The sequence below is a fragment of the Zunongwangia mangrovi genome (assembly GCF_900112105.1).
Lineage (GTDB): Bacteria > Bacteroidota > Bacteroidia > Flavobacteriales > Flavobacteriaceae > Zunongwangia > Zunongwangia mangrovi.
This window is the reverse complement of record NZ_FOKV01000003.1, coordinates 346,029-403,699: the sequence shown is the minus strand read 5'-3', so window position 1 is coordinate 403,699 and position 57,671 is coordinate 346,029. Positions and strand designations below refer to the sequence as shown.

The following is a 57,671-nucleotide window of genomic DNA, read 5'->3' as shown; positions in this document are numbered from 1 at the left end:
GGTAGTGAAATTAATTTCTTTACGGGATCGTACCCCACAAAGGAGATCAAGAGATTTATTTTTTCTTTTGAAGATTTCCCTGAAACATTAAAAACACCATCAGCATCTGTTATAGTGTAACTGATTAGGGTACTATCTTTTAAAGTCTCGGTAAATACGGTGGCCCCTTCTAAAGGTTCCTGAGTTATACTATCCAGTAATTTTCCTGATATCTCAAACTTTTGAGACTGGGCAGTAATTGATGATACAATCACTAGCAGAAATAATGCTTTTTTAAGCATATTTGATGATTTTTGATTGATGAGTAACTAAACCTAAACCGTTTAACTACTGCAAGTTTAACACTATTTTATCAAAAATAACACCAAAATTTAATTTTATTAACGTTGCCGCATAAAAAAACCTGCTAAAAGCAGGTTTTTCAATATTTGATTTACAATAATTTTTAAAATCTAAAGCCAAAACCAAAACTTACTCGCCATCCTTCATCTCCATTAAATACGTGCAATGTTCCGTTTACTGCCTCGGCACTATTAATCCATATTCCACCTCCATAACTATCATGCCACTGGTCACTATTACCATCTTTTAACCATACTCTACCAAGGTCATAGCCACCAAAAACCCCTATTTGAAATGGAAGAAAAGAAGTTTTAAACTGATTAAAGCTATAGCGTAGGTCTCCTCCTGTAGCAAAAGCGCTTTTTCCTGCAAATCGCTGCAATCTATAACCTCTCAATCCAGAACCACCTCCTAAAACAGCGGCCTGATAAAATTCGTAATCTGTACCTATATTTATTTGTGTTTGCACATGGCTTTTCAATACTAGTTTTCGACTACGTATGAGTGAATTATAAAATTCTAAATAAGATTTAAAATATCCATAATTTCGATCTGTATCGGCCGTATTTAATTTTGCACCAAGATTTAAATCAAATTGCATTCCGCGGGTTGGATTTAAAACATCATCATAACTTTCATAGCGATACAAAGCATCCAGACCGGCAAAATACTTTCGATCAAAAAATCCTTCAGTATCATCTGGTGTAAATTCATCTATAAATCTTCCTTCAGTGTGATCGATCTCTACTGTTTCAAAACTTGCTTTATAGCTAAAATAGCTACCAAACGGAGTTGCATTTACCAAACCAACGTCACCTCCAATTCTGCTAATCTTAACTCGGTTATAATCTAATGTAAGATCATCATCTAGGTTTACCGTTTCATTTCCGTAGCCAAAAAAGTTTCTAGCAAAATTAGGGCTGGTAAAATGTGCTCCAACTTGTAAATTATAATCTCCTATAATCGTTGCAAATCTTGCCTGATAACTTAGATCAAAACCATCTGTAGCAAAATAATATCCTGCTTTTAGTTCGTGCTGTGAGGTATAGGGATTTCTTTTAAAATCATTGATAGTATACAATGCTTTAAACCCAAGCTTAACACCATCATCTGGATTATAACCTATCCCAGGTGTTATAGAGGTAGATTTGAATACCTTTTTATCTTTATCATAAATATTAAGGTCGTATTGATCTGTAAATCTAAATCGGGCGTCTGCACCTTCTTCTATGGTATTTGGTTTAGATTTATGATCGTATATCTTTAATTTCTTCTTGTTTCTTATTCTATAAATATCGTTGTTTTGCCCACCAATTATCCTCACATAAATTAGGCGATCACCTTCACCATCTACGGTGATGATATCATCGTCATCTAAAGCATAGATCCAAATATCTTTGGTAAACTCTTTATCATAAATATAATCACTTACGATATCTGCACGTTCCCCTTTCTTATTTCTATAGATCGTAACTTTCGTTTTTCCTTCGGGCATTCTGGTAACATCAATAAAATCGTCCTTGTCTGTACCGGTAACTATTGCCAGTTTTGCATAATAATCGTAATACCTTTCAGCAATTTCTACAATATTATCCCTTCTACCTTTTAGTTTCTCGACTACAGTTTCTGTTATTTCTCCCTGTGTTTCTGGCGGAAGATTACTAAAGGCATTTTCGATAACTTCATCTGTTATATTTTGCTGAATATATTCTGCCTGTTCTAACCAGGTTTCTTTTCCTGTGTTTTGAAGTATAGAACGGTCTAAACCAATGGCAGCAATATTAAACCACTCAATATTCGTTAGTTTTTCATCATAAACTGCAAATTGATTTGCCAGACCAACTAGCGATCGAAGCGTACCAAAAAAAGCACCGTCGAAATTTGAAAATACCTGGTCACGATCTCTTGGAATTGGCGTAAACACATGGTTACCTTCTCCATCTTCATTCTCTGCCCAACGCCATTGATCCTGGTGCCTGTCCCAATCGCCAACCAGCATATCAAAGATCCTTGCTTTTACATAAGCCGGCTCGTCTATTTTATATTTTTCATCTCTTCGAATACGTTCAAACATTCCGGCTGTACTAACGATATCGTGATTTGGCGATCCAAAACTTTCCAGATCAAGCCAATGTTCCTCGGGACGTTCTACGATCATGTATACGTCGTCTCCATGATCTTCGTTAAGTTCTTCTAGATTATCCTGCTTAGGCATATAAAAAACCTTCGGGTTTGTATGTGCAAGCCCTATCGCCTCAGACAATGTTGGAATCGCAAGAAATGCAAAAGGATGCGCCGAAGTATAAAAATCTGTAATAATACTTTCTGCTGTAGTATTCTGAAATTGTTTCTCTATAGGTTTATCTTTATAAGCAACCGTTTGCAAAAATTGAACAGCGTCTTTGCGCAAACGCCTAATATTATATTCTCGATTTAAAGAATCTTTTACTCGTATCGAAACTGTTTGGTGACCTCCACCTTCTCGCATCGGCTCTAAACCACCATACAAAGTATCAAGATCTGCAACATTATATTCGATATCAGTCCCGTATAACTTTCGGTAGCGCTTACCCCATAATGTTCGATATAAACCACTTACATCTACATCTTCTTCAGGATAGATACTCGCTGTTTTTTTCTGCGGAAAAGAATCTGGGAAATCTCCCAATTTATAAGGTTTCGGACTTTCAAAAACTTCTTTTTGATACATCAACTCTGGCTCATTATTTCTATTTCGATAATAACTAACCCAGGAAGATCCATCCTTAAATACATCATAAACCGCAAATCCCTGAAGCGAAAAAGCAAATAATCCATCTGTTCCCAGCGCTACATAATTTTCTTTAGATCCAGATCCCGAAATAATTTGTTTGATCCCGTCGTGATCGATGTACTGTAAAGTATGTTCGTGGCCAGAAACAAATATTACTCTATCTCTTCCTTTAACCATAGTTTCCAATCGATCTGATAAAGACTTATAACGTTCATTTTGTAGATCCTGGATAGAAATTCCTCCGGTAGTTCTAATAAGCATTGCTAAAGAACCCAAAACTGGCACCGGAATTTTTCGCTGCGATGGATATAGATGTCGGTTAAAATTATACTGCCCACCATGAATTCCGTTAGAAAAAATAGGATGGTGTAAGGCGATAATCGTTGTTTTATTCTGCGATTTTTTTAGCTCACTTTCGATTTCTGTGAACAATGCTTCTCTAGTTTTTATTTGATCGCAATTGTCGTTGACCGTTGGGCTTTTGTCCCAATCTTCAAGATACCATTGCGAATCGATAATGATCATTTGTATATCATCAGAAATTTCTTTGATCTCTAATCCACATCCTGTGCTGGGAGACCAATCTAAAGAATCACCATATTGTTCTATAAGGTATTCTTCCTGGCGTTCTAAACCATCGATACGTTCGCTATACCAATCGTGATTTCCGGGAATGTAGATCACCTTTCCATTATAATTCTCTACTGCATCTAATTGCGCATCCAATCGATATTCAGATTGTTCACGTAAAGGATCATCTTTAGGAGGCATTCCAACCGGGTAAATATTATCTCCCAAGAAGATCGCATAATCTCCCCTGGTGTCTCTTTCTTTAATAAACTTTTTAAAGACTACTAAGGCTTTAGAAGTACCACCTTCTGGTGAATAGCCTCCATCCCCTAATAAATAAAAAGTCTTCTCAATTTCCTTATTTTCAGGATATCCAAAGTTAGAAGTGGGTTCTCCTTTTCGATATTTTGGATCTGAACTTGTGCAGGCAGCTACAAGCGTTAAAATAAACAAAAAACAGTAGTAGTTATATCTTTTCATAAATGTTGTTAGACAAAATTTTGTAATTTGGCACAGTCAAACAAGTACTTTATAGATGAACAACCTTTTAGATAAAGCTGATAAATATGTTCTTGAATTATTCAAGGATAAACTCCCTAATACCTTTCTATATCACAATTACAAGCATACAGAAAGAGTTGTTAAAAGTACTGAAGAATTAATTGAACATTCTGAAATTAATGTTAAACAAGAAGAGGCACTTAAGCTCGCTGCATGGTTTCATGACACCGGATATACTAAGGGTCACGAGAAGCACGAAGAATCCAGTGTTAAGATCGCCAAAAACTTTTTAGAAGATAATAATGCTACCCAAGATCTCATTGATCAGGTTTCTAAATATATTCTGGCGACTAAGTTTAGCCACACACCGCAGGATATCGGAGAAATGATCATTAAAGATGCCGATTCTTCTCATTTTGCTAAAGATTATTACGAAGAAACCAGCGAACTTTTAAGGCAAGAATTGCAATTGCATAACCGTAAGAATTTCACTTCTAGTGAATGGATTATGGAGAATATTAAAATGCTGACTGAAAAGCATCAATTCTATACCGATTATGCACTAAAGAACTGGAATCACGCAAAAGAAGAGAATCTTTTAGATCTTGTTGAAAAGCAAAATAAAAGAGAGAAAAAACTAACCAAAGAAGAGCATAAAGCCCGACTAAAAGCTAAATACAAAAACGATAATCCAGAGCGAAGTATTCAAACTTTATTCAGGGTAACTTTACGAAATCATATCAAATTAAGTGATATTGCAGATACTAAGGCCAACATTTTACTTTCTGTAAATGCGATTATTATTTCTTTGGCAATCTCTAACCTTATTCCAAAATTAGATGCGGTAAGTAATCGCCACTTATTAATTCCTACGCTGGTTTTGGTACTTTTTAGCGTTGCTTCTATGATTCTTTCGATCATGTCTACTCGTCCAAATGTGACCAGCGGAGAATTCACCAAAGAGCAGGTTAAAAATCGTGATGTAAATCTTCTTTTCTTCGGAAATTTCCACAAAATGCCTTTCGATCTATTTAAATGGGGAATCAACGAAATGATTCAGGATAAAGATTATGTTTACGAATCGCTAATGCTCGATCTACACTTGTTAGGTAAAGTTTTACATCGTAAATATTTATTACTCAGATTGACCTATACTGTTTTTATGTTAGGAATTATTATCTCGGTAATTGCGTTTGTAATCGCTTTTTATCTGATGTGAATTATTGTTGAAATCCCAACAAAATAAGTTTAAAAAATTGCATCGATATTCGTTGAATATCAATGCAATTCTTCCATTAGATTTTCATAAGTGATAGGCTTTTCATGCTCTTTTTCCTCTGAAGTATATAAAATATTTACTCGAATTGCTTTAAGCCCAATTACACCCTGTACATCTTCCAGTTCTAAAAGCTCAAGTTCATCTCCTAAATATTTCTTAGCCTGAAGGTATTTTACGTAACGAACATATTCGCGTTCATCAGATTTTTGCGAATAAATAATAACGATCTTTCCTTTAGTGGTAATTCGTTCTTCTGTTCCTTTAATAAAGGCTTTATCGATACGCTTTTTAATGATTTCGTACCTGGCATTATAAGTACCATCAACATCAAATTTCTTTTCGTCCATTCTATAACGAATAGAGAGAGTCGTGTTATAGACTAAGATCAAAGAAGCCGCATCTAAGTGCATTGGAGTAGATTGCTGCAGGTGATAAAACCTGTTTTCCATCTCTACCATTGTCTTTATTTGCCACAATCTTAAATTAAAAAGATAGACTTTATTAAATGGCTTATTTTTGGTAAGCGATGGCCCTATATACATGTTATGATCTACCCCATCTGTCTTGTAACGCTCAAAATAATGCGGATAAATTTTCTGTGCTTCTAATTGTCGTTTATCCAGAAAACGAGACATTGTACGGTTGATCTGTTGTACGGTATCATCATAATCTTTACGATGATTGTAAATGATTCCGGTTTCGGGATTTAGCATTTCCCGATAATCGGCTACCATTTTTCTTATTTCCTCACTTTGCTTTTCTAAATGCTCCATTAATGGATTCACTTCGCGCTGCAAAAGACCAAAAATTTTCTGTTCACTGCTGGCATTTAGACTTTCATCGATATCAACTCTAAATTCCTTAATTCTAAACTTAACCTGTTCATAGATGGGAAGTTCTTCGATCTTATAAGCTTTATCAATAATTTCTAAAATGACATCCAATTGGTAGAGCAAATCCTTCTGAATGGCTTCATTTCTGGCATCACTACTCGCTACAATATCAATTTGTCCATATAAAGGATATACATCTTTAAAGACAATATCCTTAAAAGATGCAAGCCCATCACTATCGTAGTCACTTATAAATTTTCGAGCTTCACGCTCAAAAACCCATAAAACACTAGGATGAATAGAGGTACATTCACTTTGAATTACCGCTTTTACACGATTTTCGAAGTCATTTTTATTACGCTCAGAAGCTGTAATAATATAAGGTAAGATTTCATCTAGTTTCATCGCATTAATGCGGTTAAGCACATTTTTGCGATTAGCCACTAACTCTAATATTCCTACCAGGTTCCCGTTTTTGGCAAGCGGCGCTAAAATACAACTCTTAACATCGTTTGCTAGCAAATTTCTGGCTAGGAGGTTATCGTTCTCTCGTGCGTAAGCTTCTACATTTGGAATACTAAATTTCTTATTATCCTTGATTAGGCTATTAAAACTCTGCTCGCAAATTCCAGTTTTGCAGTCGCTTTCCAGATCGTCATTTAATATAAAACTCTTAGCCTTCAGCTTTGTTACCTTTTCAAAAGTCCTGTCTTCCATATTGTAACCCGTAAAGCCAACTCGAAGATCTGGAATCTTATAGATCGTTCTAAAAATTCGTTCCAGTTTATTTAATTCCTCTTTTTGAGCTGTTTTCTGAAAAAGTAAAGCTGTTTTCAATTCAGAAATAGCGTCTTCAACAGTAACATCGGTTAGATTTACGATCACAAAACCTTTAAAAACCCAACTACACGGCGGAAACTTTTCTTTCCACAAATCTATATTTTCAACATTTTGCAAAAGATCATCTACATCCTCTTGTGTGATCTCTTTCGCATCTTCTTTGGGGTATAATTCTACAAAATCGCCATTTAAACTTGCTCGATAATGTTTTTCAATTCCGTTTTCATCTGGAATATCATAATACGGTGGCCGCGAAAAATCGATATTAAAATCGTAGTATTTATTTAGAATATTAATACAGGCATTAATGTATGCCGCATTATCATCGATCTCACGCATACTTGGCTTAAAATCTTTTCCTGCGGCATCTATGATCTTCTTTAATCGATTAGAGTGATTAAAAAGAATATTATGATAAGGTATCGAAACTGCTTTTATCTCGTTATTGCTTAACACATTGGGAAAAAGATCATCTAACAGAATCTTTATAGGATCTTTGTATTTTTCTAAATCTTTGATATTATTGATCCCCTCGACGAGCTTTGGGTATTTTTCGATGTATCCCAGTAAACTTTTGATGTATTTTTTGGCAATAGGATTCTCCTCAACTTTAAGCCGATCTTCATATTGCTCTATTACTCTATGGAAGCTTATTGTTATATCCAGGGGGAAATCCTGCTTTTGCTCTTTCATTCTTTAAATTTATTTGGCCGTAAATTGATCTAAAAGTAAACTATTAGTACTATAAATATGTTCTAAAAAGTCTTAGAGTTTAAATTACAAAACTTTTGCAAGAATCACACCGCTTTCAACGATCAGTTCATTACTTTTGCACAAAATTAATATTTAATCATGCGAAAATTAATAGGAATAGCTAGTTTATTGGTTATACTAACCGGATGCGAAAAAGATCAGGGATATTCGATCTCAGGTAAAGCTGAAGGAATTGAGAATGGTAAAATGGTTTATGTTTCTGAAGTTAAGGAGCTAAACCAAAGACCAGCAAGAATCGACTCTACCTCTATTGAAAACGGAAAATTTGAACTTGATCTTGCTGATGTAGAAAACTCAAATTTAAGTGCTCTAGAAGTTGAAGGCGTTAATGGAATGGTTCTTTTTATTTCAGAGAATGAAAATATCGACTTCACTATTTACAAGGATAGCATCCAGGCTTCTAAGAAAAAAGGAGGTAAAGAAAACGAGCTTTTAAATGAATATTTAGAGCATTACCAGGCGATCAACAAAGAAGGAAACAAGCTTGGTGCAGAAATGAGAGCGGCTTATCAAAGTAAAGACTCTACAAAACTGGAAACTTTACAGGCAACGCAAAAAGAGATCATCGATAACGACAAGTTATTCAAAATGCAAATTGCTGAAGAAAATCCAGATTCATTTATCGCTATTATGGCAATTATGGATCTTCTTAGAGCTCAGCAACCAGATATCAAGAAAATCAAAGAACTTTATGCTTCATTGTCTGAGGATGTTAAAAATACTCCTTATGGAGAAATGATCGGGAAACAACTTGATACTATGAATGCTACTGAAATTGGTAGCGAAGCTCCAGATTTTAGCGGTCCAACTCCAGATGGTGAAGAATTAGCTTTAGCTGATGCTATGGGTAAAGTAACGATAATCGACTTTTGGGCAGCGTGGTGTAAACCTTGTAGACAGGAAAATCCAAACGTTGTAAAAGTGTACAACAAATACCACGATAAAGGTTTAAACATTATTAGCGTTTCTCTAGATAAGCCTAACGAAAAAGATAAATGGCTAAAAGCTATTGAAGACGATGGTCTTGTTTGGAATCATGTTTCTAATCTTAAGTTTTGGGACGAGCCAATCGCCAAAAAATACGGAATTCGTGCAATTCCTGCTACTTTCATTATCGACGAAAACGGAGTGATCGTAGATCGTGATGTTCGTGGTGAAGAAGCTTTAGACAAAAGAATTGGAGAACTTTTAGCAGCTGAATAAGTTCTTTCTTCTGGAAAATATTGAATTAAAAATCCCCGGCAAAACCGGGGATTTTTTTATTTAACTAACTAATTAAGAATCTGAAGTAACTTCAGATTAATATAACTGGAAACTTATATTCACGTTTATACTAACTTCCATTTCACCAGGAGCTATAGTTTGCTGATCTGACTGAGAAGAAGATTTCATTTCAGCCATTCTCAAAACTGGATAAGAATTTCCTCCATTTTCAGAAATCATTACCGCCTTACCAATTTTTTGATCTAATGGTGCTACCAAATCTTCAGCTTTTTTCTTAGCATCTAAAACGGCTTTTTTACGCGCTTCTTTTTGATATTCGCCAATTTTAGAAGAAGAAAATTCTACACCATTAATTCGGTTTAAACCATTTTTAAGTAAGCCCTGCATTATTTCTTCGTAATCTTTAAGATCTTCAAGTTTTATCGAAATTGCCTGATTGGCAACAAAAGTTTCTTCCTTAGTATTATAATCGACACGCTTATTAAGATTTACATATTCTGTTTGAATATTTTTTTCAGCAACTCCTTTCGATTTTAGATATTTAAAGATATTACTTGCAATTTTATCATTCTCTTTTTTAACCGCTTCAGCATCCAAACCTTCGGTTTCGATTCTAGAATTTATAGTTACCATATCGGGAACTACCATTACAGTTCCTTCCCCACTTACACTAACAGTATTTCTTTCGGTTGAATTTTGGGCGCTTATCCCCATGCTGGTGATGACCGCCAGTAATAGCACTAATTTTTTCATAAGATTGATCATTTTGTTTGGAAACTGTAATCCAAATACGATACCAAACTATATCTTTCCGCTACGATGAAGTAAAAATAATATAACGATCGGCGCAGCTAAAAGGATAACCATCATAAGATGAGCCTCTAACACAAATGGCGCTAAGATTATTGTTGATAAATAACCTCCAACAGCTCCACCAAAGTGGGCATCGTGACCTATGCTATCTCTTCTGCTTTTCATTCCGTAGATCGTATAAAGCAAATATCCAATACCAAATAAATAGGCAGGGATAGGAATAATAAAAAACAAGCCAAGCATCATATCGGGATTCAATAAAATGGCAGCGTAAAGAACTCCCATCACCGCACCACTGGCTCCTACCGCGGTATAATTATACTCATCTTTATGAAAATACAGCGATAACAAATTCCCTAACAGTAAACTAACTAAATAGACCACGATAAATCCGGTTGTCCCCAAATAATAAAGCACCGCATCAGCAAAAAAGTACAGCGTAAGCATATTCACGAATAAATGCGAATGGTCTACATGTAAAAATCCAGAAGTTAAGATTTGATATTTTTTACCACTTTTTATATCGGCGATATTAAACTTGTACTTGTGAAAGAACTCGGGATCATTAAACCCCTTAAAAGAAATGATCACGTTTGCCGCGATAATGATAATTGTTACCAATTCTAAATTGCCCATAGGTATTGCAGTTTAATTTCAAATATACCATATATTTGCTGAAAGTTTTTTTATGCAGGGATTTGTTTTCTGGCTTGTTTATCCTCTACTCTGGTTAATTTCAATCTTACCCTTTAGGCTTTTTTATTTATTCTCAGATCTGGTTTACATCTTGGTCTATCACATTGTTGGTTATCGTAAAAAAACTGTGGAAAACAATCTAAAATTGGCTTTTCCTGAAAAATCTGAAACCGAATTAAAAATCATTAAAAAGAAGTTTTATCATCACATGTGTGATATGTTCTTAGAAATGATAAAAACACTTACAATTTCTGAAGCCGAATTAAAAAAACGCTTTGTTTTTACTCAACCTGAAGATATTGAGACCCTAAACAATCTTGGTAAAGGAGTTTTAGTTATGTGTGGACATTATGCCAGTTACGAGTGGATGATCTCTATGGAAGTATACGGACTTAAACTTAAGGGACACGGAATCTATAAACGTATTAGAAATAAATACTTCGACAAGCTGGTAAAAGATATTCGCGGAAAATTTAATACTGAAATGATCGAATCTCACCGTGTAGTGAGCACCGTAGCCAGACATCAAAAAAATAACCTGAATGGTATCTACGGAATGATTGCCGATCAAACTCCGAAACGAGCAAATTATAAGTTCTGGACCGATTTTATGGGAATTAAAGTGCCATTTTTTACCGGAACTGAAAAGTTATCCAAGGATTTCGATATGCCGGTGTACTATCTTGAAGTCGAAAAAGTAAAACGAGGTTTCTATGAAGCCCGCCTAAAAAAGATCACCAATAATCCACAATCTGAGCCAGACTTTTCTATAACCACTTCCTTCCGTGACCGACTGGAAGCTCAAATCAAAGCCCATCCAGAATATTATCTATGGACGCACAAGCGCTTTAAACACCGCAATGCCCCCATCCCAGAGAATGCTGTTGTAAAATAGAGTTTATGTATTACAATTAACAATAATCAGTAAACAATTATCAGTTTTCTTTTCTAAATTGTCATTTCGACTGGAGTGTAGCGGAATGGAGAAATCTCTTTTCCGAATAAAAACAAGATCTCACCTATATGGTAGAGATGACAAAATCATGTCACTTCGAGTGGAAAATTTTGCAGTGTAACGTAGAAATTTGTTGTATCGAGAAGTCTTTTGCAGTAAGCAGTGAACAGTCCCAGTTTACAGTCCATAAATTCTCGATACAATTTTAATTCCGCTGTCAATCCATTAAAATCACTCAAACTGACAATCTATAATAATCTATTTATGAAGGTGTCACTTCGAGTGGCGAAGCTTGAAGTAAAACGGAAAGATTCGTTGTATCGAGAAGCGCTTTGAAAATGCCAATTTTATTGCTGTCCTCCATAAACTTAGTTCTCGAAACTATTTTAATTATGCTATCAATCCATTAAAATCGCTCGAAATGACAGGCGCTAAAAATCTTATTAACGAGATTGTCACTTCGAGTGGCGAATCTTGAAGTGAAATGGAAAGATTCGTTGTATCGAGAAGTGCTTTGAAAATGCCAATTTTATTGCTGTCCTCCATAAACTTAGTTCTCGAAACTATTTTAATTATGCTATCAATCCATTAAAATCGCTCGAAATGACAGGCGATAAAAATTTTATTAACGAAATTGTCTTTTCGAGTGACGAATCTTGAAGTAAAACGGAAAGATTAGTTGTATCGAGAAGTATTTTGAAAACGCCAATTTAATTTCCAATCTCGATAAAATCATAGTTCCACTCTTAAATCACACTGCCTTTAAAACTTTTTCTTGGCTAAATTCGGAAGTTTTTCAAACTCGGAATTGATCAAAGCAACTTTCTTTGCTTTAGACCATTTCTTTATTTTCTTCTCGAATAAAATAGCCTCTTCAACATCTTTAAATGTGTTGAAAAATTTCAGCTCAACAGGCCTTCTCTTATAAGTATAGGAATCAGGATATTTGCCTGAGTCATGTTCCTTCATCCGATGTTCCAGATTAGAAGTTACACCTGTATAATAGGTATTATCGTTGCAAAGTAATATGTAAACAAAGTACTGTTTCATTAATAATCATGCATGGCATATCAAGTGAATTTGAAGAACTAACTTAAATTTAGTTCTCGATACAATTTTAATTCCGCTATCACTCCATTAAAACCACTCGAACTGACAGCCAAAAAAATTCTTATTTACGAAATTGTCACTTCGAGTGACGAATCTTGAAGTAAAACGGAAAGATTCGTTGTATCGAGAAGTGCTTTGAAAACCCCAATTTAATTTTGGGATCTCCATATTTGCTTGTTTATTAAATTTAATACTTCGAAAATTTACTCAAACTGCTCCTGCTAACTGCTCACCGTAAACTATTAATTTCCAAACGTTCACCGTAAACTGCAAACTGTTAACCAAAAACCACCTACCCAACGATCTCCTTAATTTCACTAATCATTTGCTGTGCAAGTTCATCAGCTTTTTGTTGTGATTTGGCTTCGGTATAAATTCTAATAATAGGCTCTGTATTCGATTTTCTTAAGTGTACCCAATTTTCTGGAAAGTCAATTTTCACCCCGTCTACCGTGCTAATTTCTTCATTTGCATATTTCTCTTCCATCGCTTTTAAAATAGCATCAACATCTATTTGCGGAGTTAATTCAATTTTATTTTTGCTCATGTAATAGGCAGGATATTCAGCTCGCAGCTCAGAAACTTTTACTTTCTTTTCAGCTAAATGTGTTAAAAACAAAGCCACACCCACTAAACTATCACGCCCGTAATGCGCTTCAGGATAAATAATTCCGCCATTCCCTTCTCCGCCAATAACCGCATTAGATTCTTTCATTAGCGTTACCACATTTACTTCGCCAACCGCGCTGGCTTTATAACTTCCGCCATGTTTTTGCGTAACATCACGTAAAGCTCTGGAAGACGATAAATTACTAACCGTATCACCCGGAATTTTCCCAAGTACATAATCGGCACAGGCCACTAAGGTATATTCCTCGCCAAACATTTCTCCGGTTTCATCGATAAACGCCAAACGATCTACATCTGGATCTACCACCACTCCAAAATCGGCACTTTCTTTCTTTACCAATTCACAAATATCAGCAAGATGCTCTTTTAAAGGCTCGGGATTATGAGGGAAGTGGCCGTTGGGTTCGCAGTATAATTCAACCACTTCAGCACCCAATTGCTTAAGAAGTTTTGGGATCGCAATTCCGCCGGTAGAGTTCACCGCATCTACAACAACTTTAAACTTAGCCGACTTAATCTTCTCTGCATCTACCAACTTCAGTTTTAAAACTTCTTCGATATGTCGATCGATGTAATCGTCGATTTTGGTAATTTTCCCAAGATCGTCGACTTCAGCAAAATTAAAATCATCACTTTCAGCAATTTCAAGAATTTTCGCTCCGTCTTCTCCGCTTAAAAATTCACCTTTATTATTCAGCAATTTTAATGCATTCCATTGTTTAGGATTGTGGCTAGCCGTAAGAATAATTCCGCCATCAGCATTTTCTAAAGGCACTGCAACTTCAACTGTTGGTGTTGTAGAAAGATCGATATCTACCACATCGATTCCTAAACCAACCAAAGTATTTACCGTAAGTTGTTGAATCATACTCCCAGAAATCCTGGCGTCACGACCAATTACTACTTTTAAGTTTTCTTTATCTGAAGTCCATTTTAACCAGGTTCCGTAAGCTGCAGCAAATTTCACGGTATCGATTGGCGTTAAGTTATCGCCAATTTTACCACCAATAGTCCCACGAATTCCTGAAATAGATTTTATTAAGCTCATGTTGTAAGTTTGTTTGTTTCCAAGGGCTTTTTTTGGCCCTATTACAAATATAGCAGGATGTCACGCCTCCTCAAAATCTTAACAAAACTTAAAGAAGTAGAATCGTTATATTGTGGCAATGAATTATCTGGCCCACATCTACCTCTCTGGAAATAATGACATGCTAAAAATCGGTAATTTTATAGCCGATTCTGTAAAAGGAAAGCAATATTTAGACTATCCAAAAGCCGTACAACAGGGAATCACTTTACATCGAAACATCGACGAGTTTACAGATTCCCATCCTATCGTTCATCATAGTGTTCATAGGCTTTTCGATAAATATTCACATTACAGTACGGTGATCGTCGATATATTATATGATCATTTTTTAGCTGCAAACTGGAGTGATTTTCACGAGATGAAATTAGAAGATTACAGCCAGGATTTTTATGATCTTATTCAGCGTAATCCCCAGGTTTTGCCAAAGCGAGTAAAAAACTTTATGCCATACATGATAGAGCATAACTGGCTGGTAACTTATTCTACGATCGATGGCATTGGACTTATTTTATCGCAAATGAACCAGCGCACCAAGTTTAGATCGAAAATGGACCAATCTGTAAACGAGCTTAGAGCGTTTTACGATGAATTTAAAGATGAATTCTATAGATTTTTTGCTGAACTTGAAGCTTTTTCAGAAAAAAGGAAAAAAGAACTACTGGAACAGTAATTGCTAATCGAAATTCAACAAAATTATTCAAATTTAGATTGAAATTAACAATGGTGAAACTTTGCTTACTTTTTAGTTAGCAATGCATTGAGTAACTTTGCGATCTTGATGAAAAATATGACGAAAACTGAAGAAAAAATAGAGGTTTTAGGAGCCAGAGTTCATAATTTAAAAAATATTGATGTCGAAATTCCCCGCGAAAAGTTAGTCGTGATCACGGGACTTTCAGGCTCCGGGAAATCTTCCCTTGCTTTTGATACGATCTATGCTGAAGGTCAGCGTCGTTATATCGAAACATTTTCTGCCTATGCTCGCCAGTTTCTTGGCGGTTTAGAGCGCCCTGATGTAGATAAAATTGAAGGTCTTTCTCCTGTTATTGCGATCGAACAAAAAACTACGAGTAAGAATCCGCGTAGTACGGTAGGAACGATTACCGAAATTTACGATTTCTTAAGGCTACTTTTTGCCCGCGCCGGTGAAGCTTACAGTTACAACACAGGCGAGAAAATGGTAAGTTATACCGATAATCAGATCAAGGATTTGATCATCGAACATTATAAAGATAAACGTGTAAGTGTTTTGGCTCCGGTAATTAGATCCAGAAAAGGACATTACCGTGAGTTATTCGAGAATATCGCCAAACAGGGTTTTGTAAAAGTGAGAACCAATGGTGAAATTCGGGATATCGTAAAAGGCATGAAGCTGGATCGATATAAAACGCATGATATCGAGATCGTGATCGATCGTTTAAAGATCGACGATAATACCGATGCACAAAAACGTTTGGACGAAAGTATAAAAACCGCCATGTATCACGGCGACGATGTACTTATGATCATGGAGCAGGAAACCGGCGAGGTTCGATTTTTTAGTCGAAACTTAATGTGTCCTACCACCGGAATCTCGTATCCTAATCCAGAGCCAAATACATTTTCATTCAACTCTCCAAAAGGTGCCTGCCCTAGCTGTAGCGGTATTGGGACGCTTTATAAAGTAAATGAAGATCGAATTATTCCAGATCGCTCTAAGTCGATTAAAAGCGGTGGATTAGCTCCACATGGGCCGCAAAAAAAGAACTGGGTATTCTCCCAACTTCAGCTTATCGCAGAACGTTTTGACTTTAGCCTGAACGATCCTATCGAAAAAATTCCGCAGGAAGCCATGAATATGATCATGTACGGCGGAAAAGAAAAATTCAGCAAAGAATCTAAAACCATAGGAATTACCAGAGAATATAAGATCGATTTTGAAGGCGTTGCTACCTTTATCGAAGAGACTTATAAAAATAATGACTCTAGTTCTTTACGTCGCTGGGCGAAAGAATATATGGATAAGATCGAATGCCCAAGCTGTAACGGTACAAGGCTGAAGAAAGAATCGCTTTATTTTAAGATCGACGAAAAAAATATCGCTGAATTAGCGAATCTTGATATTAGTGATTTAGTAGCACTTTTTGAAGATCTTGAAGACCGACTTTCAGAAAAACAAAAAAAGATCGCTACTGAAGTGGTTAAAGAAATTAGAACACGACTCAAATTCTTAGAAGATGTTGGGCTTACCTATTTAAACTTAAACCGAAGCTCAAAAAGTTTATCGGGTGGTGAAGCGCAACGAATAAGACTGGCTACGCAAATTGGTTCGCAATTGGTTGGTGTACTTTATATCTTAGATGAACCAAGTATTGGTTTGCATCAGCGTGATAACGAGAAACTGATCAACTCTCTGGTTTCTTTACGTGATATTGGGAACTCTGTGATCGTGGTAGAACACGATAAGGACATGATCGAGCGTGCAGATCATGTGATCGATATTGGCCCAAAAGCCGGGAAGCATGGTGGTGAGATCATTAGCCAGGGACCACCTTCAGAAATGCAAAAGAATAGAACGCTTACTGCCGATTATCTAAGTGGAAAACGAGAAATTGCGGTTCCTAAGGAAAGAAGAAAAGGAAACGGGAAGAAAATCAAACTCACCGGCGCAACAGGAAATAACCTGAAGAATGTTTCGATTGAATTTCCATTAGGTAAAATGATCGCTGTTACGGGAGTTTCTGGAAGTGGAAAATCTACCTTGATCAACGAGACGCTTTACCCAATCATGAACGCGCATTATTTCAATGGTGTTAAAGAGCCTAAACCTTATAAAAAAATCAAAGGTTTAGATCATATCGATAAAGTGATCGACATCAATCAGTCGCCAATTGGGCGTACACCAAGAAGTAACCCGGCGACATATACCGGTGTTTTTTCTGAAATTAGAAGTCTTTTCGCTAAAACTCCTGAAGCTTTAATTAGAGGATATAAACCGGGAAGATTCAGTTTTAATGTAAAAGGTGGGCGCTGTGAAACCTGTAAAGGTGGCGGACTTCGAGTGATCGAGATGAACTTCTTACCCGATGTTTATGTTGAATGTGAAACCTGCCACGGAAAAAGATTTAACCGTGAAACTTTAGAAATTCGGTATAAAGGAAAGTCTATTGCAGATGTGTTAGAAATGACCATCGATGAAGCTACAGATTTCTTTGAACCTATCCCGAAGATCTTTAGAAAATTGAATACCATCAAAAATGTTGGTTTAGGCTATGTTACGCTTGGGCAGCAAAGTACTACACTTTCTGGTGGTGAAGCGCAACGTATAAAATTAGCTACAGAATTATCTAAACGTGATACCGGAAATACTTTTTATATTTTAGACGAACCAACAACCGGACTTCATTTTGAAGATATTAGAGTTTTAATGGAAGTCCTGAATAAATTAACCAACAAAGGAAATACTGTTTTAATTATCGAGCATAATCTGGATGTTATAAAAATGGCAGACCATATTATCGATATTGGCCCTGAAGGTGGTAAAGGCGGCGGCGAAGTAATCGTAACCGGCACACCTGAAGAAGTTGCCAAAAACAAAAAAAGCCACACGGCAAGATTCCTTAAAAAAGAACTTAAATAAAATAATTATGATTCCGAGCAATCCGGATGACGATAGTTATCTGAATTAAAACGGAACATTTAATCCCGATTATCGGGTAAAAGATTAAAAGAATGATACCAAAACAAGGAGGAAAAACCTGGAATGAGATAAAAACAAATGATAGCTGGGCGATCTTTAAGATTATGGGCGAATTTGTAAACGGATACGAAAAACTGAGTCAGATTGGCCCATGTGTTTCGATATTCGGTTCTGCTCGTACAAAACCAGATATGAAGTATTATAAGCTTACTGAAGATGTTGCCAAAAAGATCGTAGATCATGGCTACGGAATTATTACCGGTGGTGGTCCCGGAATCATGGAAGCAGGAAACAAAGGCGCTCACCTTGCCGGAGGAACATCTGTAGGACTTAATATTGAATTACCTTTCGAGCAGCACGACAATCCATATATCGATAATGATAAGAGTTTAGATTTCGATTATTTCTTCGTGAGAAAAGTGATGTTTGTAAAATACTCACAGGGCTTTGTAGTAATGCCGGGCGGTTTTGGAACTTTAGATGAATTATTTGAAGCTATTACTTTAATTCAAACACATAAGATCGACAAATTCCCAATTATTTTAGTGGGAAGCGAATTTTGGAGCGGTTTGGTAGACTGGATAAAAACAACGTTATTAGATAGCTTTAAGAATATTAGCGCTCCAGATATGGATCTTGTACAGGTTGTAGATACTCCAGAAGAAGTTATCGAAATTTTAGATAAATTCTATGATGAATACAATCTTAGCCCTAATTTCTAAACCAGACATTTATTGTTTTCGTAAATATGATAGAATTTAAAATGTAAAATTCCCCTTTGAGAACCCTTTTTGTACTTTTTTTTTGTTGCTTGTTGAAGATAGATGGTGTTGTGGCTCAGCATCAGATTTTAATAAACGCTGAGCTTAACAAAGAAGAAAGAACAATTTACATTGATCAACAACTTACTTATGTTAATACGGTCAAAGAGCCGATTAGGGAAATCTATCTTAATGATTGGGCAAATGCATTTAAAGACAAGAACACTCCCCTGGCCCGAAGGTTTGGGGAGGAATATGTTCGTAAATTTCATTTTTCTAAGCCAGAAGAAAAAGGCTATACAAGCCTAGAAAAAGTTACTTATAATAACAACGACCTTGTTTGGATCAGGCCACAAAATCATCCAGACATTTTAAGAGTTCTGCTGAATAAAAAGTTGCAACCTGGCGAAAAGATCAATTTAAAATTTAAGTATAGCGTAAAAATCCCCAGTGATAAATTTACTCGTTTTGGGGTGAGTAGCGACGGAAATTATAAACTAAAATTCTGGTATCTAACTCCTGCTGTTTATGATGGTGAATGGAAATTATATAGCCATAAAGATATTGGTGAGCAGTATACGCCACCGGCAAATTTAGATATTCAATTAGACGTTCCTACCGAATTCTTTCCATCTACTGCATTAAATATTTTTCATAATTATGCTGCCGGAAACCGCAGGCATATTAGACTAACTGGTGAAAATCGTGTAGAATCTGAGCTTTTACTTACACAAACTTACGAGCCAGAAACTTTACCTGTTGGGCAACATCAATTGGTAACCAATCTTGATGATGATGGATTACAACCTGAAATTAAAGATATTATTCTTACCCGCATCTTCGATTTTCTTCAGGAACGATTAGGAGAATATCCGCATCAAAAAATATTGATCACTAAAGAAGATTATTTAAAAAACCCGGTTTATGGCTTAAATCAATTACCCGATTTTATAAGACCTTTCCCAGATGGATTCAACTATGATATTCAGCAATTAAAAACGATTACCAATAACTTTTTAAGTAACAGTTTACTATTAGATCCGCAGCAAGATCAATGGGTTCATGATGCTATTGCGATCTGCTTAATGATCGATTATGTAGACCGTTATTATCCAAAAATGAAACTTATTGGTAGTCTTAGTAAGATTATTGGATTACGGTGGTTTCATGCAGCAGATTTAGAATTTAACGATCAATACCAATTTCTGTACATGAATATGGCCAGGCTAAATATTGATCAGCCGTTGGGAAGCAGCAAGGATTCATTGCTAAAATTCAATGTAAATATCGCTAATCCTTATAAAGCAGGAATTGGCATAAAATATTTGGAAGATTACCTGGGTAGTGAACCTGTAAAAAAAACTATTTCTGAATTCTATTCGGAAAACCGACTTCAACTTGGAACGAGACAGAATTTTGAATCGATATTACGCAAAAATGCCAATAAAAATTTAGACTGGTTTTTTGAAGACTACGTGAATACTAGAAAAAAAATAGACTTTAAAATATCGAAACTTAAAAAGAGTAAAGACTCCCTTAAGGTTACCATTAAAAATAAGCGAGACAATAATATGCCAGTTTCGCTCTACGGGATTAAAGACGACCAGATCATTTATAAAAGATGGGTAGATAATATTGGCAAAGAAAAGCAAGTAACGATCCCAAGAAATGATGCTGAACGAATTGCGCTTAATTACGAGCAGGTAATCCCAGAATATAATCAGCGTAATAATTTTCGAGGCGTTAGTAAACTCTTTAATAAACCAATTCAATTTAGATTATTAGAAGATATTGAGGATCCAAAATATGCGCAGGTATTCTTCACGCCAGAATTTGATTATAACCTATACGACGGAATCTCTATTGGTCCAAAAATGTACAACACCACATTTTTGGCCAAAGATCTTAGTTTTAGAATTTCGCCTAAATACGGTTTTAATAGTAACACCGTAGTAGGAAGTGCTAATATTAGTTACACCTGGCGCTACGACAATCAGGATCTAAGAACTATTCGTATGGGAATTGGCGGAAACCGATTTTCTTACGGCTACGATCTTTTTTATCGCAGATATACCCCTTACCTAAATTTTGTATTTAGACCGCAAAATCTTAGAAATAATGAGAGACAAAGTTTATCGATTAGAAATATTAATGTAGATCGCGATGAAAATCCTTTCGATCAAACCCAAACATCACCTAATTACAATGTTTTTAATGTGCGTTATGGCTATGGAAACTCTTATCTGGTGGATCGTACTTCAGCAGTGATCGATTATCAACTGGCAGAAAATTTCAGTAAAGTCTCACTAAGCCTTCAGTATAGAAAATTGTTTAAAAACAATCGCCAGATCAATCTTCGGTTTTATGGTGGTACTTTTATTTATAGTGATCTTCAGCAAGATGCAGATTATTTCAGCTTTGCTTTAGACAGGCCAACAGATTATCTTTTCGATTATAATTACTACGGAAGAAGCGAAGGTGATGGTCTATTTAGCCAGCAGATCATTATGGCTGAAGGTGGTTTTAAATCGCAGGTAATGCCAGAATATGCCAACCAATGGATTACTACTGTGAACGCCAGCACCAATATTTGGAAATGGATCTTTGCTTATGGTGATGCAGGAATAGTAAAAAACAGAGGCGAAAATAGCCAATTTCTATATGACTCTGGTGTTCGCGTGGCACTTGTTGAAGATTATTTTGAAGTTTTTTTCCCAGTTTACTCTAATCTGGCTTGGGAGATCGCTCAGCCAGATTACGATCAAAAAATACGATTTATTGTATCGCTGGATATCAATACGTTAATCAGGCTTTTTACCCGTAGATGGTATTGATATTAAAGTTTTTTGCACCAATTTTTTTTATAAGTAAATTTTAAAGAATTCAATAAAAACGAAAAATCACGAATATTTTTTAAATAATTTCAATTTAACCAATGTTAAAATATGTTATATTTAAAATATAAGGATTTTTATGAATTGTGTATAATTCTAATTTTAGCTATATTTGTGTGATCCAAAAAAGAAGTTCATGCAAAGCGAAACCGAAACTAAAGAATCGATTTCTTACGAAGATTTTAAAACTCAGGTTTTAGAAGATTACAAAGTTGCCGTAACGAGCCGCGAATGTAGCTTACTGGGAAGACGAGAAGTACTTACCGGGAAAGCCAAATTTGGGATTTTTGGAGACGGAAAAGAATTGCCGCAGCTGGCTATGGCTAAAAGCTTTAAAAATGGTGATTTTAGATCTGGTTACTACCGCGACCAAACTTTTATGATGGCAATCGACGCCCTAAGCATCGAAAACTTTTTCGCCGGGCTTTATGCCGATACCGATATTGCTAACGAACCAATGTCTGCCGGCCGCCAAATGGGTGGTCACTTTATTTCTCATAACATTAATGAAGACGGAAGCTGGAAAAATTTGATGCAGCAGAAAAATTCTAGTGCAGATATTTCTCCAACTGCCGGCCAAATGCCAAGATTGTTAGGCTTAGCACAGGCTTCTAAAATTTACAGACATGTTGATGGTATAGATGCTGAAAAATTTTCGGAGAACGGGAACGAGATCGCATGGGGTACTATTGGAAATGCGAGTACCAGTGAAGGGCATTTTTGGGAAACTGTAAACGCTGCAGGTGTTTTACAAGTACCAATGGTACTAAGTGTTTGGGATGATGAATATGGGATTTCTGTACATGCGAAACATCAAACTACAAAAGAGAGTATTTCTGAAGTCTTAAAAGGTTTCCAACGCGATGAAGATCAAAACAATGGTTACGAGATCATCGTTGTAAATGGTTGGGATTATGTAGCACTTGTTGAAGCTTACGATAAAGCGCAACAAATCGCAAGAACAGAGCATTGCCCTGTTCTTATCCATGTCGTTGAATTAACACAACCGCAGGGACATTCTACTTCAGGTTCTCATGAGCGTTATAAAAGTGATAAACGTCTTGCATGGGAGAAGGAATACGATTGTAACGTAAAATTTAGAGAGTGGATCATAGATAATGGCTTCAGTACTCCTGAGGAAATAGAACAGCTCGATAAAGATATTAAACGCGAAGTTAGAGAAGGTAAAAAGCGTGCCTGGAATGCTTACTTAAATCCTAATAAGGATAAGCAGAAAGAATTGCTTCAAATTCTTAATAATATCGCCAAGAACAGTGATGCTGCCGAAAGTTTAAAGCCACTAATTAAAAAATTAAATAGCACTAAAGAACCATTAAAAAAGGATGTCCTTTCTTTAGCAAGAAAAACGCTACGTTATATTACTAATTATAGCGGAGAAGATAAAAATGAGCTTATAAGCTGGATCAACAATTTTAACGACCAGTCTTTCGATGAATATAGTAGTCACTTATATAGCACCAACAAAGCTATAGACACAGAAGTTTTACCGGTATATGCTGATGAAGCTAAAATGGTAGATGCGCGAATCGTGATTAGAGATAATTTTGATAAGATCTTTGAAACGCGTCCAGAAACCTTAATTTTTGGAGAAGATGCTGGTGAAATTGGTGATGTAAATCAGGGCTTAGAAGGTCTTCAAAAAAAATATGGATCTTACCGTGTTGCTGATACCGGAATTCGCGAAGCCACGATCCTGGGACAGGGAATTGGTCTTTCGCTAAGAGGTTTACGCCCTATTGCAGAAATTCAGTATTTAGATTACGTAATGTATGCCTTACAAACTATTAGTGACGATCTTTCTACTTTACATTACAGAACTAAAGGAAAGCAGAAAAACCCATTAATCGTAAGAACACGAGGACATCGATTAGAAGGAATTTGGCACAGTGGTTCTCAACTTGGTGGGATTTTAAATTTAATTCGTGGAGTTTTTGTGCTGGTACCAAGAAACATGACAAAAGCTGCCGGCTTCTACAATAATTTACTCGATCTGGATAATCCTGCTTTAATTGTAGAATGTCTTAATGGTTATCGTTTAAAGGAACGTTTACCAGAAAACCTTGGAGAATTTAAAACCCCAATTGGTAAAGTAGAAACCCTTAGAGAAGGTAAGGATATAACGTTAGTTTCTTATGGCTCGACACTAAGAATAATTGAACAAACCGCTGATGAACTACTTGCCGAAGCGGGTATAGATGTTGAAATTATCGATGTTCAGTCTCTGATTCCTTTCGATACTGCTAAAGATATTGTTGAAAGCGTAAAGAAAACAAATCGCTTACTGGTTATCGATGAAGATGTACCAGGCGGTGCTTCTTCCTATATTCTTCAAAAAATCTTAGAAGAGCAGGATGCATGGCGATATTTAGATAGTAAGCCACAAACGCTAACTGCTAAAGAACATCGCCCGGCTTATGGTAGTGATGGTGATTATTTCTCTAAACCGTCACATGAAGATGTTTTTGAAAAAGTTTACGCTATTATGCATGAAAGCAATCCCAAGAAATTCCCAAAATTGATGTAAAAATCATCAATTTTCAATAATAACAGAGCCGTTAATTTTTAGCGGCTTTTTATATTCCTAAAGTTAGCTGGTCTTTTACCTTATGATAACGAAAGCAGGCTTTTATACATTCCTTTAATTCGGTTTCGGGAACTATATCATTTATTCTAAAGATGATGGCTCTTTTGCCCTCAAATTGAAATTTTTGACCAAAAATTAACCTAAAAGTATCTACCAATCTAGTAGTACATTGAAAATATAATGCATATTGATCTGGTGCTTTTGTTTTCCAATCCATACGTAATGTACTTCCATTTTTTGTAACATAACTTGGTTCTCCCCATTTAAGAGTTTCTTCCAAAACAGCTACATCCTTCATTTCTTCTGCTGTTTCGATAACCAATTCTCGAAGTTTTCGCATTTTATCTTGAACGAAGTCCGGATAATTCTCAAAAGCCGCATTTACTCTTGCATCTGTATTTAATATCATCTCTCTCATTTAAACTTTTTAAATGTACGCAGAAATTTATTTCACTTTGAATTTTTTTAAGTGATTTAATATTGTGGCGGTATTATGTATACCTAAACTACTTCAGGGCAACTTGTGATGGCTTTGTTTAAAAAGCATCTTTATTTTGAAAAATTTAGATAGATATCGCGACTGAAACAATTAAAACAGAAATTCTTGATGACCTATAATTCCAAGAAAAGGCCAAGTATTAAAAATAGAATTTTAGAACTTTTATCGAAATTGCTTAGGTTTATTTTTTTGAAGAGCATTTTCTACGATTTCTAAGATTCTTTTTTGCCTGGTCTTTTCTCTCTTAGCCAAACTCACCCAGTATAAAATTGATTTTTTGTCTGATTTACTTATACTTTCAAAATATTCCAAAGTTCCTTCATTTTTGGAAAATTCCAGCATTAAGTCATTTGGAATCTCAAGATTTTCAATATCATCCAAAAATGTCCAGGAACCATTTTCTTTCGCAATTTCAATACTTGCCAACCCGGCTTCAGCCATAAGTCCATTATCGATTAATTTTTGAATCTTTTCTTTATTGACTTTAGACCAATTACTTTTAGCTTTTCGCTTTGTAAAATATTGTTTATACTTCTCGTTATCAGTTGTCTTTTTTGTACTATCGATCCAACCAAAACAAAGAGATTCATCTACAGATTCACTCCAACTTAAATTATACTTAGTGGAAGTTTTTCTATAAAAGATTAACCATACTGCATTTTTATCAACGTGGTTTCGCTTGAGCCAGTTTCTCCATTCTTCTTTATTTTTAGGACAAAACTCCTCAGCTTCTTTCATTTTTTATCTTTGTTTTTTTCGAAAATATCCGGAGTCCAATTCTACGAATTTGGCGCTCTTACATCCAGGCTATATTGGTTCGTTCTATAGCATAAAGACAATAGTTCATTTTGTGCAAAATCGTCTTATCTACGGCTCTAAATGTAATATCACCTGCAGCATTGTGAAAAACAATATGTACCAAATTTCGCTTTTTATACCATAAAGGTTGTTTTACTGTTATTCCCTGTAATTTGTAGATTTCCACGATTTCGATGGTCTCATCCCAGGCAGAATAAGATTTTGTAATAAACTCCTCTCCTATTTTTAAACTAAGCGAGTTATATATTCTGAATTGAAAAACTGCATAAATCAATAAATACGCTGAAGCTACTAAAATCCACCACTGAAATTCGATAAAATTAGTGAAGTATTGCAGGATCCCGGTCGCAATCACTGGTATCGCGCCAATAATCAAACGCCGTGATAATTCTACCCAATGTGGTTTAAAAATAGTTCCAGATTCGGTTTTTGAAGACTGATAAAGAAAGGATTTTATCTTCTGAATGGTATCTTTTTCCAATCCCGGAATCTGAATCACGCTTTTCTTATCATTATCTTCGCTACTAGCCACCCATAAACCGGCTTTATACAAATTTAAGTGTCTTTGTATTGGATTGGTGACGATCTTTAAAATCTGAACTCGAATGGGTTTTAAGGAAACTCGCGTATTGGTACGCAAGCCCATTTGCAGGTCTAAACTACTTTTGGTTTGTGTAAGATTAAGATTGAAATATTTAATAAAAACCTCAGCAGTTGTAATAAAAATACTTAATACGAGCAGTAAAAAAATAAGCCCGGAAATAAACAAAATCGACTCGGTTGCTACACCGCCTATATCTTTAGTAAACTGCGATTCCCACTCTGATGTTTCTTCTTTAAAAAACTGATTCAGCTCATTGAAAATCGTAGAAATAAACACAAAAATAAGTCCGAAACCTCTAAAGAAATTACTACTTAAACCTGTTTTGATTAAGGTTGCCAAGCTTAAACGATACGTCCATTTTTCTTCCTGAGATTTTTCAGTTTTAGCTTCAGTATTAATTTGAGTCTCATCTAAAATTTCAGCGTCTTCATTCCCTCCCTCTTTCAGGCTGTTTAAAATATCAGCGAGTTGATTCGCATCTTCAGTATTCACCGCTTTAATCTCAACTTCCTTTTGCTTGCTTCCAGCAGTATCTACAACCAAACTATAAACTCCGGCTAATCGCTGCAAAATTCCCCTTTTAAAGTTTACCTGCTGAATTTTATCAAAAGGAATCGACACAAAATCCGAGCTAAAAACGCCCTTTTTCAGAATAAATTCTTCAGCTTCGTAATCGATATGAAAAAGGAATTTTCGATAATCAAAATAACTATAGATGGCGACTAAAACAACGATCACAGAAACTCCTAGAACGATGTAGAGTAAAATATCTCCCTCTGGTCTTTTGAATATAAAATAGGCAAAAGCTGCCCAAAATCCCCTGATGAGTTTATAAAGTGTAGAAGTGAAAATGAGTAAAATTCCCACTGCAGATTGCCGTTGCGGTATGCTAAAAGCCTTAGACATTTTCGTTGGCAATTTTACCTGCCAGGGCTTCTTTAAGCTTTTCGGCAACTGTTGGATCTAAACCGGGAATCTTTACATCGCTACCGCTTCCACCGGCAGTGAAAATTTTAAGGGTTGAAAGAGCCAACCACTTATCTAAAACACTGCGATTTATAGATACATGCTGAATCCTGTTGAAAGAAACCACCGTAGTTTTACTTAACAAAAATCCGCGTTTATAAATTAGATCTTTTTCTCTTATCGCATAAGCGTAGCGCGACTGTTTTTTGATGAAATTGAAAACCACAAATATTAAAAACAGAATTAAAATTCCGCTAATTATACCTCCAACCAAAATTTCATCTTGAAAATACATAAAAACACTAAAAGCAATAACGATTACAAACCAAACACCTGTTTGCAACAAATGTTTGGTTAATAGTTTTTTACGAACAGGATTAAGGCTTACCTGCTCAAAATCTGGCAGTGTAGCTATATCGATCGTATTATTGCTGAATGGTGTCTCTACGGAATCCATTTTTTCTCGAAATTTGGCTTTCTTTTTTCCAAAAATGCGTTACGGCCTTCTTTAGCTTCATCTGTCATATAAGCTAAACGTGTGGCTTCGCCAGCAAAAACCTGTTGTCCTACCATTCCATCATCAGTTAAATTCATGGCAAACTTTAGCATTTTAATTGAAGTTGGTGATTTTGCAAGAATCTCCTGCGCCCACTCGTAAGCGGTATCTTCTAATTCTTCATGCGGAATCACAGCATTTACCATTCCCATTTCGTAAGCTTCCTGCGCTGAATAATTTCGGCCTAAAAAGAAAATCTCACGAGCCTTCTTTTGCCCGACCATTTTCGCTAAATAAGCAGATCCATAACCTGCATCGAAACTGGTAACATCTGCATCTGTTTGTTTAAAGATCGCATGTTCTTTACTCGCCAAAGTGATATCACAAACTACGTGCAAACTGTGACCACCACCAACAGCCCAGCCGGGCACTACGCAAATTACCGCTTTTGGCATAAAACGAATTAAACGCTGTACTTCTAAAATATTTAAACGGTGATATCCATCTTCTCCTACATATCCCTGGTGACCTCTGGCTTTCTGATCGCCACCACTACAAAAAGAATACACGCCATCTTTTGGTGAAGGTCCTTCTGCAGAAAGTAGCACAGCACCTATAGAAGTATCTTCGTGCGCATCTTGAAAAGCATCTAATAATTCGCTGGTTGTCTTTGGCCTAAACGCATTACGAACTTCTGGACGGTTAAATGCAATTCTTGCAACACCATTACTCTTTTTATAAGTGATATCGTCGTATTCCTTAACTGTTTTCCAGTCGGCTTTTTCCATATTATAAAATTTATGAAGTAAAAATAAGGTTTTGCGCGCAGTTTATAAAGTGAAAGTTTACAGTATGATATTTAAGAGCTTTCAGCTTTCATCGATTAGTATTTTAATTCAGAAATGAATATTAAATCTGGTCTCCTCTCTATTTTCTAAAAGCGCATAGATTTATTTTCTTAAAAAAGGCCATAAAAAAACCCGGTTATAAAAACCAGGTTTTTAATTTTAGAATTTTAGCTTTTACTGCATATATTTTGCCATAATCGACTGAAGCTCCATACCCCATTGCTGACCTACGGTCATCGCTTTTTGCATAACTTTTGGAGTCGTATCTACCATTTTCTTCCCGACTGGTGTGTCGTAGAAAGCAAGAATTTCGTCTAACTCCTCTTCTGTGAACTCTTCACGATAAATCTCAGCTAATTTTACATAAAGACCTTTAAGGCTCGCTTTAAGTTCTTTTTTAAAATCTTCACGGTTTCCTTCTGGAATTTGATTTACGATAGGCTCGCTAATGATCTCGAATTGTTGCCCAGAGGTTAATTCGATTAATTTTACTGCTTTTTTCTGAAAAGAATCTCCTTCTATTTCCTGTGCAAAAGCGCTGGTTCCTAAAATTACAAATAGGATAAATACTAACTTTTTCATGATTAGGTTTGGTGTTTATATTCGCGACTAAAGTAGCTTTATTTTTTAAATTCGAAGTTTTTAGCAGGAATTTTAATTTCTCTTGAATTAATTTCCGTAGGTGTCGTTATAGTATTCTGTTGCCATTTGGTAAGCTTCCTTTCTTGAGCGAATCTTAGCATCATCTTTTACAGGATCGATCTTAATTTTTTCTTCTGGATTCAGCATAATTTCAGTAGCTATAATAGAAAACTCTTCCTTGTCTATTCTTAAGATCAAGCCTGGAAGCCCATTATAATTATGTGGCCCAAATTGCAATGGGATTTCTGGTGCAAACCAGGCAACAACAGGTTCTTCTTCAATCTTCCCATCACGCAGATATTTTTTTTCGATGCCCTCAGCTTTAAAGCATTTGTAATCTCCAATTTCTTTGCTCTCGTTTTTTACTTCCCAGCTTATCTCCTCATAATTTAAAAGCCCCATCATTGAAGTTTTTTTAATGATCTTTTTGTCATCTAGATTTACATAAAAATCACTAGTTCCTGCCTTACTTCCGATTTTCACGGTATTTCTATTTTCATTTTCAAGATGTTCAACATAATGAAGATAGGATTCCTGACCCTTAAAATGAAGTTCGTAATTGTCTTCTTCAGCATTTAAGTACATTTCCACGACACCTTTTCTAATCTCTGGAGCAACATCTTTTTTCTTCTTGAATTCTTCTAAAAATTTATTCCTGAAATCTTCATTTATTACTCCTTTATATTTTACTATTCCTGAGGTTTGCTGGGCATACACCGAATTTAAACCGAATAATAAAATTAATACTATCGAGAAATAGCCTAATATTTTCATGATGAGTTGATGATTAATAGTTAGAAAGAAATTGGAATATATAAAATATCTAAGCATAAGAATCTAATTATCAGATTTATTTTAAAAAATTCGGCCTCGAATTTTAAATTTGTGTACTAAAAATCAACAATATCGGTTATCTATAAAAATTTGATTCTTAATTTTGAATTTAGCGCTGTCTGTTTTAAGTTTAGCATAATTTTTGAAACAGGTTTTAGAAACGTCCAGGTTTAATGAAACATCTTCTTAGCATCCTTTTTCTACTAACGATAAACACGGTATCATTCGCGCAGGAAATCTCTGCAAAAGAAACTGTTGTTTTAGAACTAGATCAAGACAAATTTCTACCACCGGTGCTAACCGATCTAAGACCCAATCAATTTTTAGTTTACGATCCTAATTTGCCAAGCGGTACTTTTATTGGTGTACAAAACGAACGTGAAGAATTTGATATGGTAGGCATTATTCGCGAAGAAAATCGACAAAGAGAACTGGCAAAAGCCAAACGCCTGGCCAATATTAGTTTACCACAAACAGAACCAAAGGAAGAAAAAGCAATTCAGCTTACAGGTAACAACCAGCAGGACCAGTTGAATACCGGCATTAATAACTTCAATAATAACAATACTAATTTTAGTAGTAATCCTTTTCACCGCTATCACAACTCATTGTATAATTCTACAATGAATAGTATGTATTCAAGACCCTATTCTTATCGCCGTAGTAGCAGATATTATTACTAAAAAATCAAAAGAACTTAATTTTTCAGGTAAATTCCGTCTTCTTTTATATCGATTTGGCGTTGTTTATAAAGATTTCCAGCAGCACGTTTAAAACTCTTTTTACTCATTTTAAACACGGCTTTTATTTTTTCAGGCGAAGATTTATCTGTGATATTTAAAAATCCGTTTTGATTTTGCAGTTCATCTAAAATTGCCTGCGCATTTGGCTCTATACTTCTGTAACCAGGACGTTGCAGCGTAACATCGATCTTGCCGTCTTTTCGAGTTTTCTTTATAAATCCTTTAATACGGTCGCCAATTTCTATGGGCTGAAAAACATCATCGTTATACACCAGGCCTAAATGAATTTCATTGATGATCACGTTATAGCCAAGATCTGTTTTATTGCTCACGATAAGATCTACTTCTTCGAAAGGTTTTATTGTAAGATCTGAATTGTCTAAATAAGCATGAACTTTACTTGAAGCTACCAACCGATTTGTGTCTTCATCTAAATAGCAAAAGATCAAATAACGATGTCCTTTTTGCATAGGATACACCTGTTCTTTAAACGGAACAAAAAGATGTTTCTCTAATCCCCAATCTAAAAAAGCACCAAAATCTGTGGTTTCTACACATTCTAAAAAGGCAAATTCGTCTAATTTCACGTAAGGTTCTAAAGTAGTTGCCACCGGACGCTCTGAATGATCCAGGTACACAAAAACCTCAATTTCATCTTCTAATTGAAATTCCTTCGGAATATATTTATTAGGTAATAAAACCTCGTCTCCTTCAGCATTCTTAAGAAACAAACCAGGTTCGGTTTCACGATCAATAATTAAACGATGATTTTCGCCAATATTCAGCATAACATAAATTTAGATGACAAAGATACTTTATAATTTCAGGGGAATGCAAAAAAAGAATCCGCTTCCTGAAAATAGAAAGCGGATTCGATCCTGACTAATCTATGAGATTAGGCAAATACAGACTCTTTTTTAAAATGTTTGGTTAGCAAATAATATAATGTTGCTCTATATTTATTTCGGTTTGATTTACCGTATTTCTCCAGCATTGCATTTATACCAACATCAAGTTTACTATCGTTAGGTAATCCTAATTTCTTGATCAAAAAGTTTTGTTTTACCGTTTCTAACTCATCTTCGCTACTTGCTGAAACCGTTTCAGCATCACTTCTAAAAACTACAGGGCCTAAAGATTCGGTTATGCTACGAATAAGTGCCACATCTGGCTCCTCTCCTACCTTTTCTTTAATATCCTGAATATACTTTCCTACTTTTTCATCGGTTTTGGTACTCATAATTTTGTTTTTGGTTTTTTCGAATTTACATAGAAACATTCCTAAACTCACCTAACAGAATCATAAGAAAGCTTACTGAAAATTTAAAATTTAAGCGGAAAACAAAGAATTTGTTAAATAATCTAGTTTACAGTTAACGGTTTACAGTCTGCTTTCTGATTGGGCATAAAATCTTAGCTGTTAATTGGTTAGTAATCTTTTGGAGATGACAGATAAAGCGATCTAATTAAATTATTTCATATAACTAGAATACTCAAGTAAATCTTTATTTGACTTTACTATCTGAATATTTATGAAGCAATCTTTACGGAATTTGAATTATAATTTTCCATGTTAATTGCACGGGTATCCTTGAAGCAAATCTGGTTTTAAAAAAAACTTCCAATTGTAACAAAAGAACAAATTGCTAATGCCAAAACACTAATTGCTAAATAGTAATTCTTTTGATTTTTTCTTAAATAATTTATCCCGATGACTAAAAAAATAATTTGTGCAATAAGAAATGGTATGGTCAAGATTTCTCTAAAAACTCTAATTAAAGCATAGTCTACTTTATAGATGTTTGTCAACCAAATCAAAATGAAATAAAATACAATTGCAAAATTGACAAGAATCAATTTTCTATCCGTAGTAAATTTCTTCATTTTGTTTGGTTATAAATGAGTTTTACAATGAATGCTCCCAGCGGATTATTTCATATAACTAAAATATTCGAGTAAAACTTTATCGTTGACTTTACGCGGAGTAAAAATCTCTAAAATCTTAGGACGCTCTGAAGCTTCAAAAAATGTACTTAACGAATGACTAATTTCAATTTCTGAAGAAGCAGAATCATATTCAAAATTGTACATTTTCGCCAGTTGTTCTGCTTTTAAATCGTGAACGGTTTCAAAAAAAGTATCGAATTGTTCGCTATTCTTATTACCGGGAAGAATTCTAAAAATTCCGCCACCAGAGTTATTCAGAATAATAATCCTAAAATTAGCAGGTAAATATTTATTCCAAAGCGCATTGCTATCGTAAAAGAAACTAAGATCACCTGTTACCATCAAAACTGGATCTTCACTCGCCATCGCAGAACCTGCAGCGGTAGAAATACTACCGTCTATACCACTGGTACCGCGATTACAAAAAATTCGTAGCGAAGGATTCCATTTAAATAATTGCGCATAACGAATCGTTGAACTGTTGGCCAGTTGCATGATATAATGATCTGGCACCTTTGGCACCAATAATTGCATGGCTTTTAGATCTGAATATGGAATTTCGTCCATATACGCATCATGGCGCACCTGGCGTTTTGCGCGTATATTTTTCCAAAATTCGCCATAATCACTATCCATTTTTGTGGTAAGCGGAAAGAAATCTGTAAAGAAGTCGTTTACCGAAGTTTCAAAATGCTTGTTTAAGCAAAAGAAAGTATTGTACGCCTTTTTAGAATCGACGTGCCAGTGATGTTTTGGATTATAATTCCGTAGAAAAGCTTTTATTTTTTTAGAAACGATCATTCCACCAAACGTCAACAAAATATCTGGTCGCAAAGCTTCAAAAAGCTCCTGCATATTTTCGTCTTTTTCTATAGGCCCAATTATGGTATCGATCCTGGTAAAAAATTCGTCGTGATGTAGATTAGAGGTTGTTTCTGTAAAAACAATAACAGAGTCGTCTTTAGCTAATTTTTCAAGGAATTTTTGCTCTACCACGTTTGGTTGCGCTGCTCCAACGATCACCATTTTTCGTTTGGCTTTATTCCAAATTTCAGCGTAAGGTAAAAGCTCTTCTTTCGAATAATGTCTTTTGGTGATTTCTGGAAAGATCTCGATAGGATTTACCTCGATATTTTCAACCGTATCGTAAAGCGGTTCGTAAAAAGGTACATTAATATGTACCGGTCCTTTTTCTTCTATGGCTTTATTTAAGGCTAAATTGATCTCACGCTCATTATGCTTTTGCGCTTCCCACTGTTTCTGCTGAAGTTTTTTGTCGATCGCTTCAGACTCTAAAACCAACTCAGAATATAAATTTGCTGAATAGAGAATATGATTTTCGTACACATTCTTTTGCCTGATGGTTTGCCCGTCTCCAATATCTATACGTTCAATTGGTCGATCTGCTGAAATAACCACCAGCGGAATATCACTATAAAAAGCCTCTGAAATAGCCGGATAATAATTAAGCAATGCTGAACCAGAACTACAAACGAGCGCAACCGGCTGCTGTAATTGCTGCGCCATTCCCAGGGCTACGAAAGCTGCACAACGTTCATCTACGATGCTGTAAGCATTTATCTCTGGATGATGCGTAAAACCAATAGTTAAAGGCGCATTTCTTGAGCCTGGAGAAATTACAACGTGTTTTATATTTTTTGAAACGCAAAGTGAAACCACATTACGTGCAACAGGTATTTTAGAATACTTCACAAAGTTTATTTTTTGCGAGCGCAAGTTTCTGAAGGAAATTAGGAAAACTTCAGCGCAACATAATTTTACCTCAAAATTACGATTTACGCCAGACTTCCATAGTGCCTTTAAAAAGTATTTAACGGATTATTTGATGAAGACAATTTAGTCGAACCTGAAAGTTTTTAAAACCTGTGAGGTTTATTCATTTTCAATTTAGTCCTAATTGACTAAAACCGACTTAATCGTATAGCTTTTGTTCACCGTTTCTTCCCACTCGGCCGCCGGGTTAGAATCTGCTGTGATACCACCGCCAATAAATATTTCAGCTTTACCTTCAGTTAACTTCATACACCTAAGATTCACGAAAATTTGCGATTGTTTTGAAATACTGGCATAGGCCTGATTTTCCTGATTTCGACGATTCGAGTTTCGTTTTACTTCCTGTTTTAGATTGATCTCACCAAGAAAACCCGAATAAAATTCGCGATCGCTGTGTTCATTTTTTAGAATGAATTCCTTTGCGTTTTCTCTTGGGAAACCACAAACAGCCGGAGTTGGATGTAGACTTTCCAATAGATTCGATAAATTATCGTTGTCTAAGACTCCTGAAATATCGGTACGAATATGCAATAAATTCCCTGCCTTTACGGTATAAGGATCACTTAGATTTATTTCTCCGGCAGCTACTTTAAAATCCTTTAATTTTTGTACAATCTCGTCTGAAACGATTTGTTGCTCCTCAACTTCTTTTGGTGTCCATGCCGCTTCATCGATGGTTCCTTTAAAAGCCTGCGTTCCTGCAAGCGCCATGGTTTTAAAGCGATTTCGCTCTACTTTCACCAAAGTTTCAGGGGTAGCTCCAATCCAAATACCACTTTCAGGATGCGACCAGATATAGCAAAATGCTTTTGGATAATTTTCGAGTACATTTTTAAAGATCGAAAGTACTGAAAGTTGCGTTGGGTTTTGTTCCTTTCTGGCCAAAACCACTTTTTTCATACTTCCCGATTTAATTTCTGCGATCCCTTTTGCCACTAATGCTTCATGCTGCTTTTGAGCTTCGGTATTAGTGATTTCAGGAATATATTCCGAAGTTTCTGTAGCAGGCTTCTCGGATTTATATTCCGTAGAAATAACTTCAGAATTCGCTTCAGGAATTAATAAACTTTTTGTTCCGCAGAAATCAGAAAAAACAAATCCGCTTTCAGAAAAATCGGTCGTTGTATACGATTGCTTATCCTTTTGTAAAAATGCTTTGATCACATTTTCATCTGGTTTTCGATAAGCGACAAATGCTAAATTTTTATTGATATGATCTTCTAACGCGTTAAAAAACGCCATCGCCTGCATCATGAGTTCTTTTTTGCTAATGCTATGGTAGTTAGTTTTACCAGGGAAATTAAATTATCTTGAGCATCGGTAATATGAATATTCCAAAGCTGCGTAGTTCGCCCTTTATGAATAAAGGTCGCTTTGGCAAAAACATCGCCTTCTTTTATGCTTTTAAGGTGATTGGCAGAAATTTCTATCCCACGAATCACAAAATCTTTAGTATCTAAAAAAATATAGCTCGCCGCACTCCCAACGCTCTCGGCCAAAGCCACACTCGCACCACCATGCAATACTCCATCTGGCTGATGTACTTTTGGCGTTACAGGCATTTTTGCGGTTAAAAAATCTTCGCCAACATCGATAAATTCAATATTCAAGGTTTCCATTAATGTGTTTTTACACATTTTTGCACACATTCCCAGGATTTCCTCTTTGTTCATAGCAATACGATTAATTACTTTGTAAAAGTACAAAATTGAATCTACAGCATGAGCCGCGAAAAACAGGTTTCTTACCAAATTACCAATACGTATAGCGTTTTAAACGAGTTTACCGAAAAGACGAAAAATATTTGGCTGGTTTGCCACGGCATTGGTTATTTAAGCCGATATTTTATTCGGCATTTTAATCATCTGGATGCCAGTGAGAACTACATTATCGCACCACAGGCGCAAAGCAAATACTACCTGAAATCTGATTATCGCCATGTTGGCGCCTCATGGTTGACCAGAGAAAATACTGAAGCCGATATCGAAAATGTGCTGAGCTATTTAGATGAAGTGTATGCTGAAGAAATTCTGACTAAAAAAAATATGCCTAAAACGCCTAATCTTATCATTTTGGGATACTCACAAGGAGTTTCAGTCGCTACACGGTTTTTAGCACGACGAAAAATTAAATGTGATCAATTAATTCTTCATTCAGGCAAGATTCCTTCGGAATTAAATCCTGAAGATCTAGAGTTTCTGAAAGACACTAAAGTCACTTATCTCTACGGAACCGAAGATGAATATCTAAAAAAAGGAATCATTGAAGTTGAAGAGGAACGCCTAAAAACGCTATTTCCTAATAATCTGGAAGTTTTAACCTACAACGGCGGACACGAATTTAATACCGAAATTATAGAAAAACTGAGTTGATTTGAAGATTTGAAAATGTGGTGGACAATGAGGAATTAACAGTAAACAATTATCAATAAATCATGTTTAGTTTTTCGCTGAATGCTTCTGCTAACTTTGATTAAAATTTGTCATTTCGAGCGCAACGAAGTGTAGTCGAGAAATCTTTTCTGCTGAAAGCTAAAAGCTGAGAGCTGAAACCTGCAAACTTTCCATTTTTTTCTGAATTATTTTAAATATTTTCGCCAGATATGATCTAGAACCACGATGGAATCACAGCAAATAGCAAAAAGAACAAAAAAGACTTCAATTTTAAAGAATATCGGTCCGGGGTTTTTACTTGCAGGAGCCGCAATTGGCGTTTCTCATTTGGTTCAATCTACCCGAGCCGGCGCCGATTATGGTTATATTCTTATTTGGGCCTTGTTGCTAGCTTGTATTTCTAAATATCCCTTTTTGGAATTTGGTCCTCGTTATGTCGCGGGAACCGGGAAGCATTTAATTGCCGGCTATAAACAGCTAGGTAAGATTCCGTATTATTTATTCATTTTTATTACGGTAGCCAGTATGTTTATTATCCAGGCAGCGGTAACTATCGTAACGGCAGGTTTGGCAGAACGACTTTTTAATTTCGGGCTCTCCCCTTTTACGTGGAGTTTTATCATTTTTGGAGCAAGCATAGCGTTATTGCTGATCGGGAAATATCCCGGACTAGATAAAAGTATGAAGATCATTGTAAGCTTACTTACGCTTGCAACTTTGGCAGCGGTTTGCATGGCCTTGGGAATTCAAAAAGAACCGATAGAAACTGTCGAAATTCCTTCTTTATGGACAACAGCCAGCCTGGGATTTATCATCGCTTTTATGGGATGGATGCCTATTCCATTAGATGCTGCCGTTTGGCATTCGATCTGGACTAAAGAAAAAGCGCATGAAAATAAAGAAAAACTTAATCTAAAAGGCGCTTTTTTAGATTTTAATATTGGTTATTTTTCGGCTTGTTTTATTGGAATTTTATTCTTCCTGCTAGGCGTTTTGGTGATGTTTGGAAGTGGAGAAAGTTTTAGCAGTAATAGTGTAGAATTTTCATCGCAACTTATTAATCTCTACGGAAGAACTTTAGGAGAATGGAGTAAACCGGTTATCGCCATTGCTGCTTTTGTAACAATGTTGAGCACCGTGATTACGGTCACTGATGCTTACCCAAGGGTTATTTCTGAATTATTTCACCCAGAAAATTCTATTTCTACTGAAGCTGATAATCGTAAAAAAAGATGGCAATTTTATCGAATATCGATTTTTATAATCCCTATACTTTCGTTGGCGATTCTTTATTTTACTTCGGGATCATTTACCATTTTGGTAGATTTTGCCGCTGGTTTATCATTTTTGTCTGCCCCAATTCTCGCCTGGTTTAATTATAAACTGGTTACCGGCCAGGAAATGCCAGAAACCGATAGGCCGGGTAAAAATTACAGAATATTTACGATCATTTGTTTTGTGATGCTATTGGTATTCAATATTGCCTATTTAGGCTATAATTTTTTAATGTAGAAACCAATTAAACGCAGGCATTTTCGTCTACCTCTGCAATCTCTTCAGAAACTATGGTGACATTTCCCTCGCGATCTACTTTAAGATGAAATCGGTTTGTTTGAAAAGGCAAACAATAGCTTACCGTTTGCATTACAATTAATTCGAAACCATCTTGAGTTTCTTTAACAGCACCACTGTTTTTATCATTTACAGCCCAATAATAAGCATTAGCTCTTGCGACAAGTAAGGCTTCACCTGGTGAATCAATTTCTCCAAGAAAATTAAGAAGATCCTCTTTAGAAGCAACTACAAGATTTTCTTCTTGTGTCTGATATTTAATGTAATAAAAGCAATATGATGGCAAGCATCCAACAATAAAACCAGCATCTGCTTGTAAATTATTAAATGTCGTTAAACAATCAGGAGCTGAACAAATTTCACCAAAAGAAAAAAGTACGTTATTGCGATATACTAATGAAGTTGGATCAGCTGGATCTTCAAAATCTGGCATTGACTGGATATATTCAAAATAGGTAATTTGCTCATCAGTCTGAATATCAGAAAATGGATAGGCTGCAGATATTGCTTCAAAATCGTTAAAATAGACTTCGATCCCATCATCGTCACGGGAACAAGAAAGTAGTAAAATGGAAAAAGCTAAAATTGATAGTTTTTTGATCAAAACAGTTGATTGATTTCTAATTAGATTCAAAAAACCCTAAAAGGTTGCGTATAAAAAAAGCTACTTGAAAATCAATGATTTCATCCCAAATCATTTTCCGGAGTTTACTCTAAACAAAAACTTAAATCGATGCTATAATTAATATCCGCCTCAATATTTTCCCCACACATACCCCGAACGTCACCAATACTACAATCTGGATCATCTGAAATTATTATTTTTGAAATCCTATTGGTATATCCAGATATTGTTGCATTTAAAACTCCATTTTCAAAACTATTAATTCTGAAATTAGCTCCTTCTTCAGTAATTTCATCTAATTTTCTAATAGGATCTAGTGTACTATAATGATAGCTTACAGTTTCGCTCGATTGCTCCGGAAAACGGAATACAAAATTTATATATCGAAAATTTTTACGAATACTTTCTTCGGAAAAACTTTTAATGATGTCTGCATCGAAACTTATATAAATTTGAAAACGCTCATCCGTATAACTATAAGCGCGATAATAATAGTTCTCGTCACAATTAACGCCGACAGGGCAAGCGATTTCAAGCTTTGTACAATTATTTAAAGAACCAACGCTCAAATTATATGATTCATATCGAAAATCTATTGAATCATCGTCGTCATTACTGCAAGAAAGTGTAAGGCACAAAAATGCGCCAAGAAGTAAAAGTTTTTTCATCTGTAATCTGAATTTAGTTTTCTGATATTTTTAAGTATTTATTTAAAAAGTACTAGTTTTTTAACACTAAAGAATCTGTACAAAGCGTCTAAATTAAGTGAGTTAAAGTATGGAAAAGTGGACATCACTGTTTTATCGTTTAATCTGAAGAAGAGCAGGTAAAAACCTTTATATCATCCCGGCCTTCATTTTCTAATTACGCATTACTTTCTTTTGCAGTTAATTCGGCTACAACATTACCGTTGCAGTTGTAAAATGTTATCATCGCTTGAAAATTCGCTCTACCATCCGTGATTAATTCATAGTAAACAGTCTGTCCCTGTTAATCACCTCTAAAAATTGATACTTCAGTTCCGCAATTTGAGTTCAGTTCAGCTTTATAATTAGTAAACCAAGTTTCATTTAATCCACCGGTACAATTAGTATCATCATCGTCTGAACAAGATGCTAAAACCAAAATTAGTAGTTTTCTGATCATAATTTTTTATTGGTTTCTTACTTAGATGCAAAAAATTCTAAAAGGTTGCGTATAAAAAAAGCCGCTGGAAAATCAGCGGCTTTTTTTTTATTCAGATATAATATTCAATTTTGAAGATCCCAAATCAAGTTCGGGATAAGCGATTCACAAGATTTTATAAAGAAAAATCTGTTCGCTGCTTACTTAACTTCTTCAAAATCTACATCTTCTACATCGTCTCCACCTTTGGCTTCACCGCCTCCAGCTTGTCCTCCTTCAGCTCCGGTTGCTTCTTGTTGAGCGCCTCCCTGAGCTTCAGCTTGTGCTTTATACATTTCTTCTGAAGCTGTTTTCCAAGCTTCATTCAATTTGTCTAATGCAGGAGAAATAGTTTCTAATTCTTTAGTTTCGTAAGCTTTTTTAAGCTCTTCTAAAGCATCTTCGATAGGCTTTTTCTTATCGTCAGAAAGTTTATCACCAAACTCTTTTAATTGCTTTTCAGTTTGGAAGATCATTCCGTCTGCTTCGTTAAGCTTATCTACTTTTTCTTTCGCTTTCTTATCGGCATCTGCATTTGCTTCAGCTTCCTGCTTCATTTTTTCGATTTCTTCTTCCGTTAATCCTGAAGAAGCCTCGATACGGATATCCTGAGATTTTCCTGTTGCTTTATCTGTAGCACTTACTTTAATAATACCGTTAGCATCAATATCGAAAGTTACTTCGATCTGAGGTGTTCCTCTTGGCGCTGGTGGAATACCATCTAAATGGAATCTACCAATCGTTTTGTTATCTGCCGCCATTGGACGCTCACCTTGTAACACGTGGATTTCTACTGAAGGCTGATTATCTGCTGCGGTAGAGAATGTTTGTGATTTTTTAGAAGGAATTGTTGTATTCGCTTCAATCAATTTAGTGTTTACACCACCCATAGTTTCAATACCTAAAGAAAGTGGAGTAACATCTAATAACAATACATCCTTAACATCACCAGTTAATACACCACCCTGAATTGCAGCACCAATAGATACTACCTCATCTGGGTTTACTCCTTTAGACGGTTTTTTTCCGAAGAAACCTTCTACTTCTTCCTGAATTTTAGGAATACGAGTAGAACCACCTACTAAAATTACCTCGTCGATATCACTTTTAGAAAGACCAGCATCCTGAAGCGCTTTCTTTACTGGCTCCATAGATCTTGTTACTAGTTCTGCTGCTAATTGCTCGAACTTAGATCTTGTTAAAGTTTCAACTAAGTGTTTTGGTCCACTAGCAGTAGCAGTAACATAAGGTAAATTAATTTCTGTTTGAGAAGAAGACGATAACTCGATCTTCGCTTTCTCTGCAGCTTCTTTAAGACGTTGTAACGCCATAGGATCTTTTCTAAGATCGATATCTTCAGCTTTTTGGAATGTATCTGCTAACCAGTCGATGATCACTTCATCAAAATCGTCACCACCAAGGTGTGTATCACCATTTGTTGATAATACTTCAAAAACTCCGTCTCCTAATTCAAGGATAGAAATATCGAAAGTACCACCACCAAGGTCATAAACTGCGATCTTTTGATCACTAGATTTTTTATCTAAACCGTAAGCCAGTGCAGCTGCCGTTGGCTCGTTAATGATACGTCTAACTTTAAGACCAGAGATCTCACCAGCTTCTTTTGTAGCCTGACGCTGAGAATCATTAAAATATGCTGGTACTGTAATTACAGCTTCAGTCACATCCTGTCCTAAATAATCTTCAGCAGTTTTCTTCATTTTTTGAAGAATCATTGCTGAAAGTTCTTGTGGAGTGTAAAGACGCCCATCGATATCTACACGAGGAGTATCGTTGTCTCCTTTTTTTACTTTATATGCTACACGTCCTGCTTCTCTCTCAGATTCAGAAAATTTATTTCCCATGAATCTTTTTATAGAAGCGATCGTTTTTTCTGGGTTGGTTACAGCCTGTCTTTTTGCAGGGTCTCCAACTTTGATTTCACCACCTTCTACAAAAGCAATTACAGAAGGGGTTGTTCTCTTACCTTCGGCATTAGGGATTACCGTAGGCTCGTTACCTTCCATAACTGAAACGCAGGAGTTAGTTGTACCTAAGTCAATTCCAATTATCTTACTCATAACTTTATACGTTGATTTAATTTTTTATTCATTGTTTCGCTCTCTAAAAGTCAATCTTTATGCCAGCAAAAAACTTATGACAGGTTGGCAGAAACATTTTTAAACAGCTTTATTTTAGGCTAAAATCAATGCAAATTTTTCAGAATAACTTTATAACTGTGTATAAATAGGCAGTCACAAATGCTTTTTTATTTCTGAATCTGTTCCTGAAATTATACATTTGTCCGCATAATTTTTCGGTATGGAATGTATTAGTGTATTCGACATGTTGAAGGTTGGCGTTGGCCCATCAAGTTCTCACACTCTTGGGCCATGGCGCGCTGCACAGCGATGGATTGCAGAGCTTAAAGCAAAAGAAACTTTTCAGCTTGTTGAAAAAATACATATCGATCTTTATGGTTCTCTTTCATTAACAGGAAAAGGTCACGCTACAGATATTGCAACTTTGCTAGGATTATGTGGTCACGATCCTGTTACCATGGATATTTCTTTAATTGAAACTGAAATTTCAGCAATAAAAGAAAAAGGATTCCTTCCTCTTAATAAAGAACTAGATATTCCTTTCAATTACGAAACCGATATAAAATTTAATCGCAAATTTCTCGATTTTCACCCAAACGGGATGATCTTTAGAGCTAGCCTTAAAAATGGTAAAAAATGCTCTTCATCTTTCTTTTCTATAGGCGGTGGGTTTGTTGTGAAAAAGACCCGAAAGAACGCGAAAAAAAAACAGGATAAATTCAACGAATTTCCTTTTCCGGTAGAAAGTGCAAATCAGCTTTTAGATTACTGCAAGGCTGAAAATTTAAGCATCTCTCAACTGGTATTGCAAAATGAACGTTCTTTAAGAAACGATGAGCAAATCGATGCCGGTCTAAAACAAATATGGGATACTATGTTAGAATCGATGTACATTGGTTGCCATACTGAAGGTACTTTACCAGGCGGACTAAGTGTAAAACGACGTGCTTTCGAGATGCATCAGCGCCTTATTGGTGAAGAAAAATATGATTCGCCAGAAAATTGGATCGATGCGATAAGAAATACTGAAGTTAAATTCCGCCAGATTCTTAAATGGGTGAGTTGTTTTGCTTTAAGTGTAAATGAAGTAAATGCGAGTTTAGGTCGCGTTGTAACGGCACCAACCAATGGGAGCGCCGGCACTGTTCCTGCCGTGATGATGTATTATATGGTGATCGAAAATCACGAAGCTACTTTCGAAGATATGAAACGCTTTATGCTGGTAGCTGGTGAGATAGGAAGTTTATTTAAAAAAGGAGCGACGATCTCTGCCGCTATGGGTGGTTGCCAGGCAGAAATTGGAGTTTCCTCTGCAATGGCTGCCGGTGGTTTAACTGAGTTGCTGGGTGGTACGCCAGAACAGGTTTTAATGGCAAGCGAAATTGCTATGGAACACCATCTTGGCTTAACCTGTGATCCTATTGCCGGTTTAGTGCAGGTACCTTGCATCGAGCGAAATGCGATGGGTGCGATTAAAGCAATTAACGCTGCAGAAATTGCGTTAGAAAGTGATGCCACCAAAGCTAAGGTTCCGTTAGATAAAGTGATCGCTACCATGTGGGATACCGCAAAAGATATGAACTCGAAATATAAAGAAACCAGTGAAGGCGGACTCGCAGTTAAAGTGAGCCTGAGTGATTGTTAATCTCACTACTAATCCAAAATTAAATTGTACGCGCATAATTTATCATCTAAGATCAAAAATCTCTTTCGTCATTATTTTTTGACGATGGCCTGTTACTTTTTGTTCTTTATGGGAATGGGCGTTTTAAATAATCTTTTTCCTGAATTAGATTTCGATCGCTACAAGCAAACCGAGATCTACGAGATGATGACTGATAATCCAATGGTATTCTTTATCCTGGCCGTGATTATCGCACCAATCATGGAAGAATGTCTTTTTAGAAGTCTTATTAAACCTTCACAAAACGAAATTCTGGTTTTTATATGTTCCTGGATCTTATTTGTAAGCCTCGCTTTTATTCCTGCTGAAGCTAATCTCTTTTTAAAATATGGTTTATTACTATTAAGTGTATTTATCATTTTCTTATTTCTAAAATCTGTAATTCCAGAAAAGAAGATGAAAAAACTCCAATATCAGCTTCATAAATATCACCGCTTTATTTGGATAATTTCAGCAGTGATTTTTGGCTACGTACATGTGTGGAATTATGTATCTGGGTTCGAATTTAATTTTATTCTTTTCATCCTAATCTTCCCAAGGATCATTGCAGGTTATTTCTTCGGAAGATTAAAAATTCAAAATAAAGAATTATACTGGCCTATGCTACTGCACGCAATGAACAACGGAATCGTAGTGATTATTTCTTCTAAAGCAGAAGAGATCACCGATATAATTCTGTAATTTCTAAAACCGATTTTGGTTAATTACAGCCCTCTTTTCTACGCGTATCGATAATATAAATAATTTGCCATTTACCATCGATCTTCACCAACTGAAAAGAATTTACCCCACAATGACTAAAATTATCCTTGAAGTAAAATTTATAAGGCGTCCAGGCATTTGCCATATTACCATCTATAGAGATTTGATAATCCAGCAATTCTTCTTTAAAACTGGCATTTTTAGGAATACTCACAATTCCTTTTAAAAAATCAGAAATTGATGTTTCATGCACTAGCGTTTTACCTTGCTGATCCTCTCCTATCGATTGAATAACTACATTTTCTGAAACAAGATCTTTCATCCCAACAGTGTCCTGAGCATGAAAAGATTCGAAAAAAGAATCGATCGTCGATTTTACATTTTCAGCTTCAGATTGTGCTGTTAAAGTGCTAGATAAAATTAGCGTAAGAATATATAAAATTGGTTTCATTTAAAACAAAGTTAAGATTAGAGAGCTATGCCTAAGTTGGTATATATTTTTTCTAAATTTAGAACATTCTACAACATCGGCCTAATGAAAATTAAGAGATACTTATTAGTTTTTACGTTCTATTTCTTCGGAAGTTCTCTGTTTGCTCAACAAACTGAAAAAGAACCGCTTCTAATAGGTTACGTTTTTGGAGACCTTATGGAAAAAGCCGAAAAATCTATTCAGGCTGAAAAGCTTACGCATATAAATTATGCTTTTGCTAATATCGAAGAGGGGAAAATTAATATTGCAGATGAAGATGATCCCAAGCGTTTTAAAAAGCTGAAGAATCTAAAAGCTAAAAATCCATCCTTAAATCTTCTAATTTCGGTAGGTGGATGGGCCAACGCTCCAAAATTCCCAAAAATTGCGAGCAGTGACATCTCCAGAACACAATTTTCTAATAGTGCGCTTCAGTTTTTAAAGAAATATGATTTAGACGGTATCGACCTGGTTTTAGAATATCCAAAAAACAATGAATCTCAATACTTCTCTCCTGAAAATAAAAAGAATTTCACATCTTTATTAGCTGAAATTCGACAAAAATTAGACTCATTTTCAGCAAAAAATAATAAGGAGTATGTACTCAGCATAGCAACTTCAGCAAATAAAGCATACCTAGAAAATATCGAAATCGACAGTATATCAAAAAGCGTAGATTTCATCAATATTATGTGTTATAACTATCATGACGATTGGAGTACTTCAACTGCACATCATACTAATTTATTGACTTCAGCAGCAAGCACTATCAACCAGAATCTAAGTACAGCACAGGTTGTCAAAAATTATATCGAAGCCGGTGCAGACCCTAAAAAACTTGTTATAGGAGTTCCGTTTTATGGTCGTGGCTGGAAAAAGGTAGCTCCTAAAAATAACGGATTATATCAGTCGACCTCAGGGCAGTCATTTTCATTAAATTATACGGCTTTAAAAGACAGTTTACGCACCGGAAAATACCATCGCTATTGGGACGAAACTGCGCAAGCACCCTTTTTGTGGAATGCTAAAGACAAGATCTTTATTACCTATGACGATCCTATTTCCTTAAAAAAGAAAGCGGAATTTATCAAAACTAAAAACCTTGCCGGAGTGATGTTTTGGCAATATCATGCAGATGACGGCGAACTTTTGGAAAGTCTTTTTCTAAACCTTAAAAATGAAAATCACAAAAAATAAATTGAACTCCTGGAAATTTAATTTTCAAAGTATTTTTTGCACGGCTATAATTTCATTTTTCATAGCTTATAACACCTATATGCCCCCCAGCGCGAATCACGGAGCTCTAATACCTTACATTTATCCATGGCTTTTATTGATTATAGGATTTATAGTTTTCGCAATTAGCAAAGTAGTTATTAAGCGTTGGAATTGGATTGTTACGCTAATCTCAATTATTTACACGCTATATGTTTCCTTGGGTTTTTATTTCAACAATCCTTTTTAAGATTTCATATTCCCTAAATTCTTGACAATATCTTAATTAGTCTCTCATTAAAACCTTATTTTTACGCATATAAAAACTTAGATTAATGTCTGTTGCTAAAAAAGAATATAAAAGAATTACAGTTAAGTCTTTAGTCGATATGAAAAAGCGTGGAGAGAAAATCTCTATGCTTACCGCCTACGATTACTCGATGGCAAAAATTATGGATGGCGCAGGAATCGATGTGATTCTTGTGGGCGATTCGGCCAGTAACGTTATGGCAGGATACGAGACTACGTTACCTATGACGCTAGATCACATGATCTACCACGCTAAAAGTGTTGTAAATGCCATTAGTCGCTCTTTGGTTGTTGTAGATCTTCCGTTTGGGACTTACCAAAGTGATCCTAAAGAAGCTTTGCGTTCTTCCATTAGAATTATGAAAGAAAGTGGCGCTCACGCTATCAAGTTAGAAGGTGGTAAAGAAATTAAGGAGTCTATTAAACGAATTCTACATGCCGGGATTCCGGTGATGGGACATTTAGGCTTAACGCCACAATCTATTTATAAATTCGGTACATATACGGTTAGAGCAAAAGACGAAGAAGAAGCTGAAAAGCTAAAATCTGATGCAAAAATGCTCGAAAGATTAGGTTGTTTTGCAGTAGTCTTAGAAAAAGTTCCGGCAAAATTAGCTAGAGAAGTGGCAGAAAGTGTGAGCATTCCGGTTATAGGAATTGGTGCAGGAAACGGTTGTGATGGCCAGGTTTTAGTGGTTCACGATATGTTGGGAATGACCAAAGAATTTAATCCGAGATTCCTTAGAAGATATCTAGATCTTTATAGCGAAATGACAGGCGCATTTCAGCGTTATGCTGAAGATGTGAAAAGTGGTGATTTCCCTTCTGAAGACGAGCAATACTAAAGTTTTTTGCTAAAAAGATTTCTACTGAATGAATACTGCGGAAAAAATAATCGATCGCTTAAACTTACAAGCTCATCCGGAAGGTGGCTTTTTTAAGGAAGTTTATCGAAGTGAAGATCTTATTGAAGCTGATGCTTTGCCTGAAGCTTTTAAAACCGAAAGAAATTATTCGACCAGTATTTACTTTTTGCTGACTTCAGAGAATTTTTCAGCATTTCATAAAATAAATCAGGAAGAGGTTTGGCATTTTTACGATGGCTCACCTCTTCTTTTATATACCATTTCACCATCAGGAGAACTTTCAGAAATAAAAATTGGAAGAGATCTTGAAAACGGTGAAGTTCCGCAATATGTAGTTCCTAGAAATTATTGGTTTGCAGCAAAGGTTATTCAGCCAGATCATTTTTCGTTTGTGGGTTGCACTGTGGCTCCAGGTTTCGATTTTGAAGATTTCACACTTGCTAATCGAGATTCCCTGACGCAAAAATTTCCTCAGCATAAAGAATTAATTAGCGATTTCACCCGAGAATAATTCTGATGAAAACAGAACATGAAAATCGGGTTGCTAAGAATTATGTTTCGGTTGAAAAAATGTGGGCCGATTTTATTGAAAATCAGCCTCAATTTCAGCAAAAAGGAATTCCGGAGTCGTTCTATTTCTGCGATAACCAAAAAGACGCTAATGAATGTGCAGATCTGGTTCTTGAAGGAACAAAAAAAGCAACTGCGTCTTCTCTAAAATGGTTTAAAAGCAATAAAATTGAGTTTAGTAAACCAGGTGATCTTTTTATCGTTACTAACTGGGATGGAGTTGCAAAAGCCGTGATCCAGATCGAAAAAATTGAATGTATACCCTACAATAAAATTACACCTAAATTTGCCCAAATTGAAGGTGAAGGAGATAAATCTTTAGCGTATTGGAAAAAGGTACATAAAGCGTATTATTGCAGAGAACAAAATATTCCTGAAACTGAGTTTGATGAAAATATGATGATCTTTTGCGAATATTTTAAATGTATTTATCCTAAAAAATAATGGCGACAGATAAGTTACTTTCTAACAAAGATAATTTACAGGTTTTACACGAAGACAATCACGTGATCATCGTGAATAAACGTGTGGGTGATATCGTACAGGGTGATAAAACCGGCGATAAACCACTTAGTGAGGTGGTAAAATCGTACATAAAAGAAAAATATAACAAACCAGGGAATGTGTATTTAGGTGTCGTGCATCGTTTGGATCGTCCAACAAGCGGCATTGTATTATTTTCTAAAACTTCTAAAGCGCTACCAAGACTCAATAAGTTGTTCCAGCAAAAAGAGGCTAAAAAAACCTATTGGGCGGTGGTAAAAAATAGGCCTCCAAAAGATAAAGATGTACTTGTTCATTATTTAAAACGCAATCCAAAACAGAATAAATCTTTCGCTCACAAAAATGAAGTTCCAGATAGTAAAAAAGCGATATTGGAATATCGAATCTTGAAGGAATTGAACAATTATTTTTTATTGGAAATCGATTTACACACCGGTAGACATCACCAGATTCGTAGTCAGCTTTCGGCGATTGGATGTCCTATAAAAGGTGATCTAAAATACGGATTTGATCGCAGTAATAAGGATGCTGGGATTCATTTACATGCTCGTAAATTAGAATTTATCCATCCCGTAAAAAATGAACCTGTAAAAGTAATTGCTGACGTTCCAGATGAGCCGCTTTGGAAGGCTTGTGTTTAGGGTTTAGTTTTTCAGTTGACAGTTGACGGTTTACAGTTCTTTTAGCATTCAGCTTTCAGCATTCAGCAATTAAAAAAACATCACGAAATTCTACAATCTTAACCTATAGCTTAGAGATTATTTTCAAATTAGCACATCAACATATTTTCAAATTGAATGTTTCAGCTTTCAGCATTAAAAAAACATCTCAAATATTAATAATCTTAGCCTATAGCTTAAAAATAATTTTCAAATTAGCACATCAATACATTTTCAAATTTAATCTTTCAGCTTCTAACAGTCAGCTTTCAGCATTTAAAAAACATCTCTCAAATCAACAATCTTGGTCTATAGCTTAAAAATAATTTTCAAATTAAGTCTTTCAACATTTAGTGTTCAAAATAGATCTCTGGTCACTTCTCTATTTTCTCTATTCTAATTAAACCGCAGCAATAACTAGGCTTCAACACTTCTTAAGAGCTTCTTATTTTTCAAAAACTTGTTTTAAAATTTCGATTTCCGATATTAAATCTTTCACAAAGGCATTATTAAGATTTTCAAATCGGCCATTCTTGAAGTAATTTGGAGAAAATTTTACTATCCGAAGATTTCATGCAGAAAACAAAATTTACCAAGATCAATAATTACGGCTTTATTGGGAACTTACAAACCACAGCACTTGTGTCGTTGCAGGGTGACATTGATTTTATGTGTTTCCCAAATTTCGATTCACCCACAGTTTTTGCCACTATTTTAGATGAAGATAAAGGTGGTGGTTTTGCCATAGAACCACTCATCGAAAACCTGGAATACAAACAATTTTATGTAACCAATACTGCCACTTTAATTACACGTTTTTCGTCTAAGGATGGTATGGGTGAAATTTGTGATACGATGGTGGTCGATGAAAAAGATCATAAATTTAAACTCTTAAGAAAGGTCACGACAACTTATGGCGATATTTCCTACCGGGTAAAATGCAACCCAAGATTTAATCATGCCGAAACCAGACATAAAGCGACACAAAAAGGCAATGAAATTTGCTTTTCTACGGGCGACGATAATTTTTTATGCCTAAATAGTTGCCAGGATCTATATATCTCAATGGACGATGGTTTTTCTGAATTTTCTTTAGCTGAAAGAGAATCGGCATACTTCATTTTAACCGATTTCCATTTAACCGAAGAGCAACAGGAAAACATGCCTTCTTTTGGAGAAAATTATCTTGAAGAAAGTAATAAATACTGGCAAAATTGGGTAAGCAAATCTACCTACAAAGGTCGCTGGGTAGAAACCGTTTTAAGATCTGCGATTACCCTAAAATTGCTAACGTCTCATAAAGAAGGAAGTCTAATTGCTGCACCAACCTTTGGATTACCAGAGAAGATTGGTGGCGAAAGAAATTGGGATTACCGCTATACCTGGATTCGTGATGCTGCATTTGCGATGTATGCCTTTTTAAAACTCGGTTTTAAAGAAGAAGCGAAATCATTTTTTAAATGGGTAGAAAAATATTGCTTTAAAGATAAAATGGATCTGGTTTATACTTACGATGGTAAAACTCCGCCAGATGAACGAAACCTGGAGCATTTTAATGGCTATAAAAATAGTAAGCCGGTTAGAGTTGGTAACGAGGCCAAAAACCAAATGCAATTAGATATTTATGGCGAACTTATCGATGCTGTATATGTTTATTATTTGCACGATGGCCCAATAAAGAAAGATTTCTGGGAAAACATCAAACATCATATAGAATATGTGTGTGAACACTGGAAAGATAAGGACCGCGGAATTTGGGAAATTAGAGGCGATAAAAAAGAGTTTCTACATTCTAGGTTAACCTGTTGGGTTGCTCTAGATCGCGGAATTAAACTTGCTGAAGGTAACGATCTTGATTTCCCTAAAGAGAAATGGGAAAAAGTTAGAAAACAAATAAAAGACAGCATTTACGCTGATTTTTGGAATGAAGAAAAAGAGGCTTTTATTCAGCATAAAGGAACAGATGAAATTGACGCTTCTGCCCTACTTATGCCAATTCTGCATTTTATAGATAAGCATGACGAAAAATGGGAAAAGACACTTAAAGCTATTGAGCGTGAATTAAAATATGATGTTTTGGTGTATCGCTATCGTGCTGCAGAAAATGATGCTGATGGTTTAGAAGGTGAAGAAGGAACTTTTACGATGTGCTCTTTTTGGTACATTGAATGTCTTGCGCTAGGAGATCGTATCGAAGAGGCTGCCGAGAATTTTTCACGCATTTTAGGTTATGGCAATTCGCTTAGATTATTTAGTGAACAGATAAGTAAAAGTGGTGAACAGGTTGGAAATTTTCCGCAGGCTTTAACGCATTTGGCACTTATTAATGCTTGTCTTGAACTGAATAAAAAAATGGATCGAAAAAATAATAGCTAAGATTGTATAATTTCAGCTTACTTTTTAAAACTTCTAAAAATTTCAGTAAAAACAGCGGTCGCGATTAATAGTCCGCCAATCACAGTATTTATCGACGGAACTTCATTCAGAATAAAATAACCGAGTAAAATTCCGTAGATAGGCTGTGCGCTACTGATAATACTTGCGGTTGTTGCTGAAAAATACTTAAAACTGCTCACTAAAAGCGTATGCCCAACGGATGTTGTTAATAATCCCAACACCAAAACCGGGGCTAATTGCGATGGAATGACCGATAAATCAAAAAAGAACAACACCGGAATCAAAAGCGTGCTTACCACAAACATTTGAAATAACATCAAAACAGATCCGTTATATTTTGAAGCCTGCTGTTTCATTAAGATATTCCGAAGTGAATATAAAAATGCCGATCCTACACCAAAACATACTGCGATAGTTTGTTGATTATCTAAACTAAATTCTGGTACCAAAAAATAGACTCCAAATAAGACCAAAATCCCTAAGAACAGATGTATTTTATTGAAACCGGTTTTACGGATCAGTGGTTCTAAAAATGTAGTAATTACCGGATAAGTATAAATCGAAAGCATCCCTATAGCCACACTGGATAATTTAAGCGATTGAAAATAGGTAAGCCAGTGCGCACACATTAAAACACCGGCGAAAAGAACTTTTAGAAGATCTTTTTTGTTTGAAAAATTCAGTTTTAATCCTTTGATCTTGCAAAAAATAAGCAAGGCCCAAATAGCTATAAAAGATCGCAGGAAAATAATCAAAAACGGACTCAGTTCTATATAGCGTCCAAGAGTTCCCGATGTACTAATAATTATAACCGCCAGGTTTAACTTTAAGATATGTTTTAAATCGGCTCTTTCTTCAACCAAATTATTGCTTTTTAGCGTGCGTATTCGTTTACTTTCTCTTTGATCACATCGGCAACCGGGCGATTATCGATCTTACTTTCTAACCAGGAAATAATATCTAGATACAAGAAAGCACGACGCTCAAATGGGTGATCTTCGTATTGTTTTAGTGTTGCATGGAGTTTTCTAAACTCGTCTTTTATATCTAACGGACTAACATCTGGAAGATTTCTTAAAAATTTAATCATTTCCTTTTGAACCTCGTGCAAATCGTTCATCCTGATCAAAAACTTATAAGTAGATTTAATAAGTCGTTCTAAATGATAATCCATTCCTGCTTCGTAATGCGCCACAAGACTTAGAATCCTTGAAAAACACATAAGATCTTCACGCATTTCTAAAGATTTATTCTGAATGATCTTCCCTAGATATTGAATACATTTTTTATTGTTTCCGTCCCCAAAATAAAGTGAAGCGATCTTATAATAAAATACCATAATATGATGCTCGTCGATCTTTCCTTTATAGCGCTTAATTTTTTGATCGATCTTTTCTACCAGGCCTTCACCACCGTGAAATTCGCCTTTCATAAACCTTAAGTTGAGCTTATTTGCGTACAAATAAAGAAAGGAAAGCGAGGCGATATTATCGTCATCAGGAATTTTTGGATTCTTAAGCGTATCTTCAAAACGATGCAGCACTTTCTCGAAAGTGACCGTGTGATTTAAATAGAATAAAGACTCTAATAAATAATGATTCCCCTTTAAATAAAATACTGGATGCACCGAAATTAGATGGTCATTTTCGTTAAAAAGATCGATCCATTTTGAAGAATATCGAAATGCATTCAGGAAATTTTGTGTGATAAAACTATACCATAAATGTGCCTGAAAAAGCCATAATTTCTCTTTGAAACCCAGGTCTGCAAACTCATATTCTGGTAAATTGGTTTCAAAATAATCATGGATAGCAATAGCTTCTTCTTCAGTACGGGCATATCCCATTTTCAGAAAAATTCCATATAACTGAAGCGATAAATTAGATAACTTACTCGAAATCTGGTTAAGCTTGGTAAGTTCTTCGGTTTGTTTTATTAAAATTTCAGCCCTGTTTTCAATACTTCGAGTAATATATTGCGATTCGATGATCTTCTCGAGTTCCAGGATCTCGTAAGCTAAATTTTTCTCTTCATAGGCCAAAGCGGTAGCTTTAGTTTTATCCAAAAGTTTTAAACTTTGTTTATAAAGCCCTTTTCGGTATAAAATAATAGCGAAATCCAGTTGCTCTCGTATCTGTATAGGAATGCTCTGGTGAGCAGGATTCAGCCTTAAACTAATTAAGATCTGTTTATAAAGATGCGCCTTAATATTTGATAATTGCTGCTTGGTGATATTGGTGTTTTTAAGCACTAATTCTTCATCGTACTTCTTTTGCTTGCTTAAAATCTTAAACAGGTTAAGAAATTTACTGTCTGAATTCACTCCAATTCTTCCAACATACAGCGAAAATTGTCTTTTTTCTGAAGGAGAAAGTGATTTAATTAAAGAAAATAGGTTATCCGTTAAATCGTTGGTCATTGTAACAAGATACTTTTTAAGTAACTGAAAATCAGATATATTACAAAAATATAACTAATTTAATTATCGTAACACTTTAGTGCGCTCACTACGCCAGCAATAGGCTTTATTATACTTTAGTTAAAGATAAAGCAAAAAAAAACTCTTATGAGCGCAGAAAAGGTAGAAATTTTTGACACAACTTTGAGAGACGGTGAACAAGTTCCCGGGTGTAAATTAAATACAGAACAAAAGGTAAAGATTGCGGCAAGATTAGATGAACTGGGTGTAGATGTTATAGAAGCCGGATTTCCTGTATCGAGTCCCGGTGATTTTAAATCTGTTACCGAAATTTCAAAAATCGCAAAAAACGCTGCCGTTTGTGGACTCACCAGAGCTGTTAAAAAAGATATCGAAGTTGCTGCTGAAGCTTTAAAGTACGCTAAAAAACCTCGTATTCATACTGGTATAGGAACTTCAGATTCTCATATCAAATACAAGTTTAACGCGACTCGTGAGCAAATTATCGAGCGTGCAGTTAACGCAGTTGCTTACGCTAAGAATTTTGCTGATGATGTTGAATTTTATGCTGAAGATGCCGGGAGAACCGACAATGACTTTTTAGCACAGGTCTGCCAAGAGGTCGTCAACGTAGGGGCTACAGTTTTAAATATTCCAGATACTACAGGATATTGTCTTCCTGAAGAATACGGTAAAAAAATTAAATATTTAAAAGATCATGTTGTAGGTATCGATAATGTTACCATTTCTTGTCACTGCCACAATGATCTTGGCTTAGCTACGGCAAATGCAATCGCCGGTGTAGCTAACGGAGCTCGTCAAATCGAGTGTACAATTAACGGGATTGGTGAACGTGCGGGCAATACAGCTTTAGAAGAAGTAGTAATGATTCTTCGCCAACACCCAACTTTAAACTTAAATACAGACATTAATCCAAAATTACTTTTCGAATTAAGTAAAATGGTTTCCAGAGAAATGGGAATGTTTGTACAGCCAAATAAAGCAATCGTAGGAGCAAATGCTTTTGCTCATAGCTCTGGAATTCATCAGGACGGCGTGATCAAAAATCGTGAAACCTACGAGATTATCGATCCTGCTGATGTTGGGGTAACAGAATCTGCTATTGTTTTAACGGCTCGTAGTGGTCGTGCGGCTTTAGCTTATAAAGCTAAAAAAGTAGGTTATAATCTTACAAAATTAGAATTGGATACTGTTTATGCCGAATTTCTTAATTATGCAGATATGAAGAAAGAAGTGCTAGATAACGATATTCACGAGATCATGGAGATCTCTAAAAAGAAAATGAAAGCAATCGCTTAACGATATTATTTTAGGTTTCGTTTTTGAAGCTTATATTAACACAGCCCTTGCGCTGTGTTTTAAAATTTAAATAAATGAAAAAGACCCTTTTCGATAAAATTTGGGATGCCCACGTGGTAGAGTCTATTCCGGATGGTCCGGATATTTTATATATCGATCAACACTTAATTCACGAGGTTACTAGTCCGCAGGCTTTTAACGAACTAAAAGAGCGTGAAATTCCTGTTTTTCGTCCTAATAAGATCGTTGCGACTGCAGATCATAACACGCCTACAGAAAATCAGCATCTACCCGTAAAGGATTTACTGTCTAGAAAACAATTGAAAGAATTATCGCAAAATTGCGAAGAAAATAATATTACACTTTACGGTTTAGGACATCCATATAACGGCATCGTTCACGTAATGGCTCCAGAACTTGGTATTACACAACCAGGAAAAACTATGGTTTGTGGAGATAGCCATACTTCCACGCATGGTGCTTTTGGTGCTATCGCCTTTGGGATTGGTACCAGCCAGGTAACTCAGGTTTTTGCTTCTCAATGTTTATTGGTAGAAAAACCGAAAAGATTACGCGTAAATGTAAATGGTGATCTTAAGAAAGGAGTAACGCCAAAAGATGTTATTCTTTATGTAATTAGTAAACTGGGAACAAATTCAGGTACTGGTTATTTTTGTGAATATGCCGGAGATGTTTTTGAAAACATGTCTATGGAAGGCCGTATGACGGTTTGTAATATGAGTATTGAAATGGGAGCTCGTGGCGGACTTATAGCGCCAGATCAAACCACTTACGATTATGTTGAAGGAAGAGAATTTGCTCCTAAAGGTGAAGAATTTGATAAACTGAAAGCCTACTGGGAAACTTTAAGAACCGATGATGGTGCCGAGTTTGACCAGGAATATTCTTTTGATGCTGAAGATATCGAACCAATGATCACCTACGGAACCAACCCGGGAATGGGAATTAAAATCACCGGAGCAATACCTGTTGAAGGAGGTAAAAGTGATGCGAAAGCTTTAAGTTATATGGGCTTTAAACCAGGTGAGAGTTTAATTGATAAGCCAATTAATTATATCTTTATTGGTAGTTGTACCAATAGCCGTATCGAAGATTTCAGAATGGCTGCCAGTTATATTAAAGGGAAGAAAAAAGCAGAAAATGTAAATGCTTTGATTGTTCCTGGAAGTAGACAGGTTGCTGCTCAAATTCAGGAAGAAGGCCTGGATAAAGTTTTTGAAGAAGCTGGATTTAGATTGAGGCAACCAGGTTGTTCCGCTTGTTTAGCAATGAACGATGATAAAATTCCGGAAGGAGAATATTGCGTTTCTACCAGTAACCGTAATTTTGAGGGTAGACAGGGACAAGGTTCAAGAACGATCTTGGCAAGCCCGCTAACCGCAGCAGCAACAGCCGTAGCCGGAAAAATAACCGACTTTACAAAAAGTTTGAATTAATGAAAAAATTCACCACATTACAAGATACAGCCGTCCCATTAGAGGTCGAAAATATAGATACAGATCAAATTATCCCTGCACGTTTCCTTAAGGCAACCGATAAAGCGGGGTTTGGAGAAAATCTTTTTAAAGACTGGCGCTTTGATAAAGAAGGAAAACCGGTAGAGGATTTTACTTTAAACCAAGATCAATATACAGGTTCAATTTTAATCGCAGGAAACAACTTTGGTTGTGGTTCCAGTAGAGAACATGCAGCATGGGCTTTAAAAGCTTATGGTTTTAAAGTAGTTGTTTCCAGTTACTTTGCAGATATTTTTAAAGGAAATGCATTAAATAATGGTTTATTGCCTGTTCAGGTTTCTCCTGAATTTTTAGATGAACTCTTTCTTGCAATTCGAAAAGACAACAAAGAAAGCTTTAAAGTTGATCTTAAAAACCAGAAGATAGAAATTATAAGCAGTGGTAAATCTGAAAATTTTGCCATCGATCCTTATAAAAAGACGTGTTTAATTAATGGTTTTGATGATATCGATTTTTTAGTGAGTAAATTAGATGCCATTAAGAAATTTGAAGAGAAACAAACGCAAATGCGTGAAGCTGCGATTCAGTAAATCTGAATCTAAAACTTTTAGAGAAGAAATATTATGAAATTAAAAATAGCCGTATTAGCCGGAGACGGA

The 57,671-nt window shown here is 35.6% G+C and carries 50 protein-coding genes (2 of these 50 cut by a window edge); 23 read left to right on the top strand and 27 right to left on the bottom strand.

Going from position 1 to position 57,671, the window contains the following annotated elements; translation table 11 throughout:
• A protein-coding gene (locus BM201_RS10110) for an outer membrane beta-barrel protein (protein WP_092542200.1) crosses the window boundary here: on the bottom strand, positions 1-281 show its 5' end (the start). The gene continues 2,506 nt to the left of window position 1, outside the view; only the first 281 of its 2,787 coding nucleotides appear in the window; it begins with the start codon at positions 279-281; its stop codon lies beyond the left edge, outside the window.
• A 164-nt stretch (positions 282-445) separates the two neighbouring features.
• Positions 446-4,165, bottom strand: a complete 3,720-nt coding sequence (locus BM201_RS10105; RefSeq protein ID WP_092542198.1) for a BamA/TamA family outer membrane protein — start codon at positions 4,163-4,165, stop codon at positions 446-448.
• A gap of 55 nt (positions 4,166-4,220) precedes the next feature.
• Here BM201_RS10105 and BM201_RS10100 point away from each other — a divergent pair, with 55 nt between their 5' ends.
• Positions 4,221-5,405 carry a Pycsar system effector family protein gene (locus BM201_RS10100; protein ID WP_092542196.1) on the top strand — a complete coding sequence of 395 codons (1,185 nt, stop codon included), beginning with the start codon at positions 4,221-4,223 and terminating at the stop codon, positions 5,403-5,405.
• A gap of 59 nt (positions 5,406-5,464) precedes the next feature.
• Here the strand turns inward: BM201_RS10100 and BM201_RS10095 are convergent, their stop codons facing one another.
• Positions 5,465-7,831 carry a GAF domain-containing protein gene (locus BM201_RS10095; protein WP_092542194.1) on the bottom strand — a complete coding sequence of 789 codons (2,367 nt, stop codon included), beginning with the start codon at positions 7,829-7,831 and terminating at the stop codon, positions 5,465-5,467.
• 159 nt (positions 7,832-7,990) lie between these two features.
• Between BM201_RS10095 and BM201_RS10090 the strand changes: the two genes are divergently transcribed.
• On the top strand, positions 7,991-9,115 hold the full coding sequence (locus tag BM201_RS10090) for a TlpA disulfide reductase family protein (protein WP_092542192.1): 1,125 nt from the start codon (positions 7,991-7,993) through the stop codon (positions 9,113-9,115).
• 96 nt (positions 9,116-9,211) lie between these two features.
• Here the strand turns inward: BM201_RS10090 and BM201_RS10085 are convergent, their stop codons facing one another.
• Both BM201_RS10085 and BM201_RS10080 read right to left on the bottom strand, forming a co-directional pair.
• The gene (locus BM201_RS10085; RefSeq protein ID WP_092542351.1) at positions 9,212-9,889 is read right to left on the bottom strand and encodes an SIMPL domain-containing protein; all 678 of its coding nucleotides are present in this window, start codon (positions 9,887-9,889) and stop codon (positions 9,212-9,214) included.
• A 48-nt stretch (positions 9,890-9,937) separates the two neighbouring features.
• The gene (locus BM201_RS10080) at positions 9,938-10,585 is read right to left on the bottom strand and encodes a rhomboid family intramembrane serine protease (protein ID WP_092542191.1); all 648 of its coding nucleotides are present in this window, start codon (positions 10,583-10,585) and stop codon (positions 9,938-9,940) included.
• 52 nt (positions 10,586-10,637) lie between these two features.
• On the opposite strand from BM201_RS10080, the gene BM201_RS10075 reads away from it, so the two are divergent.
• Positions 10,638-11,540, top strand: a complete 903-nt coding sequence (locus BM201_RS10075) for a lysophospholipid acyltransferase family protein (protein WP_092542189.1) — start codon at positions 10,638-10,640, stop codon at positions 11,538-11,540.
• Positions 11,541-12,362: 822 nt separating this feature from the next.
• Here the strand turns inward: BM201_RS10075 and BM201_RS10070 are convergent.
• Positions 12,363-12,650: a GIY-YIG nuclease family protein gene (locus BM201_RS10070; RefSeq protein ID WP_092542187.1), complete on the bottom strand. Its 288-nt coding sequence runs from the start codon at positions 12,648-12,650 to the stop codon at positions 12,363-12,365.
• A 352-nt stretch (positions 12,651-13,002) separates the two neighbouring features.
• Positions 13,003-14,388, bottom strand: coding sequence for a phosphoglucosamine mutase (glmM, locus tag BM201_RS10065; protein WP_092542185.1), 1,386 nt, complete (start codon positions 14,386-14,388; stop codon positions 13,003-13,005).
• Between the two features lie 118 nt (positions 14,389-14,506).
• Here glmM and BM201_RS10060 point away from each other — a divergent pair, with 118 nt between their 5' ends.
• From BM201_RS10060 to BM201_RS10040, 5 genes are all read left to right on the top strand, one after another.
• Positions 14,507-15,100, top strand: coding sequence for an acyl carrier protein phosphodiesterase (locus BM201_RS10060; RefSeq protein ID WP_092542183.1), 594 nt, complete (start codon positions 14,507-14,509; stop codon positions 15,098-15,100).
• A gap of 117 nt (positions 15,101-15,217) precedes the next feature.
• Entirely contained in the window at positions 15,218-18,049 is a 2,832-nt protein-coding gene (gene uvrA, locus BM201_RS10055) for an excinuclease ABC subunit UvrA (RefSeq protein ID WP_092542181.1), read from the top strand.
• Positions 18,050-18,141: 92 nt separating this feature from the next.
• Positions 18,142-18,831 carry an LOG family protein gene (locus tag BM201_RS10050; protein ID WP_092542179.1) on the top strand — a complete coding sequence of 230 codons (690 nt, stop codon included), beginning with the start codon at positions 18,142-18,144 and terminating at the stop codon, positions 18,829-18,831.
• 89 nt (positions 18,832-18,920) lie between these two features.
• Complete coding sequence (locus tag BM201_RS10045; protein WP_245758617.1) at positions 18,921-21,704, top strand: gluzincin family metallopeptidase; 2,784 nt, start codon at positions 18,921-18,923, stop codon at positions 21,702-21,704.
• Positions 21,705-21,900: 196 nt separating this feature from the next.
• Entirely contained in the window at positions 21,901-24,309 is a 2,409-nt protein-coding gene (locus BM201_RS10040) for an alpha-ketoacid dehydrogenase subunit alpha/beta (protein WP_092542175.1), read from the top strand.
• A gap of 49 nt (positions 24,310-24,358) precedes the next feature.
• Here the strand turns inward: BM201_RS10040 and BM201_RS10035 are convergent, their stop codons facing one another.
• The 7 genes from BM201_RS10035 to BM201_RS10005 all read right to left on the bottom strand — a co-directional run bounded on the left by BM201_RS10035 (position 24,359) and on the right by BM201_RS10005 (position 30,017).
• Entirely contained in the window at positions 24,359-24,787 is a 429-nt protein-coding gene (locus tag BM201_RS10035) for a DUF1801 domain-containing protein (RefSeq protein ID WP_092542173.1), read from the bottom strand.
• 243 nt (positions 24,788-25,030) lie between these two features.
• Entirely contained in the window at positions 25,031-25,606 is a 576-nt protein-coding gene (locus BM201_RS10030) for a YdeI/OmpD-associated family protein (protein WP_092542171.1), read from the bottom strand.
• Between the two features lie 58 nt (positions 25,607-25,664).
• A complete protein-coding gene (locus BM201_RS10025) occupies positions 25,665-27,197 on the bottom strand; it encodes a PH domain-containing protein (protein ID WP_092542169.1) in 1,533 nt (510 codons plus the stop codon).
• Positions 27,190-27,714 (bottom strand): PH domain-containing protein, encoded by a 525-nt coding sequence (locus BM201_RS10020; protein ID WP_092542167.1) that lies wholly within the window; start codon positions 27,712-27,714, stop codon positions 27,190-27,192. The genes BM201_RS10025 and BM201_RS10020 overlap by 8 nt, the downstream gene beginning before the upstream one ends.
• The gene (locus tag BM201_RS10015; protein WP_092542165.1) at positions 27,702-28,541 is read right to left on the bottom strand and encodes a 1,4-dihydroxy-2-naphthoyl-CoA synthase; all 840 of its coding nucleotides are present in this window, start codon (positions 28,539-28,541) and stop codon (positions 27,702-27,704) included. The genes BM201_RS10020 and BM201_RS10015 overlap by 13 nt, the downstream gene beginning before the upstream one ends.
• 234 nt (positions 28,542-28,775) lie before the next feature.
• A complete protein-coding gene (locus BM201_RS10010; RefSeq protein WP_092542163.1) occupies positions 28,776-29,183 on the bottom strand; it encodes a DUF2059 domain-containing protein in 408 nt (135 codons plus the stop codon).
• 87 nt (positions 29,184-29,270) lie between these two features.
• On the bottom strand, positions 29,271-30,017 hold the full coding sequence (locus BM201_RS10005) for a GLPGLI family protein (protein WP_175487022.1): 747 nt from the start codon (positions 30,015-30,017) through the stop codon (positions 29,271-29,273).
• Positions 30,018-30,250: 233 nt separating this feature from the next.
• On the opposite strand from BM201_RS10005, the gene BM201_RS10000 reads away from it, so the two are divergent.
• Positions 30,251-30,760 (top strand): hypothetical protein, encoded by a 510-nt coding sequence (locus BM201_RS10000; protein ID WP_092542159.1) that lies wholly within the window; start codon positions 30,251-30,253, stop codon positions 30,758-30,760.
• 14 nt (positions 30,761-30,774) lie between these two features.
• Here the strand turns inward: BM201_RS10000 and BM201_RS09995 are convergent, their stop codons facing one another.
• The 6 genes from BM201_RS09995 to BM201_RS09970 form a co-directional block, all read right to left on the bottom strand.
• Complete coding sequence (locus tag BM201_RS09995) at positions 30,775-31,608, bottom strand: CvfB family protein (RefSeq protein ID WP_092542157.1); 834 nt, start codon at positions 31,606-31,608, stop codon at positions 30,775-30,777.
• A 107-nt stretch (positions 31,609-31,715) separates the two neighbouring features.
• A complete protein-coding gene (locus BM201_RS09990; protein ID WP_092542349.1) occupies positions 31,716-32,060 on the bottom strand; it encodes a DUF2853 family protein in 345 nt (114 codons plus the stop codon).
• 368 nt (positions 32,061-32,428) lie between these two features.
• The gene (locus BM201_RS18185; protein WP_092542155.1) at positions 32,429-32,704 is read right to left on the bottom strand and encodes a hypothetical protein; all 276 of its coding nucleotides are present in this window, start codon (positions 32,702-32,704) and stop codon (positions 32,429-32,431) included.
• A gap of 45 nt (positions 32,705-32,749) precedes the next feature.
• Positions 32,750-34,480, bottom strand: coding sequence for a 2-succinyl-5-enolpyruvyl-6-hydroxy-3-cyclohexene-1-carboxylic-acid synthase (menD, locus tag BM201_RS09980; protein ID WP_092542347.1), 1,731 nt, complete (start codon positions 34,478-34,480; stop codon positions 32,750-32,752).
• 201 nt (positions 34,481-34,681) lie between these two features.
• Positions 34,682-35,815 (bottom strand): chorismate-binding protein, encoded by a 1,134-nt coding sequence (locus tag BM201_RS09975; protein ID WP_092542153.1) that lies wholly within the window; start codon positions 35,813-35,815, stop codon positions 34,682-34,684.
• Positions 35,812-36,234, bottom strand: coding sequence for a PaaI family thioesterase (locus tag BM201_RS09970; RefSeq protein WP_092542345.1), 423 nt, complete (start codon positions 36,232-36,234; stop codon positions 35,812-35,814). The genes BM201_RS09975 and BM201_RS09970 overlap by 4 nt, the downstream gene beginning before the upstream one ends.
• A gap of 48 nt (positions 36,235-36,282) precedes the next feature.
• Between BM201_RS09970 and BM201_RS09965 the strand changes: the two genes are divergently transcribed.
• Both BM201_RS09965 and BM201_RS09960 read left to right on the top strand, forming a co-directional pair.
• Entirely contained in the window at positions 36,283-36,933 is a 651-nt protein-coding gene (locus BM201_RS09965) for an alpha/beta hydrolase (protein ID WP_092542151.1), read from the top strand.
• A 246-nt stretch (positions 36,934-37,179) separates the two neighbouring features.
• Positions 37,180-38,466, top strand: a complete 1,287-nt coding sequence (locus BM201_RS09960; protein ID WP_092542149.1) for an NRAMP family divalent metal transporter — start codon at positions 37,180-37,182, stop codon at positions 38,464-38,466.
• 7 nt (positions 38,467-38,473) lie between these two features.
• Here the strand turns inward: BM201_RS09960 and BM201_RS09955 are convergent, their stop codons facing one another.
• From BM201_RS09955 to dnaK, 4 genes are all read right to left on the bottom strand, one after another.
• Complete coding sequence (locus BM201_RS09955; RefSeq protein ID WP_139219193.1) at positions 38,474-39,130, bottom strand: hypothetical protein; 657 nt, start codon at positions 39,128-39,130, stop codon at positions 38,474-38,476.
• A 104-nt stretch (positions 39,131-39,234) separates the two neighbouring features.
• Entirely contained in the window at positions 39,235-39,819 is a 585-nt protein-coding gene (locus BM201_RS09950) for a hypothetical protein (protein WP_139219191.1), read from the bottom strand.
• A gap of 322 nt (positions 39,820-40,141) precedes the next feature.
• A complete protein-coding gene (locus BM201_RS18110; protein ID WP_175487021.1) occupies positions 40,142-40,297 on the bottom strand; it encodes a hypothetical protein in 156 nt (51 codons plus the stop codon).
• Between the two features lie 179 nt (positions 40,298-40,476).
• The gene (gene dnaK, locus BM201_RS09945; RefSeq protein WP_092542143.1) at positions 40,477-42,396 is read right to left on the bottom strand and encodes a molecular chaperone DnaK; all 1,920 of its coding nucleotides are present in this window, start codon (positions 42,394-42,396) and stop codon (positions 40,477-40,479) included.
• Positions 42,397-42,637: 241 nt separating this feature from the next.
• Here dnaK and BM201_RS09940 point away from each other — a divergent pair, with 241 nt between their 5' ends.
• Both BM201_RS09940 and BM201_RS09935 read left to right on the top strand, forming a co-directional pair.
• On the top strand, positions 42,638-44,062 hold the full coding sequence (locus BM201_RS09940) for an L-serine ammonia-lyase (protein ID WP_092542141.1): 1,425 nt from the start codon (positions 42,638-42,640) through the stop codon (positions 44,060-44,062).
• An 84-nt stretch (positions 44,063-44,146) separates the two neighbouring features.
• A complete protein-coding gene (locus BM201_RS09935) occupies positions 44,147-44,782 on the top strand; it encodes a CPBP family intramembrane glutamic endopeptidase (RefSeq protein ID WP_245758616.1) in 636 nt (211 codons plus the stop codon).
• Positions 44,783-44,801: 19 nt separating this feature from the next.
• Here BM201_RS09935 and BM201_RS09930 read toward each other — a convergent pair whose 3' ends face one another.
• Positions 44,802-45,254, bottom strand: a complete 453-nt coding sequence (locus BM201_RS09930; protein ID WP_092542137.1) for a 3-methyl-2-oxobutanoate hydroxymethyltransferase — start codon at positions 45,252-45,254, stop codon at positions 44,802-44,804.
• Between the two features lie 84 nt (positions 45,255-45,338).
• On the opposite strand from BM201_RS09930, the gene BM201_RS09925 reads away from it, so the two are divergent.
• The 6 genes from BM201_RS09925 to BM201_RS09895 all read left to right on the top strand — a co-directional run bounded on the left by BM201_RS09925 (position 45,339) and on the right by BM201_RS09895 (position 51,774).
• Complete coding sequence (locus tag BM201_RS09925; RefSeq protein WP_175487020.1) at positions 45,339-46,472, top strand: glycoside hydrolase family 18 protein; 1,134 nt, start codon at positions 45,339-45,341, stop codon at positions 46,470-46,472.
• Positions 46,473-46,825: 353 nt separating this feature from the next.
• Complete coding sequence (gene panB / locus BM201_RS09915) at positions 46,826-47,644, top strand: 3-methyl-2-oxobutanoate hydroxymethyltransferase (protein WP_092542131.1); 819 nt, start codon at positions 46,826-46,828, stop codon at positions 47,642-47,644.
• A 28-nt stretch (positions 47,645-47,672) separates the two neighbouring features.
• On the top strand, positions 47,673-48,176 hold the full coding sequence (locus tag BM201_RS09910; protein ID WP_092542129.1) for a cupin domain-containing protein: 504 nt from the start codon (positions 47,673-47,675) through the stop codon (positions 48,174-48,176).
• 5 nt (positions 48,177-48,181) lie between these two features.
• A complete protein-coding gene (locus BM201_RS09905; RefSeq protein ID WP_092542127.1) occupies positions 48,182-48,679 on the top strand; it encodes an ASCH domain-containing protein in 498 nt (165 codons plus the stop codon).
• Positions 48,679-49,380 carry an RluA family pseudouridine synthase gene (locus BM201_RS09900; RefSeq protein ID WP_092542125.1) on the top strand — a complete coding sequence of 234 codons (702 nt, stop codon included), beginning with the start codon at positions 48,679-48,681 and terminating at the stop codon, positions 49,378-49,380. The genes BM201_RS09905 and BM201_RS09900 overlap by 1 nt, the downstream gene beginning before the upstream one ends.
• 591 nt (positions 49,381-49,971) lie before the next feature.
• Positions 49,972-51,774 carry a glycoside hydrolase family 15 protein gene (locus tag BM201_RS09895; RefSeq protein ID WP_092542343.1) on the top strand — a complete coding sequence of 601 codons (1,803 nt, stop codon included), beginning with the start codon at positions 49,972-49,974 and terminating at the stop codon, positions 51,772-51,774.
• A 17-nt stretch (positions 51,775-51,791) separates the two neighbouring features.
• Here the strand turns inward: BM201_RS09895 and BM201_RS09890 are convergent, their stop codons facing one another.
• Complete coding sequence (locus tag BM201_RS09890; RefSeq protein ID WP_092542123.1) at positions 51,792-52,658, bottom strand: DMT family transporter; 867 nt, start codon at positions 52,656-52,658, stop codon at positions 51,792-51,794.
• An 11-nt stretch (positions 52,659-52,669) separates the two neighbouring features.
• Positions 52,670-54,214, bottom strand: coding sequence for a hypothetical protein (locus tag BM201_RS09885; protein WP_092542121.1), 1,545 nt, complete (start codon positions 54,212-54,214; stop codon positions 52,670-52,672).
• A gap of 147 nt (positions 54,215-54,361) precedes the next feature.
• Here BM201_RS09885 and BM201_RS09880 point away from each other — a divergent pair, with 147 nt between their 5' ends.
• From BM201_RS09880 to leuB, 4 genes are all read left to right on the top strand, one after another.
• Complete coding sequence (locus tag BM201_RS09880) at positions 54,362-55,534, top strand: 2-isopropylmalate synthase (RefSeq protein ID WP_092542119.1); 1,173 nt, start codon at positions 54,362-54,364, stop codon at positions 55,532-55,534.
• A 74-nt stretch (positions 55,535-55,608) separates the two neighbouring features.
• Entirely contained in the window at positions 55,609-56,991 is a 1,383-nt protein-coding gene (gene leuC, locus BM201_RS09875) for a 3-isopropylmalate dehydratase large subunit (RefSeq protein WP_092542117.1), read from the top strand.
• Positions 56,991-57,602 (top strand): 3-isopropylmalate dehydratase small subunit, encoded by a 612-nt coding sequence (leuD, locus tag BM201_RS09870; RefSeq protein WP_092542115.1) that lies wholly within the window; start codon positions 56,991-56,993, stop codon positions 57,600-57,602. Before leuC ends, leuD begins: the two co-directional genes overlap by 1 nt.
• 33 nt (positions 57,603-57,635) lie before the next feature.
• Positions 57,636-57,671, top strand: partial view of a 3-isopropylmalate dehydrogenase gene (leuB, locus tag BM201_RS09865; protein ID WP_092542113.1) — the beginning only. It continues 1,077 nt past the right edge of the window; only the first 36 of its 1,113 coding nucleotides appear in the window; it begins with the start codon at positions 57,636-57,638; the stop codon falls past the right edge of the window.

Bases quoted from the DNA above. Each gene is read 5' to 3' on its own strand.
- BM201_RS10020 (WP_092542167.1), bottom strand. From the start codon at position 27,714: ATGGATTCCGTAGAGACACCATTCAGCAATAATACGATCGATATAGCT.
- panB (WP_092542131.1), top strand. From the start codon at position 46,826: ATGTCTGTTGCTAAAAAAGAATATAAAAGAATTACAGTTAAGTCTTTA.
- BM201_RS10050 (WP_092542179.1), top strand. From the start codon at position 18,142: ATGATACCAAAACAAGGAGGAAAAACCTGGAATGAGATAAAAACAAAT.
- BM201_RS09935 (WP_245758616.1), top strand. From the start codon at position 44,147: ATGGCCTGTTACTTTTTGTTCTTTATGGGAATGGGCGTTTTAAATAAT.
- BM201_RS09950 (WP_139219191.1), bottom strand. From the start codon at position 39,819: ATGAAAAAACTTTTACTTCTTGGCGCATTTTTGTGCCTTACACTTTCT.
- BM201_RS09925 (WP_175487020.1), top strand. From the start codon at position 45,339: ATGAAAATTAAGAGATACTTATTAGTTTTTACGTTCTATTTCTTCGGA.
- BM201_RS10035 (WP_092542173.1), bottom strand. From the start codon at position 24,787: ATGAGAGAGATGATATTAAATACAGATGCAAGAGTAAATGCGGCTTTT.
- BM201_RS09885 (WP_092542121.1), bottom strand. From the start codon at position 54,214: ATGACCAACGATTTAACGGATAACCTATTTTCTTTAATTAAATCACTT.
- BM201_RS10075 (WP_092542189.1), top strand. From the start codon at position 10,638: ATGCAGGGATTTGTTTTCTGGCTTGTTTATCCTCTACTCTGGTTAATT.
- BM201_RS10105 (WP_092542198.1), bottom strand. From the start codon at position 4,165: ATGAAAAGATATAACTACTACTGTTTTTTGTTTATTTTAACGCTTGTA.
- BM201_RS10100 (WP_092542196.1), top strand. From the start codon at position 4,221: ATGAACAACCTTTTAGATAAAGCTGATAAATATGTTCTTGAATTATTC.
- BM201_RS10040 (WP_092542175.1), top strand. From the start codon at position 21,901: ATGCAAAGCGAAACCGAAACTAAAGAATCGATTTCTTACGAAGATTTT.
- BM201_RS09960 (WP_092542149.1), top strand. From the start codon at position 37,180: ATGGAATCACAGCAAATAGCAAAAAGAACAAAAAAGACTTCAATTTTA.
- BM201_RS09930 (WP_092542137.1), bottom strand. From the start codon at position 45,254: ATGAAACCAATTTTATATATTCTTACGCTAATTTTATCTAGCACTTTA.
- leuD (WP_092542115.1), top strand. From the start codon at position 56,991: ATGAAAAAATTCACCACATTACAAGATACAGCCGTCCCATTAGAGGTC.
- BM201_RS09965 (WP_092542151.1), top strand. From the start codon at position 36,283: ATGAGCCGCGAAAAACAGGTTTCTTACCAAATTACCAATACGTATAGC.
- uvrA (WP_092542181.1), top strand. From the start codon at position 15,218: ATGACGAAAACTGAAGAAAAAATAGAGGTTTTAGGAGCCAGAGTTCAT.
- BM201_RS09895 (WP_092542343.1), top strand. From the start codon at position 49,972: ATGCAGAAAACAAAATTTACCAAGATCAATAATTACGGCTTTATTGGG.
- BM201_RS10070 (WP_092542187.1), bottom strand. From the start codon at position 12,650: ATGAAACAGTACTTTGTTTACATATTACTTTGCAACGATAATACCTAT.
- BM201_RS09970 (WP_092542345.1), bottom strand. From the start codon at position 36,234: ATGAACAAAGAGGAAATCCTGGGAATGTGTGCAAAAATGTGTAAAAAC.
- BM201_RS10080 (WP_092542191.1), bottom strand. From the start codon at position 10,585: ATGGGCAATTTAGAATTGGTAACAATTATCATTATCGCGGCAAACGTG.
- BM201_RS10030 (WP_092542171.1), bottom strand. From the start codon at position 25,606: ATGAAAGAAGCTGAGGAGTTTTGTCCTAAAAATAAAGAAGAATGGAGA.
- BM201_RS10015 (WP_092542165.1), bottom strand. From the start codon at position 28,541: ATGGAAAAAGCCGACTGGAAAACAGTTAAGGAATACGACGATATCACT.
- BM201_RS10010 (WP_092542163.1), bottom strand. From the start codon at position 29,183: ATGAAAAAGTTAGTATTTATCCTATTTGTAATTTTAGGAACCAGCGCT.
- BM201_RS09940 (WP_092542141.1), top strand. From the start codon at position 42,638: ATGGAATGTATTAGTGTATTCGACATGTTGAAGGTTGGCGTTGGCCCA.
- BM201_RS09910 (WP_092542129.1), top strand. From the start codon at position 47,673: ATGAATACTGCGGAAAAAATAATCGATCGCTTAAACTTACAAGCTCAT.
- BM201_RS18110 (WP_175487021.1), bottom strand. From the start codon at position 40,297: ATGATCAGAAAACTACTAATTTTGGTTTTAGCATCTTGTTCAGACGAT.
- BM201_RS09995 (WP_092542157.1), bottom strand. From the start codon at position 31,608: ATGCTGAATATTGGCGAAAATCATCGTTTAATTATTGATCGTGAAACC.
- BM201_RS09880 (WP_092542119.1), top strand. From the start codon at position 54,362: ATGAGCGCAGAAAAGGTAGAAATTTTTGACACAACTTTGAGAGACGGT.
- BM201_RS09975 (WP_092542153.1), bottom strand. From the start codon at position 35,815: ATGATGCAGGCGATGGCGTTTTTTAACGCGTTAGAAGATCATATCAAT.
- BM201_RS18185 (WP_092542155.1), bottom strand. From the start codon at position 32,704: ATGAAGAAATTTACTACGGATAGAAAATTGATTCTTGTCAATTTTGCA.
- BM201_RS10025 (WP_092542169.1), bottom strand. From the start codon at position 27,197: ATGTCTAAGGCTTTTAGCATACCGCAACGGCAATCTGCAGTGGGAATT.
- BM201_RS10095 (WP_092542194.1), bottom strand. From the start codon at position 7,831: ATGAAAGAGCAAAAGCAGGATTTCCCCCTGGATATAACAATAAGCTTC.
- dnaK (WP_092542143.1), bottom strand. From the start codon at position 42,396: ATGAGTAAGATAATTGGAATTGACTTAGGTACAACTAACTCCTGCGTT.
- BM201_RS10000 (WP_092542159.1), top strand. From the start codon at position 30,251: ATGAAACATCTTCTTAGCATCCTTTTTCTACTAACGATAAACACGGTA.
- glmM (WP_092542185.1), bottom strand. From the start codon at position 14,388: ATGAGCTTAATAAAATCTATTTCAGGAATTCGTGGGACTATTGGTGGT.
- BM201_RS09905 (WP_092542127.1), top strand. From the start codon at position 48,182: ATGAAAACAGAACATGAAAATCGGGTTGCTAAGAATTATGTTTCGGTT.
- BM201_RS09900 (WP_092542125.1), top strand. From the start codon at position 48,679: ATGGCGACAGATAAGTTACTTTCTAACAAAGATAATTTACAGGTTTTA.
- BM201_RS10005 (WP_175487022.1), bottom strand. From the start codon at position 30,017: ATGAAAATATTAGGCTATTTCTCGATAGTATTAATTTTATTATTCGGT.
- BM201_RS10060 (WP_092542183.1), top strand. From the start codon at position 14,507: ATGAATTATCTGGCCCACATCTACCTCTCTGGAAATAATGACATGCTA.
- BM201_RS10090 (WP_092542192.1), top strand. From the start codon at position 7,991: ATGCGAAAATTAATAGGAATAGCTAGTTTATTGGTTATACTAACCGGA.
- leuC (WP_092542117.1), top strand. From the start codon at position 55,609: ATGAAAAAGACCCTTTTCGATAAAATTTGGGATGCCCACGTGGTAGAG.
- BM201_RS09990 (WP_092542349.1), bottom strand. From the start codon at position 32,060: ATGAGTACCAAAACCGATGAAAAAGTAGGAAAGTATATTCAGGATATT.
- BM201_RS10085 (WP_092542351.1), bottom strand. From the start codon at position 9,889: ATGAAAAAATTAGTGCTATTACTGGCGGTCATCACCAGCATGGGGATA.